56 protein-coding genes (2 of these 56 only partly in view) are annotated in these 55,837 nt (G+C 68.1%); 26 read left to right on the forward strand and 30 right to left on the reverse strand.

Annotated features, from left to right (window positions below):
• The 4 genes from AC2EWF_RS16610 to AC2EWF_RS16625 all read left to right on the forward strand — a co-directional run.
• Positions 1–773, forward strand: the 3' portion of a protein-coding gene (locus AC2EWF_RS16610) for a thiol:disulfide interchange protein DsbA/DsbL (RefSeq protein ID WP_483640502.1). It extends 124 nt beyond the left edge of the window; only the last 773 of its 897 coding nucleotides appear in the window; its start codon lies beyond the left edge, outside the window; its stop codon occupies positions 771–773.
• 53 nt (positions 774–826) lie between these two features.
• Complete coding sequence (locus AC2EWF_RS16615; RefSeq protein ID WP_483640503.1) at positions 827–1,489, forward strand: thiol:disulfide interchange protein DsbA/DsbL; 663 nt, start codon at positions 827–829, stop codon at positions 1,487–1,489.
• A gap of 69 nt (positions 1,490–1,558) precedes the next feature.
• Positions 1,559–2,362 carry an endonuclease/exonuclease/phosphatase family protein gene (locus AC2EWF_RS16620; RefSeq protein WP_483640504.1) on the forward strand — a complete coding sequence of 268 codons (804 nt, stop codon included), beginning with the start codon at positions 1,559–1,561 and terminating at the stop codon, positions 2,360–2,362.
• Entirely contained in the window at positions 2,362–2,772 is a 411-nt protein-coding gene (locus AC2EWF_RS16625; RefSeq protein ID WP_483640505.1) for a hypothetical protein, read from the forward strand. The genes AC2EWF_RS16620 and AC2EWF_RS16625 overlap by 1 nt, the downstream gene beginning before the upstream one ends.
• Positions 2,773–2,950: 178 nt before the next feature.
• On the opposite strand, the gene AC2EWF_RS16630 is transcribed toward AC2EWF_RS16625, so the two are convergent.
• Both AC2EWF_RS16630 and AC2EWF_RS16635 read right to left on the reverse strand, forming a co-directional pair.
• Positions 2,951–3,661 (reverse strand): SDR family oxidoreductase, encoded by a 711-nt coding sequence (locus tag AC2EWF_RS16630; protein ID WP_483640506.1) that lies wholly within the window; start codon positions 3,659–3,661, stop codon positions 2,951–2,953.
• Positions 3,648–5,264: a glycoside hydrolase family 17 protein gene (locus tag AC2EWF_RS16635; protein ID WP_483640507.1), complete on the reverse strand. Its 1,617-nt coding sequence runs from the start codon at positions 5,262–5,264 to the stop codon at positions 3,648–3,650. The genes AC2EWF_RS16630 and AC2EWF_RS16635 overlap by 14 nt, the downstream gene beginning before the upstream one ends.
• Before the next feature lie 129 nt (positions 5,265–5,393).
• On the opposite strand from AC2EWF_RS16635, the gene AC2EWF_RS16640 reads away from it, so the two are divergent.
• From AC2EWF_RS16640 to AC2EWF_RS16650, 3 genes are all read left to right on the forward strand, one after another.
• The gene (locus AC2EWF_RS16640; RefSeq protein WP_483640508.1) at positions 5,394–7,487 is read left to right on the forward strand and encodes a transglycosylase SLT domain-containing protein; all 2,094 of its coding nucleotides are present in this window, start codon (positions 5,394–5,396) and stop codon (positions 7,485–7,487) included.
• Positions 7,488–7,551: 64 nt separating this feature from the next.
• Positions 7,552–8,781: a multifunctional CCA addition/repair protein gene (locus AC2EWF_RS16645; RefSeq protein WP_483640509.1), complete on the forward strand. Its 1,230-nt coding sequence runs from the start codon at positions 7,552–7,554 to the stop codon at positions 8,779–8,781.
• Positions 8,782–8,866: 85 nt separating this feature from the next.
• Entirely contained in the window at positions 8,867–11,044 is a 2,178-nt protein-coding gene (locus tag AC2EWF_RS16650) for an LTA synthase family protein (protein WP_483640510.1), read from the forward strand.
• Between the two features lie 190 nt (positions 11,045–11,234).
• Here AC2EWF_RS16650 and tatC read toward each other — a convergent pair whose 3' ends face one another.
• The 4 genes from tatC to AC2EWF_RS16670 form a co-directional block, all read right to left on the reverse strand.
• The gene (gene tatC / locus AC2EWF_RS16655) at positions 11,235–11,990 is read right to left on the reverse strand and encodes a twin-arginine translocase subunit TatC (protein WP_483640511.1); all 756 of its coding nucleotides are present in this window, start codon (positions 11,988–11,990) and stop codon (positions 11,235–11,237) included.
• Positions 11,977–12,384, reverse strand: a complete 408-nt coding sequence (gene tatB / locus AC2EWF_RS16660) for a Sec-independent protein translocase protein TatB (protein ID WP_483640512.1) — start codon at positions 12,382–12,384, stop codon at positions 11,977–11,979. The genes tatC and tatB overlap by 14 nt, the downstream gene beginning before the upstream one ends.
• A 21-nt stretch (positions 12,385–12,405) precedes the next feature.
• Complete coding sequence (tatA, locus tag AC2EWF_RS16665) at positions 12,406–12,660, reverse strand: Sec-independent protein translocase subunit TatA (RefSeq protein ID WP_483640513.1); 255 nt, start codon at positions 12,658–12,660, stop codon at positions 12,406–12,408.
• Between the two features lie 69 nt (positions 12,661–12,729).
• Positions 12,730–13,422 carry a lipid-binding SYLF domain-containing protein gene (locus AC2EWF_RS16670; protein ID WP_483640514.1) on the reverse strand — a complete coding sequence of 231 codons (693 nt, stop codon included), beginning with the start codon at positions 13,420–13,422 and terminating at the stop codon, positions 12,730–12,732.
• Between the two features lie 79 nt (positions 13,423–13,501).
• Between AC2EWF_RS16670 and hemH the strand changes: the two genes are divergently transcribed.
• On the forward strand, positions 13,502–14,536 hold the full coding sequence (gene hemH / locus AC2EWF_RS16675) for a ferrochelatase (protein ID WP_483640679.1): 1,035 nt from the start codon (positions 13,502–13,504) through the stop codon (positions 14,534–14,536).
• The gene (locus AC2EWF_RS16680; RefSeq protein WP_483640515.1) at positions 14,533–15,378 is read left to right on the forward strand and encodes an alpha/beta fold hydrolase; all 846 of its coding nucleotides are present in this window, start codon (positions 14,533–14,535) and stop codon (positions 15,376–15,378) included. The genes hemH and AC2EWF_RS16680 overlap by 4 nt, the downstream gene beginning before the upstream one ends.
• 7 nt (positions 15,379–15,385) lie before the next feature.
• Here AC2EWF_RS16680 and AC2EWF_RS16685 read toward each other — a convergent pair whose 3' ends face one another.
• From AC2EWF_RS16685 to AC2EWF_RS16715, 7 genes are all read right to left on the reverse strand, one after another.
• Entirely contained in the window at positions 15,386–16,591 is a 1,206-nt protein-coding gene (locus AC2EWF_RS16685; RefSeq protein WP_483640516.1) for an ABC transporter permease, read from the reverse strand.
• A complete protein-coding gene (locus tag AC2EWF_RS16690) occupies positions 16,588–17,322 on the reverse strand; it encodes an ABC transporter ATP-binding protein (protein WP_483640517.1) in 735 nt (244 codons plus the stop codon). The genes AC2EWF_RS16685 and AC2EWF_RS16690 overlap by 4 nt, the downstream gene beginning before the upstream one ends.
• Positions 17,319–17,492, reverse strand: a complete 174-nt coding sequence (locus AC2EWF_RS16695) for a hypothetical protein (protein WP_483640518.1) — start codon at positions 17,490–17,492, stop codon at positions 17,319–17,321. The genes AC2EWF_RS16690 and AC2EWF_RS16695 overlap by 4 nt, the downstream gene beginning before the upstream one ends.
• On the reverse strand, positions 17,489–19,060 hold the full coding sequence (locus AC2EWF_RS16700) for an alpha/beta fold hydrolase (protein ID WP_483640519.1): 1,572 nt from the start codon (positions 19,058–19,060) through the stop codon (positions 17,489–17,491). The genes AC2EWF_RS16695 and AC2EWF_RS16700 overlap by 4 nt, the downstream gene beginning before the upstream one ends.
• A complete protein-coding gene (locus AC2EWF_RS16705; protein WP_483640520.1) occupies positions 19,057–19,257 on the reverse strand; it encodes a helix-turn-helix transcriptional regulator in 201 nt (66 codons plus the stop codon). The genes AC2EWF_RS16700 and AC2EWF_RS16705 overlap by 4 nt, the downstream gene beginning before the upstream one ends.
• An 87-nt stretch (positions 19,258–19,344) precedes the next feature.
• Complete coding sequence (locus tag AC2EWF_RS16710) at positions 19,345–19,941, reverse strand: hypothetical protein (RefSeq protein WP_483640521.1); 597 nt, start codon at positions 19,939–19,941, stop codon at positions 19,345–19,347.
• Complete coding sequence (locus tag AC2EWF_RS16715) at positions 19,938–20,894, reverse strand: alpha/beta fold hydrolase (RefSeq protein ID WP_483640522.1); 957 nt, start codon at positions 20,892–20,894, stop codon at positions 19,938–19,940. The genes AC2EWF_RS16710 and AC2EWF_RS16715 overlap by 4 nt, the downstream gene beginning before the upstream one ends.
• Positions 20,895–21,527: 633 nt before the next feature.
• Between AC2EWF_RS16715 and AC2EWF_RS16720 the strand changes: the two genes are divergently transcribed.
• Genes AC2EWF_RS16720 through AC2EWF_RS16735 form a run of 4 tightly spaced genes read left to right on the forward strand, consistent with a single transcriptional unit; the run spans position 21,528 to position 26,755 of the window.
• Complete coding sequence (locus AC2EWF_RS16720; RefSeq protein ID WP_483640523.1) at positions 21,528–22,079, forward strand: fimbrial protein; 552 nt, start codon at positions 21,528–21,530, stop codon at positions 22,077–22,079.
• Positions 22,080–22,089: 10 nt separating this feature from the next.
• On the forward strand, positions 22,090–22,920 hold the full coding sequence (locus AC2EWF_RS16725) for a fimbrial biogenesis chaperone (RefSeq protein WP_483640524.1): 831 nt from the start codon (positions 22,090–22,092) through the stop codon (positions 22,918–22,920).
• Positions 22,921–22,934: 14 nt separating this feature from the next.
• Positions 22,935–25,676: a fimbria/pilus outer membrane usher protein gene (locus tag AC2EWF_RS16730; protein WP_483640525.1), complete on the forward strand. Its 2,742-nt coding sequence runs from the start codon at positions 22,935–22,937 to the stop codon at positions 25,674–25,676.
• Complete coding sequence (locus tag AC2EWF_RS16735) at positions 25,673–26,755, forward strand: fimbrial protein (protein WP_483640526.1); 1,083 nt, start codon at positions 25,673–25,675, stop codon at positions 26,753–26,755. Before AC2EWF_RS16730 ends, AC2EWF_RS16735 begins: the two co-directional genes overlap by 4 nt.
• Positions 26,756–26,830: 75 nt before the next feature.
• Here AC2EWF_RS16735 and AC2EWF_RS16740 read toward each other — a convergent pair whose 3' ends face one another.
• Positions 26,831–27,187, reverse strand: coding sequence for a hypothetical protein (locus AC2EWF_RS16740; RefSeq protein WP_483640527.1), 357 nt, complete (start codon positions 27,185–27,187; stop codon positions 26,831–26,833).
• A gap of 289 nt (positions 27,188–27,476) precedes the next feature.
• On the reverse strand, positions 27,477–28,223 hold the full coding sequence (locus AC2EWF_RS16745; protein ID WP_483640528.1) for an FAD-binding oxidoreductase: 747 nt from the start codon (positions 28,221–28,223) through the stop codon (positions 27,477–27,479).
• Between the two features lie 96 nt (positions 28,224–28,319).
• Between AC2EWF_RS16745 and AC2EWF_RS16750 the strand changes: the two genes are divergently transcribed.
• The 3 genes from AC2EWF_RS16750 (at position 28,320) to rluF (ending at position 30,855) form a co-directional block, all read left to right on the forward strand.
• A complete protein-coding gene (locus AC2EWF_RS16750) occupies positions 28,320–29,264 on the forward strand; it encodes an ABC transporter ATP-binding protein (RefSeq protein ID WP_483640529.1) in 945 nt (314 codons plus the stop codon).
• Positions 29,261–30,040, forward strand: a complete 780-nt coding sequence (locus AC2EWF_RS16755; RefSeq protein ID WP_483640530.1) for an ABC transporter permease — start codon at positions 29,261–29,263, stop codon at positions 30,038–30,040. The genes AC2EWF_RS16750 and AC2EWF_RS16755 overlap by 4 nt, the downstream gene beginning before the upstream one ends.
• A 95-nt stretch (positions 30,041–30,135) precedes the next feature.
• Complete coding sequence (gene rluF / locus AC2EWF_RS16760) at positions 30,136–30,855, forward strand: 23S rRNA pseudouridine(2604) synthase RluF (protein WP_483640531.1); 720 nt, start codon at positions 30,136–30,138, stop codon at positions 30,853–30,855.
• A gap of 77 nt (positions 30,856–30,932) precedes the next feature.
• On the opposite strand, the gene tsaD is transcribed toward rluF, so the two are convergent.
• The gene (gene tsaD / locus AC2EWF_RS16765; protein WP_483640680.1) at positions 30,933–31,955 is read right to left on the reverse strand and encodes a tRNA (adenosine(37)-N6)-threonylcarbamoyltransferase complex transferase subunit TsaD; all 1,023 of its coding nucleotides are present in this window, start codon (positions 31,953–31,955) and stop codon (positions 30,933–30,935) included.
• A gap of 136 nt (positions 31,956–32,091) precedes the next feature.
• On the opposite strand from tsaD, the gene rpsU reads away from it, so the two are divergent.
• The gene (gene rpsU, locus AC2EWF_RS16770; RefSeq protein ID WP_077483322.1) at positions 32,092–32,307 is read left to right on the forward strand and encodes a 30S ribosomal protein S21; all 216 of its coding nucleotides are present in this window, start codon (positions 32,092–32,094) and stop codon (positions 32,305–32,307) included.
• A 183-nt stretch (positions 32,308–32,490) separates the two neighbouring features.
• Positions 32,491–32,937: a GatB/YqeY domain-containing protein gene (locus AC2EWF_RS16775; RefSeq protein WP_483640532.1), complete on the forward strand. Its 447-nt coding sequence runs from the start codon at positions 32,491–32,493 to the stop codon at positions 32,935–32,937.
• Here AC2EWF_RS16775 and AC2EWF_RS16780 read toward each other — a convergent pair.
• Entirely contained in the window at positions 32,934–33,209 is a 276-nt protein-coding gene (locus AC2EWF_RS16780) for a hypothetical protein (RefSeq protein WP_483640533.1), read from the reverse strand. The genes AC2EWF_RS16775 and AC2EWF_RS16780 overlap by 4 nt on opposite strands.
• Before the next feature lie 190 nt (positions 33,210–33,399).
• Here AC2EWF_RS16780 and AC2EWF_RS16785 point away from each other — a divergent pair, with 190 nt between their 5' ends.
• From AC2EWF_RS16785 to AC2EWF_RS16800, 4 genes are all read left to right on the forward strand, one after another.
• Positions 33,400–33,570, forward strand: a complete 171-nt coding sequence (locus AC2EWF_RS16785; RefSeq protein WP_483640534.1) for a DUF1328 domain-containing protein — start codon at positions 33,400–33,402, stop codon at positions 33,568–33,570.
• Positions 33,571–33,697: 127 nt separating this feature from the next.
• A complete protein-coding gene (gene dnaG, locus AC2EWF_RS16790; RefSeq protein WP_483640535.1) occupies positions 33,698–35,485 on the forward strand; it encodes a DNA primase in 1,788 nt (595 codons plus the stop codon).
• A 97-nt stretch (positions 35,486–35,582) separates the two neighbouring features.
• Positions 35,583–36,203 carry a DedA family protein gene (locus AC2EWF_RS16795; RefSeq protein WP_483640536.1) on the forward strand — a complete coding sequence of 207 codons (621 nt, stop codon included), beginning with the start codon at positions 35,583–35,585 and terminating at the stop codon, positions 36,201–36,203.
• A 111-nt stretch (positions 36,204–36,314) separates the two neighbouring features.
• Positions 36,315–37,229, forward strand: coding sequence for a hypothetical protein (locus AC2EWF_RS16800; protein ID WP_483640537.1), 915 nt, complete (start codon positions 36,315–36,317; stop codon positions 37,227–37,229).
• 398 nt (positions 37,230–37,627) lie between these two features.
• On the opposite strand, the gene mgtA is transcribed toward AC2EWF_RS16800, so the two are convergent.
• From mgtA to AC2EWF_RS16835, 7 genes are all read right to left on the reverse strand, one after another.
• Entirely contained in the window at positions 37,628–40,264 is a 2,637-nt protein-coding gene (gene mgtA, locus AC2EWF_RS16805; RefSeq protein WP_483640538.1) for a magnesium-translocating P-type ATPase, read from the reverse strand.
• A 171-nt stretch (positions 40,265–40,435) separates the two neighbouring features.
• Positions 40,436–40,642 (reverse strand): hypothetical protein, encoded by a 207-nt coding sequence (locus AC2EWF_RS16810; protein ID WP_483640539.1) that lies wholly within the window; start codon positions 40,640–40,642, stop codon positions 40,436–40,438.
• 294 nt (positions 40,643–40,936) lie between these two features.
• Positions 40,937–41,872, reverse strand: a complete 936-nt coding sequence (gene cyoE, locus AC2EWF_RS16815; protein WP_483640540.1) for a heme o synthase — start codon at positions 41,870–41,872, stop codon at positions 40,937–40,939.
• A complete protein-coding gene (locus AC2EWF_RS16820) occupies positions 41,869–42,273 on the reverse strand; it encodes an EF-hand domain-containing protein (protein ID WP_483640541.1) in 405 nt (134 codons plus the stop codon). Before AC2EWF_RS16820 ends, cyoE begins: the two co-directional genes overlap by 4 nt.
• A gap of 91 nt (positions 42,274–42,364) precedes the next feature.
• Positions 42,365–43,519, reverse strand: a complete 1,155-nt coding sequence (locus AC2EWF_RS16825) for a COX15/CtaA family protein (protein WP_483640542.1) — start codon at positions 43,517–43,519, stop codon at positions 42,365–42,367.
• Positions 43,519–44,088 carry a hypothetical protein gene (locus tag AC2EWF_RS16830; protein WP_483640543.1) on the reverse strand — a complete coding sequence of 190 codons (570 nt, stop codon included), beginning with the start codon at positions 44,086–44,088 and terminating at the stop codon, positions 43,519–43,521. The genes AC2EWF_RS16825 and AC2EWF_RS16830 overlap by 1 nt, the downstream gene beginning before the upstream one ends.
• Positions 44,085–44,837: an SURF1 family protein gene (locus AC2EWF_RS16835; protein WP_483640544.1), complete on the reverse strand. Its 753-nt coding sequence runs from the start codon at positions 44,835–44,837 to the stop codon at positions 44,085–44,087. The genes AC2EWF_RS16830 and AC2EWF_RS16835 overlap by 4 nt, the downstream gene beginning before the upstream one ends.
• 56 nt (positions 44,838–44,893) lie before the next feature.
• Between AC2EWF_RS16835 and AC2EWF_RS16840 the strand changes: the two genes are divergently transcribed.
• A complete protein-coding gene (locus tag AC2EWF_RS16840) occupies positions 44,894–45,109 on the forward strand; it encodes a twin transmembrane helix small protein (RefSeq protein ID WP_483640545.1) in 216 nt (71 codons plus the stop codon).
• A 187-nt stretch (positions 45,110–45,296) separates the two neighbouring features.
• Here the strand turns inward: AC2EWF_RS16840 and AC2EWF_RS16845 are convergent, their stop codons facing one another.
• The 5 genes from AC2EWF_RS16845 to AC2EWF_RS16865 form a co-directional block, all read right to left on the reverse strand.
• Positions 45,297–46,184, reverse strand: coding sequence for a cytochrome c oxidase subunit 3 (locus tag AC2EWF_RS16845; protein WP_483640546.1), 888 nt, complete (start codon positions 46,182–46,184; stop codon positions 45,297–45,299).
• Between the two features lie 47 nt (positions 46,185–46,231).
• Positions 46,232–46,366 carry a hypothetical protein gene (locus tag AC2EWF_RS16850; protein WP_483640547.1) on the reverse strand — a complete coding sequence of 45 codons (135 nt, stop codon included), beginning with the start codon at positions 46,364–46,366 and terminating at the stop codon, positions 46,232–46,234.
• A 21-nt stretch (positions 46,367–46,387) separates the two neighbouring features.
• A complete protein-coding gene (gene ctaD, locus AC2EWF_RS16855) occupies positions 46,388–48,001 on the reverse strand; it encodes a cytochrome c oxidase subunit I (RefSeq protein ID WP_483640548.1) in 1,614 nt (537 codons plus the stop codon).
• A 114-nt stretch (positions 48,002–48,115) separates the two neighbouring features.
• The gene (gene coxB / locus AC2EWF_RS16860) at positions 48,116–49,015 is read right to left on the reverse strand and encodes a cytochrome c oxidase subunit II (protein ID WP_483640549.1); all 900 of its coding nucleotides are present in this window, start codon (positions 49,013–49,015) and stop codon (positions 48,116–48,118) included.
• A 101-nt stretch (positions 49,016–49,116) separates the two neighbouring features.
• The gene (locus tag AC2EWF_RS16865; protein ID WP_483640681.1) at positions 49,117–49,560 is read right to left on the reverse strand and encodes a DUF2244 domain-containing protein; all 444 of its coding nucleotides are present in this window, start codon (positions 49,558–49,560) and stop codon (positions 49,117–49,119) included.
• A 268-nt stretch (positions 49,561–49,828) separates the two neighbouring features.
• Here AC2EWF_RS16865 and putA point away from each other — a divergent pair, with 268 nt between their 5' ends.
• Positions 49,829–52,984, forward strand: a complete 3,156-nt coding sequence (gene putA, locus AC2EWF_RS16870) for a bifunctional proline dehydrogenase/L-glutamate gamma-semialdehyde dehydrogenase PutA (RefSeq protein WP_483640550.1) — start codon at positions 49,829–49,831, stop codon at positions 52,982–52,984.
• A 77-nt stretch (positions 52,985–53,061) separates the two neighbouring features.
• On the opposite strand, the gene AC2EWF_RS16875 is transcribed toward putA, so the two are convergent.
• Positions 53,062–53,448, reverse strand: coding sequence for an ArsR/SmtB family transcription factor (locus tag AC2EWF_RS16875; protein ID WP_483640551.1), 387 nt, complete (start codon positions 53,446–53,448; stop codon positions 53,062–53,064).
• A gap of 122 nt (positions 53,449–53,570) precedes the next feature.
• Here AC2EWF_RS16875 and AC2EWF_RS16880 point away from each other — a divergent pair, with 122 nt between their 5' ends.
• The gene (locus AC2EWF_RS16880) at positions 53,571–54,317 is read left to right on the forward strand and encodes a glucose 1-dehydrogenase (RefSeq protein WP_483640552.1); all 747 of its coding nucleotides are present in this window, start codon (positions 53,571–53,573) and stop codon (positions 54,315–54,317) included.
• A gap of 218 nt (positions 54,318–54,535) precedes the next feature.
• A protein-coding gene (locus tag AC2EWF_RS16885) for a coniferyl aldehyde dehydrogenase (protein ID WP_483640553.1) crosses the window boundary here: on the forward strand, positions 54,536–55,837 show its 5' portion. The gene runs 129 nt beyond the window's last position; the window shows 1,302 of its 1,431 coding nt (coding positions 1–1,302); its start codon is at positions 54,536–54,538; its stop codon lies off the right edge, out of view.

Raw genomic sequence — 55,837 nt, forward strand, 5'->3', positions numbered from 1 at the left:
CGCCCGCGACCGCCAGCGCGCCCTCATCGGCGGCCAGTGCCGCGCCGACTGCCGCCGCCACGGCCGCTGCGGCAAGCACGGCCACGCCTGCGGCCGCGGCAACGACGGCAGCCGCGACTCCGGCCGCCGCGCCTTTCGTCGACGACGGCAAGTGGGTCGAGGGCAAGGACTATTTCCGCATCGATCCGGCCCAGCCCAAGGCCGTCGCCACCGACAAGATCGAGGTGGTGGAGGTGTTCTCCTACGCCTGCCCAGCCTGCAACAGCTTCCACGGCGCGATGGACCAGATCGAGAAAACGCTGCCCGCGGACGCCGTGGTGCATTACCTGCCCGCCGCCTTCCGCCCCGACGAGAACTGGCCCGTGTACCAGCGCGCGTTCTACGCCGCCCAGGCGCTGGGCGTGCGCGCCAAGGCCCACGACGCCTTCTTCGACGCCACCTGGAAGACCGGCGAAACGGCCACCTACGACCTCTCGACCGGTCGCCCCAAGCCCAAGGGCGCCTGGCCCACGATCGAGGACATCGCGAAGTTCTACGCGAAGTACGGCGTGGACCCCAAGGAGTTCGTGGCGGTGGCCAACTCCTTCTCGGTCAACACCAAGATGAAACAGGCCGACGACCTCATCAAGGCTTACGGGGTGCCGGGCACGCCCACCATCGTGGTAGACGGCAAGTACCGCTTCTCGCCCTCCGACGTGCACACCGTGCAGCGCGCGATCGAGCTGACCCAGTGGCTGGTGGCGAAGGAAGCCGCCGCGGGTGCCGGCAAGTAGAGCAGCCTGAGCCGCAACGCGCCCTCCCTGAAACCGTTCCCGAGCATTCCCCGATGAAGCATCTCGCCCGCCTGCGCTCTGTCACCCTGATCGCCGGCCTCGCGCTGGCCAGCGCCTGCACCGCGCAATCCGGCACGCCGCCGCCGTATACCGAAGGCGACCAGTACGTCACCCTGCCCGGCCCGCACCAGCGCTACAGCAGCGAGGGCAAGGTCGAGGTGGCCGAGGTGTTTTCCTACGGCTGCATCCACTGCGCCGAGTTCGCGCCGATCGCCGAGAAGCTGAAGGAATCACTGCCCAAGGGCGTGAAGTTCGAGCTGGTGCCGGCGCCGTTCAACGCCGAGTGGCTGCCGTTCGCGCGCGCCTACTACGCGGCGAACCAGCTCGGCGTGGTGGATCGCACCCATCTCGAGCTGTTCAAGGAGAAGTTCGCCCAGCACTACCCGTTGAACTCGCTGGACGACCTGGCCGACTTCTACGCCCGCCAGGGCGTGAACCGCGCCGAGTTCATGCGCCTCGCCACCTCCGACGCCGCCACCGCGAAGCTGAAGGCCGACTTGGCGCTGATCCAGAAGTGGGGCGTGGACGGCACGCCCAGCATCGTGATCGACGGCAAGTACCGCGTCACCAACGTCCATACGCTGGACGAGCTGTCCGCAGTGGCGCAGTGGCTGGCCAAGCGCGAACTCGCCGGGGCGGACAAGGGCGGCAAGTGACCGCGTGATCGCCCGCCGCGGGGGCGTTCACGTCCGCTGCGGCTTTCCGCGTGTACCTTACGCAGCCTGATGAACCGCGCCGCCCCCGCCCCCGCCCCCGCCGCTGCCGAGCACCGCCTGCGCCTGCTGAGCTGCAACATCCTCGCCGGCGCCAGCGTGCAGCGCTACAGCGAATACGTCACCCGTAGCCTCAATGCGGTGCTGCCTGGGCGCAGCAAGATCGACAACCTCGACCGGCTCGCCGCGCTGCTGCCGCAGTTCGACGTGATCGGACTGCAGGAGGTCGATGCCGGCAGCCTGCGCTCGGGCTTCCTCAACCAGACCCGCTATCTCGCCGAAACCGCCGGCATGCCCTACTGGAGCCACCAGCCGAACCGGCCAGTGGCGAAGCTGTCGCATACCGCCAACGGATTGATCAGCCGCATCGAGCCCAGCGCGGTGATCGACTATCCGCTGCCCGGCCGCGGCCGCGGCGCCCTGCTGGTCCGCTTCGGCGAAGACGCCAGCGCGCTGGCCGTGATGATCGCCCATCTCTCGCTGCGCGCTCCTACACGCGCGCGCCAGCTGGACTTCATCGCCGAGATCCTCCAGGACCACCCGCACGTGGTGCTGATGGGCGACCTCAACACCGAGCTCGAGAGCGCCGAGATGCGCCAGTTGTTCGCCCGCACGCGGCTGCAGCCGCCGATGCAACCCACGCCCACCTTCCCCAGCTGGAAGCCGAGGCGCGCACTGGACCACATCCTTGTCTCGCCCTCGGTAGCGCTGGACAGAGTGTGGACGCTGCCGCAGGCGTTTTCCGACCATCTCGCGCTGGCCGCGGAGATCCGGCTGCCAGCAGGCAACCCGCCGGCTCCCCCCGGAGGCCATTGATGAGCGTCCACCGGTTGCGTCGGCTGACGCCGTGGCTGCTGCTGATCCTGGCGGGCCTGGGCGCGGCATGGCTGCGCTACGGCCTGATCGAACCGCCGCCGATGGCGCAGGCTTGCACCGCCGCGCAGGCGCCCGCCTGGTGCGCGCTGCGCCAGGCACTGGTGCTGGGCTTCCTGCACGATGTCTTTGGCGGGGCGGCGCTGATCGCCGCGCTGCTGTCCCTGCTGCGCCGCTCGCGTGCGCTGGCGTGGCTGGCGGCGGCACTGGGCGCGGTGGCCTTGCAGCTCTACAACTACGAACCGGGGGCTCTGGCTTTGCTGGTCGGCTGCCTGCGCCTCGTGCAACTGGCTGCGCCGGGCGAACGGTTGCCTGCCCGGCGTTCTGGCGAGAGCAGCGGGTCCGCGGGCTGATCGGTCCTCTCTCGCCGGCCGCGTAGCGGCTTCGGGCGCCGGCAGGGGGCCGAAGCCGCTACGTCGCCCGGGACAAATGTCCGCAAGGCCGCCGCCGGCGGACACGGGCACGGCGGCGAAAGCCTCTCGCTGGCGCCCTCCAACCGGCCCTCTCCGCGACAGGAGAGGCGAGTCGCGGTCACACCCGCCCGGTGACCGGAATCAGCGCACCGGTGATCGCCGACGCCGCATCGGATAGCAGGAACACGATTACGCCTGCCAATTGCTCCGGCTGCACCCAGCGGCTGAAATCCGCATCGGGCATGTCGGCGCGGTTCGGGGGGGTGTCGATGATGCTGGGCAACAGCGCGTTGACGGTGATGCCGCGCGGCTTCAGCTCTTCCGCCAGCGACTCGGTGAGGCGCAGCACGCCCGACTTCGATGCGGTGTACGCGCCCACGCCGGCACCGGCTTTCAGCGCCGAGTTGGCGCCGATGTTGACGATGCGGCCGCTGCCGTCGGGCAGGTACGGCAGCGCGGCCTTGCTCGCCGCCACCGCGGTGCGCAGGTTGATCCGGTAGAGCAGGTCCCAGGTGTCGGGATCGCCGTCGGCCAGCGTCTCCCAGCGGAAGGTGCCGGCGATGTTCACCAGCGCATCGAGGCCGCCCAGCGCCTCGGCCGCGGCGTCGATGGCATGCTTCGCCGCCGCCGTGTCGGCTAGGTCCACGCCGCCGAAGCCGTGCGCCGCGCCGAGGTTCGCCGGCACCGGCGCGTGGTCGATGGCCGCCACGGCGGCGCCTGCGCCCAGCGCGGCACGCACCACCGCCGCGCCCAGGGTGCCGAAGGCACCGGTCACCACGATGCGTTGCTTGTCCAGGCGCATGGCTTCGTCCTCTTCAATGGGATCCATCGAGCATAGTGCCTGCGCGAACCGGCGCGAAACGCGCTCGTCGCCACGTGGCGAACACCGGCACGGCGATCAGCAGGTTGAGCGCGAACCACAACCAGGTCGACGGGTTCTCGCCCAGCTCCAGCGCCACCACCACGCCGGCCAGCAGCGGCAGCCACGCGGCGAGGAACAGCGCCTCGCGCGAGGGCCGGCGCCGGCGTTCGTCCAGCCACGCCGTCAGCGCGTACCCCACGCAGGGCAAGGCGAACAGGCCCAACGGGAAATCGCGGTAACGACCGTCGAACACCAGCAGCAGGCCGTACAGCGCCAGCAGGAACAGCCAGGCGAAGCGCAGCCTTCCCGCCGGTGCTGGCTTGAATGGCCCACCCGCCAGCCGCCCGGCCAGCCACGCCGCCAGTCGCAACGCGGTGAACAGCGCGGCCACGCAGGCAACGATGGAGATCGTCCACTCCCAGTCATCGCGACAGGCATAGCCCATCTGCCGGGCTTGCCAGGCCAGCGCCGAGCCGCAGGCGAAGCCGGCCAGGCCCAGCGCCAGCCAGCCGCGACTGCGCTGCCAGCGCCGGCGGCGCTGGCCGACGAGCATGAACAGCAACGCACCCACTGCGCCGGCCAGCCAGCCCAGCCACCAGCGCGGAATCTCGACCACCGGCCCCTGCATCGCGAACTTAGGCCGCGCTTGCGCATCGAAGATGCCCCAGTAGCCGCCCACGGTGCCTTCCTGGGCGCGCTTCCACGGCTGATCGAAAGCCTCGATCACGTTGTACGGCATCCGCACCCTGGCCGCATAGCGGAGGAATTCGCGCAGGTAGCGCGCCTCGTTCACCCGGCTCGCCACGGCATCGCGGCGCGGCCGACCCTCGCTGGGCCAGCCGGTCTCGCCGATCATCACGGGCTTGCCGGGAAAGGCCTGCCCGACCCTCGCATAGACATCCTCGACATGCTGGATCGCGCGCTCCGGCGGCACCGGCTGGTCTTCCCAGTACGGCAGGATGTGGATGGTCACGAAATCCACCGAACTGGCCAGCTCCGGATGGCGCAGCCAGTACTCCCAGACATCGGCATAGGTCACCGGGATGCTCGCCGGCAGCGCCGCGCGCACCTCGCGCAGGTAGCCGGCGATCTCGGCACCCGACAGTTCGCCACGCAGCAGCACCTCGTTGCCGACGATCACCCCGCGCAGCACGGCCGGATACTTGCGCGCGGTGGCGATGCCCAGGGCGACCTGCTCGGCGTTCGCCTTGGGATCGCGGCCCAGCCAGATGCCCATCAGCACCTGCATGTGGTAACGCGCCGCGATGCCCGGCACCGCGGAGAGGCCCTGCCCCTGCGAATACGTGCGCACGCAGTCGAATCGCTCGGACAACGCGCGCAGGTCGGCGTCGATGCGTGCGGGGCTGATGAAGGCATGCGGATCGAGCGGTGTCTCGCCCTGCCGACGGAACGGCGCGTAGGAGACGCAGGCGATCCGCGCCGAAGGCGCGCCGGGCAGCTCAACCGGGCGCCCCTTGCCCCACCACCATGCCGCCCCCGCCAGCGCCAGCAGGAACAGCACCAGCCAAGCGACGAAGCGACGGCCGCGGGATGCAGGGGGAAACGACATACCGAGCCTGTGCGAGCGGAAGCGGGGGCGCCAGATTATCAGGCACGCACCGGGCGCAAGCCATGGCGCACGTCGGTGCATTCAGGCGCTTCCACTACAATCCGCCACAGGGGCCACCAAGGAGTTTGCATGTTTGCGAAGGCAGCGCCGCGGCGCCATTCCCCTATCCGCCTGTCGTCCCTGCTGTTGGCCTGTGGCGCCCTGCTCGCCGCCGTCGGCGCGCACGCGGCCACGCCCACCGTGGCGCAACGCGCCGCGTTCAGGCAGGCCTGGTCCGCTGCCCAGCAGGGTGGCGACAGCTGGCGCGCATACGCCGGCCGGCTGCACGACTACCCGCTCTACCCCTACCTGCCTGCCGCCGCCCTGGAGCACGACATCCACCAGGTCGACCTGGCCACGGTGCAGGCGTATCTCGCGAAGTATCCCGAGCTGATCCCTGCGCAGGACCTGCGCCGCGACTTCCTGCTGGAACTCGCGCGGCGGCAGGACTGGAACGGCTTCCTCGCCCTGTACCAGCCCGGCATGGGCGACGCACTCGCCTGTGATGCCCTGCAGGCGCGCATGGCCGGCGGCGCGAAACTCGACTTCGACGCCGACCTCGCCACGCTGTGGACCCGGCCGGAACTGCCTGGCGCCTGCGACCCCGTGTTGCAGGCCGCGCACGACCAGGGCCTGCTGACGGAGCCGCGGCTGTGGGCGCGCATCGACCGCGCCGCCGACGCCGGCAAGGGCGGCACCATCGCCGTACTCGCGAACTGGCTGCCCGCGCCACAGAACCAGGAGGCGCAATGGCTGGCGCAGGCCCTGCGCGATCCGGCATCCGCCGTCACCGCCGCCGCGAGCTGGCCCGATACCGCGCGCGCGCGCCAGGCCGCCACGCTGGCACTGGAGCGCCAGGCTCGCCGTGACACGCCTGCCGCCGACGCGGCATGGCAACAGCTGCAGGCACGCTTCCAATTCAGCGACAGCCAGCGCGACACGATCCTGCGCGCACTGGCGCTGTTCCACGCCACCGATTTCGACCCCGGCGCGCTCGCACGATTGATCGCGCTGCCTGCCGCCGCGCAGACCGACGCGACCCGCGAATGGCGCGCGCGCGTGGCGCTGGCCGCGCAGGACTGGACCGCCGTGCTGGCGGCGATCGCGGCGATGCCGGCCGCGCAGCAGCAGGACGCCGAGTGGCGCTGGTTCCGTGCCCGCGCGCTGGCCGCCACCGGCCACGACGATGAGGCGCAGGCGATCTATGCCGACCTCGCCAGCGAGACCACGTTCTTCGGCTTTCTCGCCGCCGACCAGCTCAAACAACCCTACGTGATCTGCCCGCGCGCCTCGCCCGAGGCGCCGCGCCAGCAACAGGCGCTGCTGGCGCAACCCGGCCTGCGGCGCGCGTTCGAACTGTTTGCCGTGGATCTGCCGAAACTGGCGCGGCGCGAATGGTCGCGCGCGCTGGAGGGCGCCGACGAGCGCACCCGGGTACTCGCCGTCGAACTGGCGGACAGCCGTGGCTGGTACGACCGTGCGGCATTCACCCTCAACCACGGCGAGGCGATGCGTTACTACACGCTGCGCTTCCCGCTGGCCAGCCAGGACGGCCTGGTGTCGCAGGCCGAGCAGGCCGGCATCGATCCCGCCTGGGCCTACGGCATCCTGCGCGCGGAAAGCGCCTGGATGAACGATGCCCGCTCCGGCGCCGACGCACGCGGCCTAATGCAGCTGGTGCCCGCCACCGCCGCCCTGGTGGCAAAGCGCAATGGCCTGGCCTGGACCGGCGGCGACAGCCTGTACGACCCTGCGACGAGCATCGCCCTGGGCACGCGCTACCTCGCACAGGTCGCCGCGCGCTTCAACGGTGCGCCCTGGCTCGCCAGCGCCGCCTACAACGCCGGTCCCAACCGCGTCGAACAGTGGGTGGCTGCGCGCAGCGCGCTGCCGCCCGACCTGTTCATCGCCACCATCCCGTACAAGGAAACCCGCGAATACGTGGCCCGCGTGTTGGACTACAGCGTGATGTACGGCTGGCGCCTGCACGGCAAAGTGCTGCCGATGTCCGACCGGCTGACACCTATCGGCCAGGCCTACGCGCTGCCGACCAGCCTCACTCCGCGCAAGCCGGTGGACTGCCCTACTCCGCCGCCGGCTCGGGCCGGTTCGGTGCAGGCGCCGGCAGTTGCCGCGTCGCCCACGGGCGGCGTGGTGCCCGCAGCGGCTCGCGGCAGCCGCTGACGCGATGATGGCGGCAACCGCGCAGGGCGCAGGGAACGCCGCGCAGCATGCCACAATCCCGCTCATGCGCATCTATCTCGTCGGCGGCGCGGTCCGCGACAAGCTGCTGGGACGTCCGGAGGGCGACCGCGATTACGTGGTGACGGGCGCGTCCCCGGACGAACTGCTGGCACTGGGTTACAAGCCGGTGGGCAGGGACTTCCCGGTGTTCCTGCATCCACGGACCGGCGAGGAACATGCGCTGGCGCGCACCGAGCGCAAGAGCGGGCGCGGCTACCACGGCTTCGAGTTCCACGCCGACCCCGCGGTGACGCTGGAGCAGGATCTGGCGCGACGTGACCTCACCATCAACGCGATCGCCGAGGACGAGCACGGTGCGCTGATCGATCCCTACGGCGGCGCGCGCGACCTTGAGGCGCGCGTGCTGCGCCATGTCTCGCCGGCCTTCGCGGAGGATCCCGTGCGGCTGCTGCGGGTGGCGCGCTTCGCCGCGCGCTTCGCGCCGCTGGGCTTCACCGTGGCTGACGAGACCATGGCCCTGCTGCGGCAGCTGGTGGCCGAAGGCGAAGTGGATCACCTGGTGCCCGAGCGGGTGTGGGCGGAGACGCGCAAGGCGCTGGCCGAGGCGCAACCGTCCGCCTTCTTGCGCGTGCTGCGTGCCGCCGCCGCGCTGCGCGTGCTGTTTCCGGAAATCGACGCGCTTTACGGCGTGCCCCAGCGCGCGGAGTTCCACCCCGAGATCGACACCGGCGTGCACCTGGAAATGGTGCTGGATGCCGCGGCGGCGATCGCGCCCGGCGACGACCTGGTGGGTTTCTGCGCCCTCACCCACGACCTCGGCAAGGCGTTGACGCCGGCCGCCGAGCTGCCGCGGCACCTGATGCACGAACAGCGCGGCGTGGTACCGCTCCGCGCGCTGGCGGCGCGGCTGAAGGTGCCGACCGAACATGCCGCCCTGGCCGAACTGGTCTGCCGTGAGCACCTGAACGCGCACCGCGCGCTGGAACTCAAGCCGGCCACCGTGCTGAAGCTGCTCGTCGCGCTGGACGCGCTGCGCCGGCCCGAGCGGCTGGAAACCTTCCTCGCCGCCTGTTTCGCCGACAAGCGCGGCCGGCTGAGCCACGAGCACGACGACTACCCGCAGGCCGATCGTTTGCGGCGCGCCCGTGCGGCCGCGGCAACGGTGACCGCCGCGCCGTTCGTGGCACAGGGGCTCGCGGGACCGGCCATCGGTGCGGCGATGGAACGGGCCCGCCTCGCCGCGATTGCCGAAAGCAAAAATGAAACAATGTAACATCTAGGCCCGCGCGGGCATGACGCCCGCCTGGACGCCGGCCCAAGTCGGCGCCTCATCGTCCCCTGTCCCCCTGGAGCTGCCTGTGTCGCGCGCCCTGTTCAATCCCTCGCCGCTGCGCCAGCGGTTCCGGCCGCTGTGGTGGCTGGGCATCACCTACCTCGCAATCTCCTTCGTCACCCGCATCGTGCTGCTGGTGATGTCGGGCCACAACGTGGCGCCGAACCCGCTGCACTGGTTGTACATCTTCGGGGTGGGCCTGGGCTACGACCTGGTCGCCTACCTGTACCTGGCCTGGCCGATGGTGCTGTTCCTGTGGCTGGTGCCGACCCGGCGTGCGACGGTGGCGGGGCTGGCGCGCTGGCTGGCGTGGCTCGCCATCCTGGTGCTGCTGTTCGCCGCCTGCTTCGGCGTGCTGCACCTCATGTGGCACGCGCACCTGAAGGACGTGCGGCCGCTGGTCCCGGTGTTCCTGTTCTTCCTGCCGCTGCCCGCGCTGGCCTACAACCGTGGCAGCGGGCAGTGGGGCCTATACATCCTGGGCCTGGCCCTGCTGTACGGACTGCTGTTCGTGGCGGCGTCGGAACTGGTGTTCTGGAACGAGTTCAGTTCGCGCTTCAACTTCATCGCGGTGGACTACCTTGTCTACACCACCGAGGTGATCGGCAACATCCGCGAGTCCTACCCCGTCGGCACCTGGCTGACCCTGCTGGTGGTGCTGGCGCTGGTGGTCTTCGTGCTCTCCCGGCGCGGCCTGCGTGCGCGCGACGACGGCAGCACGCTGTGGCAGCGCGCCCGCGTGCCGCTGGTGTGGCTGGTGCTCACCGTGATCTCGGTGGGCGCGGTCAATGGCGAGATGAAGGACCGCACCGCCAACAACTACGTCAACGAGCTGGCCGGCAACGGCATCTACCAGTTCTTCGCGGCATTCCGCTCCAGCCACCTCGACTACAAGAAGTTCTACCGCTCGCTGCCCGACGCGGAGGCGTTCAAGCTGATCCGCGGGGACCTCAAGGCGCCGAACGCCCGCTTCTCCAGCGACGATCCACGCGACCTCACCCGCGATATCCGCGCCAGCGGGCCGGAGAAGCACCTGAACGTGGTGCTGATCAGCGTGGAGAGCCTGTCCGGCGACTACCTGGGCACCTTCGGCAACAAGGAAGGCCTCACGCCCTTCCTCGATTCGCTGGTCGGCAAGAGCATCTTCTTCGACAACCTCTACGCGAACGGCACGCGCACGGTACGGGGACTGGAGGCCCTGTCGCTGTCGGTGCCGCCCACGCCGGGCGATTCGCTGGTGCGCGAGAAGGACAACGAGAACCTGTTCTCTCTGGCCAGCGTGTTCAACAACCGCGGCTACGTGTCGGAGTTCGTCTACGGCGGCTACGGCTACTTTGACAACATGAACTACTTCTTCGGCCACAACGGCTACAAGACGGTGGACCGCAGCGCGATCCCGAAGGACATGCCCATCCACAGCCAGAACGTATGGGGCGTGGCCGACGAGGACCTGTACACGCTTGCGCTGTCGCAGATGGACCAGATCCACGCCGAGGGCAAGCCGTTCTTCCTGCACATCATGACCACCTCGAACCACCGGCCCTACACCTATCCGGCCGGGCGGGTGAAGTTCCAGGCGCCGTCGCGGCCGGGCGCGGTGGCCTACACCGACTGGTCGATCGAGGATTTCATCAAGCGCGCGCGCACGAAGCCTTACTTCGCCGATACCGTGTTCGTGATCACCGCCGACCACTGTGCCTCCAGCGCGGGCAAGACCAGCATCCCGATCAACCGCTACCACATCCCGCTGTGGATCTACGCGCCGGAGCAGTTCAAGCCGGAGCGCGTGAACGCGCTGATGGGCCAGCTCGACATCCCGCCCACCCTGCTCGGCCTGCTCGACTTCAGCTACCGCTCGCGCTTCTTCGGCCAGGACGTGTTCCAGCGCACGCCGGAACAGGGCCACGCGTTCCCCGGCACCTATGAGAAGCTGGGCTACGTGCGCGGCGACACGCTCACCATCCTGGAACCGCGCAAGCGGCTGGAACAGCTGAAACCCGACTTCGCCACCGGCGACGCTACCCCCGTGGTGCCGATCAAACAGGGCCAGGTGGACACCGCGATCGCCTACTACCAGGTGGCCAGCGACCTGTACAAACAGGGCGGCCTGGCGCTGCGGCCCAGCGACGAGACCAAGGTGGAGCCGCTGGCGGCGCCAACAGCCGCGGCCCCGGCGGGCGCAACGTCAACCGCACAGCCGTAAACCTGGCGGCTGCGTGCCCGTCATTCCTGCGGGGCAGGACAGGCGGGCGGCGCGCGGAACGCCTTGGGGCGGATCCAAAAGGGCAGGTGTGGCGCGTCATCCGGCGACCGCATGGCCCGGGCCGGCGCAAACTTCGCTGGACCCGGACCTTCATCGGGGTGAAAAAACCAAGGCCTCCCGCGCGCGGGATTCAGTCGGCCGCTTTCGTTGGCAGCAGCCAGCGCACCGCCAGGATGCCCAGCTCGTAGAGCAGGCACATCGGGATGCCCAGCATGATCATCGAGGTGATGTCGGGCGGCGTGATGAGCGCGGCCACCGCGAACGCGCCCACGATGGCGTAGCGGCGCGCGTTGCGCAGCTTGGCGAGATCCACCACGCCCACGGCGGCGAGGATGACCACCGCCACCGGCACCTCGAAGCACAGGCCGAAGGCGAAGAACATCAGCATCACGAAGTCGAGGTAGTGCGTGATGTCGGTCATCATCTCCACGCCCGCGGGGGTCACCGCGGTGAGGAAGCGGAACGCCGCTGGGAGTACCAGGAAATACGCGAACGCGCAGCCGCAGTAGAACAGGGCCAGCGCGGCGACCAGCAACGGCCGCGCGAGGCGCTTCTCGTGCTTGTACAGGCCGGGGCTGACGAAGGCCCACAACTGGTACAGGACCACCGGCATGCTGATGAACAGCGCGGCGTAGAACGCCAGCTTCAGCGGTGTGATGAAGGGGCTCGCCACCTCGGTGGCGATCAGGTGCGCGCCCTGCGGCAAGCGCGCCACCAGCGGCGCGGCGAGTGCCGAGTACAGCCGGTTCGCGAACGGCACCAGCGCCACCAGCACGAGCAGCACGGTGGCGATCGCCTTGAGCAGGCGCGAGCGCAACTCGATCAGGTGCGAGAACAGGCCTTGCTGCAGGTCGTCGCCGAGCTCGTCGGGATCAGTGGCCGCCATGCGCCACCTCCTTCGTGGCTGGCGCAGCGGGCGGCTCGCCCAGCGGCAGTTCCGGCTGTACTTCCGGCACACTTTCCGCGGCTGCCGGAGCCGGCGTCGCCGCGGACTTCAACGTGGCCGCCGCCTCGTCGACCGGCTGGCGCACCTGCTGCACACCGTCCTTGAACTCGGCCTGCGCCGCCTCGGCGCGCGCAGCGGCCTCGTGCGCGGCACGCCTGATTTCTTCCACTTCCAGTTCGCGCTCCACTTCCGCACGCACGCTGTCCCAGCCGTTGCGCACGCGGCGCAGCAGTGCGCCCGCGGTGCGCGCCGCGCCGGGCAGCTTCTCGGGGCCGAGCACGATCAGCGCGACGAGCGCGAGCAGCACCAGCTTGCCGAAGCTGATCTCGATCATCGCCGCCAGGCCCGACCGCGCTTACTTCGACTCGTGCGAGTCGCGCTGGTCCTGCGTGGCGTTCGCCGACGAGGCCGCCGGCGGATCCGCGCGCAGTTGCTCCTTCGCCTGCTGCGACTCCTTCGCCTTCTCGTCCTCGTCCCCGTGCATGGCCTTCTTGAAGCCGCGCACGGCATTGCCGAGGTCCGAGCCGATGTTGCCGATCTTCTTGGTGCCGAAGATCAGCAGCACGATGACCAGGAGCAGGAGCCAATGCCAGATGCTGTCAAAACCCATGATGTTCCTCGAGGCGACCCGGGGCGGAAACGACTCCGCCCGCGAGCTGCCGATCTTCGCACAAGGCGGTCACTTGGAAGTGTACTCTTCCAGCGCATCGCGAAACTTCACCACCGCCGGTGGCACGTTGCTCACGCCGCCCTCGAAGATCCGCCGCGGGGTGATGCCGGGGCCATACACCGCCGCATTGGCGTCCTGGTCGATCTTCAGCACCGAGCCGTCCAGTGCCACGCCGGCGAACAGGCCGCGCGCGCGCGAGTAGGAATAGATCTCCGCCTTCAGCTGCTGGTCGGTGGCGGCCGAGGCGGTGCGGCCGACCGGACCGGCGGCGGCCGAAGCGTCGGCACCAACCGTGAACTTGCCGTTGACGATCGAGTCCACCCCGCGCTGGGTGCGGAACACCAGGATCACGTCGGTGGACGACACACCGATCTGGAAGCCCACGCTGCCCCCGCCAAAGGAAATGAAGCTGGGGTTCGACCAGGTGCCGTCCCGGCCCTTCACCGAGATCAGCCCCTCGCCGCGACGGCCGCCGAACACGAAGCCAACCTTCAGCACGTCGGGGATCACCGCGATCGCCCGCGCGTCCTTGAGCAGGTCGCCCGGGATGGCCTTGTCCGGCGCCTGCTGGATCTCGTTGAGCACGCGCACCGCATTCTGCGCGCGCACCAGCGGGGAATCGTCGTCCGCATGCGCGGCCATCGCCGGCAACAGCAGGGCGACGCCGACCAGCAACAAGCGATGCAGGGATGTCTTGAACATGGGCAGCTCCGTCGTGGGGTTGCGGGGATGCGCATCGCGCTTGTGGCAGACTCACCGCAGTCTCGCCGCCGCCGCCACGATGCCTGACCCCGATCACTATACCGGCCCTGCCGGCCTTTCCGTCCCTGCCGCCGCGGCGTCCGTTCAGACAGCCGTGCTGCTGGTCAACCTGGGCACGCCCGCGGCGCCCACCGCCAAGGCGTTGCGGCCGTACCTGGCCGAATTCCTGTCCGATCGCCGGGTGATCGACTATCCGCGCTGGAAGTGGTGGCCGATCCTGCACGGGGTGATCCTGCGCCTGCGCCCGCGGCGCTCCGCGCATGCCTACAGACGCATCTGGGACGAGCAAGGTTCCCCGCTGCGCTGGCGTAGCGAGGCGCTGGCCCGCGCGTTGCAGGCGGAATTGGGCACGGGCGTGCGGGTCGCGCTGGCGATGCGCTATGGCGCTCCGGCGGTGATGCCTACCGTCGCGCAGCTGCAACGCGAAGGCGTGCGGCGTCTCCTGGTGCTGCCGCTTTACCCGCAGTATTCGGCCACCTCCACCGGCTCGGTGATCGACGCGGTGGCCGACGCGATGAAGGCCTTGCGCTGGCCACCGGAGCTGCGCTTCGTCAACGACTACCACGACGATCCCGGCCACATCGAGGCGCTGGCGGCGAGCATCGAGGCATGGTGGGCGCGGCACGGCCGCGGCGACCGGCTGCTGCTGTCCTTCCATGGCATCCCCGAGCGCTATGTCCGGCTCGGCGACCCTTACGCGGAACAATGCCGCGCCACCGCACGACTGCTGCGCGAACGACTGAAACTCGACGAATCGCAAATGCTGCTGAGCTTCCAGTCGCGGGTGGGCCGCGAAGCCTGGCTGTCGCCCTATACCGACACCACCGTGCGCCAGCTGGCCGCCGAGGGGGTACGGCGGCTCGACGTGGCCTGCCCCGGCTTCGCGGTGGACTGCCTGGAAACGCTGGAGGAGATCGCGATGCAGAACCGTGACTTCTTCATCGACGCCGGCGGCGAGTCACTGCGCTACATCCCCGCGCTGAACGACGGCGCAGAACAGGTGCACAGCCTCGCCGCGCTAGTGCGTCGCCACCTCGCCGGCTGGCCGGTGTGAACACGCCGCGCGAACGGCGCATCGTCCTGCCCCGTCTCGAGCTCGCCGCGCTGGAATGGGGCGACCCTGAAGCACCACCGCTCGTCGCCCTGCACGGCTGGCTGGACAATGCCGCCAGCTTCTCTCTGCTTGCGCCGCTGCTCACCCCGTATCGCCGCATGATCGCGCTGGAGCTGCCTGGCCACGGCCACTCGGACCACCTGCCTGCAGGCGCCGGTTACCACGTTGTCGAATACGTGCGCGCCGCGCTGGCCGCGCTCGACGCGCTGGAGCTGCCGTGCTGCAGCCTGCTCGGCCATTCGTTGGGCGCCGGCATCGCTGCACTGGTGGCGGCCGCCGCGCCGGCGCGGATCGAGCGGCTGCACCTGATCGAGGGCCTGGGTCCGCTGGGCGACGACGGCTCGCACACTTTGCAGCGCTACCGCGACGCCCTGGCCAAGCCCCCTGCCGACGGCACGGCCCTGCGCGTGTTCCGCGACATCGAGCAGGCCGCCCGCGCCCGCGCCATGGCCAGCGGCCTGGATACGCGACTTGCGCGCCCCATCGTGGCGCGCGGCATGCGCGGAACCGAGGGCACCTGGCAATGGCGCAGCGATCCGCGCCTCACGCGTCCCACCCCGGTCCGGTTGGCCGAGTCACAGATCCTGGCGCTGCTCGCCGGCATCGAGGCACCTACCGCCCTGCTGCTGGCACAACCCGCCACGCCCTACCTGCCCCCGGCGATGATGGCGGCACGCGCCGCCTGCGTGCCGCGGATTGCGGTCGAACGCATGACCGGCGGCCACCACCTGCAGCTGGAGCATCCGGAAGCGGTGGCGGCATGGATAACCGCCACCCTGTAGGAAAGCATCAACCCGATATGGCCAGCCGCTCCGAACGGTACAGTTGCGCGGTGACGCCCGCGGCAACCAGCGCCGCCGCCAGCGTGCCGGCGAGGCACAGCAGCAGCTGCTCGCCGCCGACGCCGTCGCCGCGCAGCTGCTGCATGATGCCGAGGTTCTGGCCCAGCAGCGGCACCGCGTACATCCACGCCTGCGCCTTGATCGGCAGGAAGGCCAGCAGGGCGCTGGGGATCAGCGGCACCATCATCAGCAGCGAAATGTAGGTCTGCGCCTCGCGGTAGCTCTTGGCGAACGCCGCCACCAGGGTCTGCAGCGCGGCCAGCAGCATCACCAGCGGCAGCATCAGCAGCAGCACCGTGCCCGCGAAGTGCCAGCCCAGGTCCAGCTCCATCCCCAGCTTTTCGGCGGGAATGAGGCGGCCCACCACCGCAAACGCCAGCAGGGTGATCGCCAGGCTGGCCAGCGAGAAGGTGCAGATCGCCGCGAGCTTGCCGACGAGGATCTTCCAGCGCGCCACCGGATTGGCGAACAGCGGTTCCAGCGACTGCCGCTCCCGCTCGCCCGCGGTGAGGTCGATCGCCAGGTACATGCCGCCCATGAAAAGGGTAATCACGAAGAAGTACGGCAGCATCGCGAACAGCAGCACCGCACGGGACTGCGGCGTGGCCTGGTCGCGCCTGGCCACCTGCACCGGCCACGCCGTACTCGGCGACAGGCCACGCGCCACCAGCCGCATCGCGCCTTGCTGCCGGGCATAGGTTTCCACGAGCTTGCCCAGCCGCTCCACCGCGCTGTCGGTATCCCGCCGCGAGGAGTCGTAGAACATCTCCACCTGCACCGGCTCGCCCTTGCGCCAGGCCTTGCCGTAATCCGCCGCGATGCGCAGCACTACGTCGGCGTCCTGCTTGCGCACGGCCAGGCCCGGGTCGGCCACTGGCGGCGCCGGCACGATGCCGCCCTCCTTCAGCGCGTCGACCAGGTGCGGCGCGTATGACGCCCCGATCACCGGCACGTGCAGCGGCTGGTCGGCCTTGTCCAGTTGCTGGTTGATCTGCACGTTGACCAGCATCACGAACAACAGCGGACCCAGCAGCGGGCCGGTGAGGAAGGCGCTGGTCAGGGTGCGGCGGTCGCGCAGATTTTCGCGCACTTCCTTCAGGTACACGGTGAGCACGGCGCCAGCGCGGCGTGCCTCGGAAACGACGGCGTTCATGCGGCGAGGCCCTCCTCGCTGCCGATGATCTTCACGAAGGCATCCTCCAGGTTGGTTTCGCCGGTCTGCGCACGCAGCGCGTCCGGCGTTTCGTCGGCCACCACACGGCCATGCGCTATCACCACGATGCGATCACACAGCGCCGCTACCTCCTGCATGATGTGGCTGGAGAACAGCACGCAACGCCCCTCGCCCTTGAGCTGCTGCATGAAGCGGCGCAGACCGCGCGTAGCCATCACGTCGAGGCCGTTGGTGGGCTCGTCCAGGATCACGTTGCGCGGATCGTGGATCAGCGCGCGGGCGATCGCGGTCTTCACCCGCTGCCCCTGCGAGAAGCCCTCGGTGCGGCGATCGAGGATGTCGCGCATCTCCAGCGCATCGACCAGCGCTTCGCGGCGTGCGTGCAGCTCGGCTTCGCCGACGCCTTGCAGGCGGGCGAAGTACTCGATGTTCTCGCGTGCGGTGAGCCGCTTGTATAGGCCGCGCGCGTCGGGCAGCACGCCGAGGCGGCGGCGTACCGCCAGCGGATCGGCCGCGGCGTCGATGCCGTCCACCAGCACCTGGCCGCGGTCCGGCGTCATCAGCGTGTAGAGCATGCGCAGCGTGGTGGTCTTGCCGGCGCCGTTGGGGCCGAGCAGCCCGGTGATCTCGCCGTCGCGGGCGGCGAAGCCGACGCCGTCCACAGCCTTCACCGTGCCGAACGCCTTGTGCAGGTCCCTGACTTCGATCACGAGAGCTCACTCCGGTGGATGCAGGCGTCCGCGCGGGCCGCCTGCATCGAAAGCGTGGCCAGCAGCGGCAGCAGGACGACGGTGAGGAACACCGGTGCCTTGAGCGCGGCGGCCGCGACCATCCCAGCCGCCCACAACACGGCGTTTGCCAGTACGTAAGGTCTTTTCATGGCGTAGCTCCGTTGAAGTCGACGAAGAATGGCGTGGCCCGCAGGCGATCCAGGCAGCCGGCGTCCAGCGCTTTCGGATCGGGATGCTCGACGAAGCGCTGCACCAGCTGCGGCCCGCATCCCGCCGCCATCACGCTGTGGCCCTGGCCCTTGAACAGCAGCACGCGCGCGTTGGCCAGGTGTTTCGCCACCTCGTCGGCGTAGCGTGGCGGCGTGACCGGGTCGTACTGGCCGGCTAGCAGCAGCACCGGCTTGGCAGTCCTGAGCGGCTGGTGGAAACCCGCCGGCCGCGCGCCCTTGGGCCACACCGAACAGATCGCCTTGTAGGCGTCCATCATGCGGGTGCCCAGCAAGGTGTCCGCGTCCTGCGGGCGTGGCGTGAGCAGGTCGGCATCTTCGCTGCACATCACCGAGTAGGACATGCCGCTGCCGGCGAGGTCGGCCATGTCCACGGTCAGCAGCTTGGCCTGGCCGAGCAGCGGCCCCACGTCCCCATGCGCGGCCGCGTCGATGGACAACGGCAGCAGCGCGGCGGTGGGCGGCGTATAGGCGAACATGCGCACCACGCTGACCAGGGAGTCCTCGCTCAATACGCGCTGCACCGTCCGGTAGGTCTCGGGATCGCGGAAGCTGACCGGATGCGGGTTGGCGCGCAAGGCGTCGCGCAGCTGGGTCAGCGTCTGGTACGGCTTGCCGAAACGCTGCTTGCAGGCGGCGTCGGCGTCGCAGCGCGCGAACTGCGCCTTCAGCGCGTCGTCGAGATTGCGCGCGAAGTCCTCGCCCAGCACCACGCTGTTCGGCACCGTGCTGTCCAGCACCATGCTGCGCACCGCGTCGGGATAGCGCCCGAGGTACTGCTGCGCCAGCCGCGTGCCGTAGGACACGCCGACCAGGTCGAACTCGGGCGCGCCCAGCGCGCGGCGCACGTCTTCCAGGTCCTGCACCGCGTCGGTGGTGGTGTAATAGCGCGGATCGGCATGCGTCTCCACTTGCTTCAGGCAGGCTGCCGCCTCGGCGCGCAGCTTGTCGGGGTCGAAGCCGGTGTCGCTGTTCGTCGCGCCCTTGTCGCCGGCCTTGCAGGTGAGCGCGTTGGAGCCGCCGGTGCCGCGCTGATCCACCAGCAGGATGTCGCGGTGCGCGCGCAGCGGCTCCAGCGCCATCGCGATCGGCCCGGCGTATTCGGTGGCTGCCTGCCCCGGACCGCCGGCGAGGAATACCAGCATGTCCCGGTCCGCCACCTGCGCACTCGACCGCAGCACCGCCAGTTTCAGCGCGATCTTGCGGCCCCGCGGCTCGGCGCGGTTCTCCGGCACCGCCAACGAACCGCACCAGGCCGCGGCACTCAGGCCGCTGTTCGGCTGGCCCAGGTCGCAGGCGGCCAGCGTGAGCGAACCCAGTTTCCAGGTACGCGGCGCCGCAGGCTTCACCGCCGGTTGTGCGGAAACGGTGCCCGGCGACGGCGCTGCGCCCTGCTCTGGCGGCTTCTTCCGTGCGGCGTGGTTGGCGGCGAAGATCGCGGTCGCCACGGCCACGATGACGGCCATGCGCTTCCTGGAGTTCATGCTCATGTGTCGCTTCCTGGTTCGAAGATGGATTCGATAGGACGTCCGAACAGCTTCGCGATCCTGAAGGCCAGCGGCAGGCTGGGATCGTACTTGCCGGTCTCGATCGCATTGATCGTCTGCCGCGACACGTCCAGCCGCTCGGCGAGGTCCGCCTGCGACCAGCCCTGCTCGCCGCGCAGTTCGCGCACGTGGTTATTCATGCGCCAGGACAACCTGCCTGGTGCCGCGGCATGCCGGCCGGTGCGTGCCTTGCAGCGCGTGCGCTGCGGGCCGGCAACGTCCGCCGCTCACGCTTCGTCCCCCGGCCTGATGCTGCGGCGGATCGTCAGCACCAGCGCGGACGCCGCCAGCGAAAGGGTCAGGCCGCACAGCAGCCCCCGCTGCCAATCGTCGAGCCGGCTCCAGCCCAGCAAGGCCATCAGGCCGAACGCCGCCGCCGCGATCCACAGTTGCCAGTGCCTGGCGAGGCCGTCGCATTCGCCGCCCCAGTCGCCGCCGTAGCGGCGCCTGGCCCAGGCGCGCCCCATGGTGTAGGTCAGCACCAGCGCCGGCCACACCCAAATCAGGATCGTGCCGTCCAGCTCGACGATGCCCCCTGCGGCCAGGAAGCCACCCGCCAGGCTCAGCGTGCTCACCACCGTAGCCGCCACCGCCAGGCCGATCAGGTGGATGCGCTGCTCCAGTTCGTCGCTGCCCAGCACCAGGCGCACCATCGCGCGCACCACGAACAGCACCGGCACCACCGGCAGCAGCGCCAGCGCGGCTTTCAGCCAGACGTAATGCACCTTCGCCAGCAGTGGCCACAGCAGGAGCATGATCGCGATGTAGGCGATCATCGGCGGCCAGAACTCGCGCTGATAGCGTCGGTGGTGCGAACGGGTCATGGCGACACGCCCGTCGGCAGGGAGTCGAGGAAATCGCCCAGCACCTGCTGGAATTTCGCCGGCTGGTCGAGCATCGCGAAGTGCCGCGACGGCGCGATCGAGACCACCGTGGCGTGCGGCGCGTCCGCCAGCAGCCCCTGGTAGTAGGCGGCCTTCTGCGTCTCGCTGAACTGCAGCGGCGGCTTGGCGAAATCCGGCGCGTAGTACGGCGAGATCTCCAGGATCGGCACGTTCGCCTGCCTGAGCAGGGGGCGATCGTCCGCCGTCATGTCCTCGGCCATGTATTCGGCGGTGGCCGCCGCGTCGCTGCGCGCGTTCATCGGCGCGTAGTGCGCCGCCAGCTCCGGATCGATGGTGCCGACGTGCTCCATGTAGCCCAGCGCCGCCGCCTGGAATTGCGCCGGTGTCATGGCCGCCATCTGGGTGCGCGTGCGCTCGGCGATCGCCCGGCGCTGCTCCGCGCTGACCCGGTCCATGCCGGGGAGGATCGGCAAGCCATCCACCGCCATCACGCCCGCGATCAACGCCGCGTGCTCGCCCGCAAAGCGCAGCGCCAGCGTGCCGCCCAGGCTGTGGCCAACCAGCACCGGTCGGTCGATGTGCCGCTGCTCGATCAGCTGCAGCAGCGAGGCGTCCGCCTGGTCCATCAGCCCGGCCTTGCGCCCCGGCGCCGGCATGCCGTCGAAACCGGCCAGCGTCACCGCGTAGACCACGTGATCCTTTTCCAGCCCGGCGATCGTGCCCTTCCACACCCAGGGCCCGCCCTCCAGTCCGGGGATCAGGATCACTGGCCGCCCCCGCGTGCCGTGCACTTCGAATTTCAAGGTGCCGACCTGGCCGTTCGCTGCAATCACCCCGTGGGCCGACAGCCCTGCCACCCCGCCGATGGCGAACAGGAACGGCACCAGCAGGACGCGAAACACTCTCCCAACCGCATCACGAATCTTGCGCATTGCATTACCCCCTGGATATGTAAAGTGTGCTTTACATGCGCAGCGTAGTGTTGTCGCATCCGTCATGTCAAGCATGCTTTACATTCACTGGGGTTCGCAAAGATCTGCCGGTGCCCAGCCCCGGCGCAGAGCTACCGGCTGGACAACTCATGGTCACTTGTTGACGCCGAAGGCCACCGGCAAAACCTTGGCGGCAGCCGCCTGGGACAAAGGCCACGAGACCGCATTCGGTCGTCGGGATAGCTGCGGTTCAGTGGGCGGTGCCATCCAGCAGCCCCACATCGCGACTGCCCTGGACTGCCACCGATGCGGAAATTGGATGCAGGAAGAGCGAAATTAACGACAATTGGGCTCAAGATGCTCGCCGTATCCCTGCAGCCCACAGTATGGCGCCTCCGTTCACCCGCAACCGCCGTTCATATATGCAACGCGGACCCATGTGGCTTCCGGCGCAATCAGCCTGAAGCCGCTAAAATGCGATGTGCATCACACTTTGGCGCGATCTTTGCTCTCACGAATTCCGACAGCTTGCCTCACCGCCTGTTGGAAAAGTGGCATCGCAAGTCTGCCACGGAGATACCGACAAGCTGTTGCAACCTCGAATCAATGCCCAAGAAACCCAGAGGAAACATCATGACCAAGACGCTACTCTCCACCGCTTTCGCCGCCGTTCTCGGCGCGGTGGCTTTCGTGCCGGCGGCCCAGGCTGCTGCCAACACCGGCACCATCAACATCACCGGCAAGGTGGTCGCTGACACCTGCCAGCTCAATGTCAATGGCGTTAAGAATGGCTCCGTGACGCTGCCCACCGTCACGACGGCGACCTTGAATGCTGCTGTCGGCACCGTCGCAGGCGCCACGGGCTTCAACCTCACCCTTACCAACTGCGATACGACGGCCACCGCGGCGTCGCTGAACTTCACTGGCGCTGCCAACAACGCTACCGACGGCAACCTCACCAACACCGGCACCGCCGGCACCAATGTCGAGGTTCAATTGCTGAATGGCGGCGCCAGCGGCCCCGTCATCAATACGCAAAGCAACGCCAACGCTCCCACCAATATCGCGCTCACCAGCGGCTCGTCGGGCACCATCGCCATGACTGCCCAGTACTACACCAAGGCGGCTTCGGTGACGGCCGGTACGGTCAGCACCAACGCCACCGTTACCTTCTCGTACCAGTAAGCGGCAGCGCGTGCCGCAGCCGCCTCGGCTGCGGCACGCCTTCTCGCCCGGTTTCCGATACCGAACCTGGCGAAGCCCAGCAGGAACCCTCTCGATGAAAAGCCTCTTCTGCACCTTGGGCGCAGCCTTGGCCGCGCTTGTCGTCGGCATCGGCTCGGCCCAGGCCAGTGTCGTCATCGCCGGCACTCGCGTGGTGTTTCCCGCCCAGCAGGGCGAGATCACCGTGCGCCTGACCAACGACGCCGACCGGCCCGCCCTGGTCGAGGCATGGATTGACGACGGCGATGTCAATTCGACACCGGACAACGCCAAGTCGCCCTTCCTGATTACGCCGCCGCTGTTCCGCATGGATGCGCACAAGGATCAGAGCCTGCGGATCATCTACACCCAAGGCTCCCTGCCGCTGCCGAACGACCGCGAATCGCTGTTCGCACTGAATGTGCTGGAAATTCCACCCAAGCCCAGCGGTTCGCAATACGCTGGCCGCAACTATTTGCAGTTCGCGATACGTTCGCGGCTGAAGCTGTTCTATCGCCCGGCCAGCCTGCAGGGCGACCCGCTGAAGGCGCCCGACAAGCTGGTCTTCAAGGCCGCCGATGGCCAGGGCACGGCACTGGAGGCACACAATCCCACGCCGTACTACATCACGATCAGCAAGCTGTCGCTCGACGCTGATGGCAAGGCGATCGACGGGGCCACCGGCATGGTGGCGCCATTCGGCGATCTGCGCCTGCCGCTAAAGGGCCTGGCGCAGGCGCCTGCCAGCGGCACGCCCTTCACCTTCACCACCATTGATGACTACGGCGCGGCCGATGTCCACAAGGGCACCGTGAGGCCGTGATGTCGCGGCGCGCCATGCTCCGCCAGCCGATCGTGCGCCGTGCGGCGCTCGCGGTGGCGTGCGGCCTGGCGCTGGCCGCCGCTATGGCTTGTCCGCGCTCGGCATGGGCCGCCGCTGCCGCTGCGAACGCACCGGCCGCCGCCAGTGCCGAAGGCGGCTTCGCCAACTTCGACCGCAGCATGCTGGCCGGCGCCGGGCGCGGCACGGCCGACCTCTCGCGCTTCGAGCATGGCAACCCCGTGCTGCCCGGCATCTACAACCTCGACGTCTACCTCAACAAGAACTGGGTGGGCCGGATGGACGTATCCTTCGTCGCGCCGTCCGCCGATGCCAATGCCGTACCCTGCGTCACCACCCAATTGCTCGACCGCATGGGCCTGGTGCCCGACAAGGCCCATGCTGCGGCTGCCACGAAGTTGTCGACGCCTGCTTGCGTGGGCCTGGACGAGTTGATTCCCGGCGCCACGATGTCCTTCGACATGTCCAGCCTGCGCATGGATGCCACCGTCCCGCAGGCCTACATGAACCAGCGGCCGCGCGGCTGGGTGAACCCGGCCTCGTGGGACGCGGGCGTGCCCGCGTTCCTGCTCAACTACAACTTCAACAATTACCGCACCACCAATGGTACGCAGAGCCAGGACAGCACCTATCTGGGGCTGCGCTCCGGCTTCAATTTCGGCCTCTGGCAGTTCCGGCAGGACAGCACGGCCTCCCTGCAGTCGGGCACCGGCCAGCCGAGCCGGCGCCACTGGCACAATATCGACGCCTATGTGCAGCGCGCGCTGCCCAAGCTGGACGCCCTGCTGAGCCTGGGCGACAGCTACACCGACGGTGCAGTGTTCGACAGCTACGGCCTGCGCGGCGTGCAACTCGTCACTGACGACCGCATGCTGCCACAGTCGTTGCGCGGCTATGCCCCGGTGGTGCATGGCCTGGCCTACACCAATGCCAAGGTCACGGTGACCCAGAACGGCGTGCAGATCTACCAGACCACCGTTGCCCCCGGCCCGTTCGTGATCAACGATCTCTACCCGACCGGCTACGGCGGCGACCTGATCGTGAACGTAACGGAGGCAGATGGCCGCCAGCACAGCTTCACCGTGCCTTACGCCTCGGTGGCGCAGTTGATGCGGTCCGGCGTCACCCGTTTCGACATCGCCGCCGGCCAGCTGCGCGATACCTCGCTGCAGGATCGGCCGAACGTGATCCAGGCCGCGGTGCAGCACGGCTTCAGCAACTTCCTCACCGGCTACGCCGGCGTGCAAGCCGCGGAAGGTTACGCCGCGGTGCTGCTGGGTGGCGCGCTCAACACGCACTTCGGTGCGCTCGCGCTGGATATCACCCAGGCCCATGCCAGCATCCCGGGCTACGGCACGCACAACGGGCAAAGTTTCCGCGTCAGCTACAGCAAAATCATCCCGGAAACCAATACCTCGCTGACCGTGGCAGCCGACCGCTATTCCACCGGCGGCTTCCTCAGCCTGAGCGACGCCGAAACCGCGCGCGACTACGCCAGGCACGGCATGAACGCGCTGCAATACCAGCCCGCCAATGTGCAGACGATCGACGGCCTGCCCGTGCGGAGCCTGCTTACGCCAACCCAGCTCGCAGCGCTGAACGGAACGGCTTACAGCAACAGCAACCTCTACACCGCGCGCGGCCTGCTGCAGCAGCGCAACCGCTTCACCCTCACGGTCAACCAGCAGTTGGGGCGTAACGGCGGCTCGTTCTACGCCAACGCCTCGATCAACGAATACTGGAACCACCGCGGCAGCGACACGCAGTATCAGATGGGCTACAGCAACCATGTCGGACGCCTGGCTTACAACGTCTCGGTCAGCCGCGGACGCATGGCGCTGGGCGGTTATGACAACCAGGTGTCCTTCAACGCCAGCCTGCCGCTGGGCAGCACCCCGCACGCCCCCAGCATTTCGTTCAATCTCAACCACGACACCAGCAGCGGCAACCAGGAGCAGGCCACCCTCAATGGCACGCTGGGCCAATGGAACCAGTTCACCTACGGCGCCACCTCCTCGCACGGCGGCAATGGTACCGGCAACGCCTACAGCGTGAACGCCGGCTACAACAGCCCCTACGCCACGTTCAACGCGGGCGTCGGCAACGGCAACGGCTACTCGCAGGCCTCCTTCGGTGCCAGCGGTGCGGTGGTCGTCCACGCGGGCGGCATCACTCTCGGCCAGCCGACCGGCGATACCGTCGCCATCGTGCACATGCCCGGCGCGGCAGGGGCGCACATCCTCAATGCACCGGGCCTCAGCGTGGATCACGGCGGCTACGCGCTGGTGCCATACCTCACGCCCTACCAGCTCGACACCATCCAGATCGACCCGCAGGGTCTGCCACTGGGCGTTCAGCTTGACGCCACCAGCGCCGACGTGGCGCCCTATGCGGGCGCGGTGGTGATGGTGAACTTCAAGAGCAAGTTCGGCCACGCACTGATCGCGCGCATCCGCATGCCCGACGGCCAGCCCGCCCCGTTCGGCGCGCAGGTATTCGATGCCAAAAATCAGTCGCTGGGCGTGGTTGGCCAAAACGGACTAGCCCTGCTGCGCGGTGTCGGCCCGAGTGGCAAGCTCAGCGTACAGTGGGACGATGAGCAGGGCGCGGCGCATGCCTGCGCATTTCCCTACGCACTGCCTGAGTCCGGAAAGAACGCGGCGGCCTATCAGCAGATCCAGGCCACCTGCGTCGCAGACCATGCCGCGGCGCAGCCGCAGAAGAAGGGTGGAGCATGACCTTCAGCGCAACCGTCAGCATATCCCCCTGGCATCGGGCGCCGGGACAGCGAGCGACATGCGCTGCCGTCCAGGGCCATGCGCGGCGAGGCGCCGATTCCGGGCGCCAGCTGGCGGCACTCCTGCTGGCCCTGGTTGCGCTGGTTCTGGCTGGTCGTGCCCGCGCTGACTGCTCGGATACCAACAGTCCCGGCGCTGTGACGTTCTCGCCTCCGGGTGGCCAGATCGTCCTGTCCAATACCGGTACTGCCGTAGGCACCATCCTATGGACGTCCTCACAAGCCACTCCTGCAAACTATCCGGTCCTCTACTGTGCCGGTGCCACAAACAATGGCGTCGTCAGCAGCTACGGCCCACCCACGGGCGGCGATCAGACGCTCTATCCGACCAATCTTCCGTGGTTGTCCTTCCGGATCCTGCACCCGGATACTTCCACACCCTTGTCGGCCTACCCGTCCAACCCGTCCGTACCAACAGGCCTTGTTTCTTTCAGCGTGGCTTCCGCCTTGCAGCTGGTGGTGACCGGTGTCATCCCCCAGGGCCAGCAAGGCACCACGCAGCAGATGACCATACCGGCCGGCCAGCTCGCGCAGTGGAATGTCGACATGACGAGCGGCACCAATCCCGTCGAGATATTCAGAATCACCAACATCAACTTCGTGATTCCCACCTGCACGGCGGCCGTCGATCCCACCGTGGTGACGCTTCCCGCTGTCAGCACCTCGGCCTTCACCGGCCCTGGTTCCACGACAGGCCAACAGCCGTTCCAGGTGCAATTGAACTGCGTCTCCGGCGCCAATCTCAGCATTACGCTGAGCACAGCCAATCAATATGGCGGCAAGAATCTGGGTGTAATCAACAACATCACCGGCGCAGGGTACGCAACAAATGTAGGTGTGCAGATCCTCAAATCGGACGGCTCTACCCCTGTTTCCTTCGGCTCGAAAATCCCTGAAGGCCGTACCCAGAATGGCAGCATGAGCCTGCCTTTCTATGCCCGCTACTATCAAAACTCCAGCAGCGGCGTGACAGTCGGCTTGGTCAGTGCCACGGCCACCTATACGCTGACCTATCAGTAGTCGTGGGCCCACTGGGCGCACCGACCGGGTGGTCGGCCACACCTCGAATCGCGCGACGAACGCGCGAGCCCGGTCTCAATCGTAGGTGCGTGTCACCAGGTTCGCCGCCGGCTTGCCGTCAGGCCCTACCGCGTAACTGGCGAAGTAGCCGAGCAGACGATCATGGGCAATGCTCGTCGCGTCGATGGCTTGCACTGTGCGCGAATAGGGTTGGCCAGGATCGGTCGCGGTCCGGCCGCAGACCAGATGGCGGGGTGCCTGGCCGGTCTGCGGCGAAAGCGGGCCGGACAAACCGGTCTGCACCGAATCGGCGGCACAGGTAGGCTCCACCACCGCTCCGGCGAAACCGATCCTTCCTCCGCCACCCGCCCACGCGCTCGACATCGCAAGCGCGACAAGCAGACCGACCACCCAGCGATATCGACCGTTCATGATCCACCTCGCCCGGCACGCGAGAAATCGCGCACCTAGAGAGGCCTGTCGGCACCTCCCCTGTGGACTTGATGGTGTGCGCCGGTCCCACTTGCTGAAATGTGAGTTACATCACATTTCCAAGAATGATCGACCCGCAGACAAGGTCTGGTGAACTGGCGGTGATGGAGACGTCTGCGTCTATGCGGGTTTTATCGACAGTGCGATAACAAACCTGAGCCCCCGGGGCTGCCAAGCCCGAGCCATCCCGGGACACGCAGATTCATCCGGAGCTACCGCGCAGCACGGTTCAACGCGACGAGACGTACTTCTCCCGCCGGATCTGCGGTACCGGCAGGCCGAACTCCTTCAGCGCCGTGAAGGCCGCGTCAACCATGTTGGGGTTGCCGCAGAGATAGGCGATGTCGCGGCCTTCGTGGGGCGCGAGTTCGGCCAGCACGCCCTGCACGTGGCCACTGCGGTCGGAGGCGCGGGGCACAGCGCGCGGCTGGCGGCTGAGGCAGCCGTGGAAGGTGAAGCCGGGGTGGTTCTGGGCAAAGGCCTCGAATTCCTCGCCATAGAGCAGCTCGGTCTCGTTGCGGGCGCCGTACAGCAGCACCACCTCCCGGCCGCCCTTGGCCAGCAGCTGTTCGATCTGCGGCAGCATCGCGCGGTAGGGGGTGACCCCGGTACCGGTGGCCAGCAACAGGTAGCGCGGGTGGACGTCGCCGGCCTGCAGGCAGAAGCGGCCGTAGGGGCCACTGGCCTCGACTACGCCGCCGATCGGCAGCTCGCCCAGCAGCTTCGTCGCCGCGCCACCCTCCACGTAGCTCACCGCGATCTCGACGCGCTGCACCGGCGAGGCGCCGTCGCCGATGGTCGCCACCGAGTAGCTGCGCTTGGTCGGCGTGCCGTCGTCGTAATGGAAGTGGATCTGCAGGAACTGTCCCGGCACGAAAGCCAGCGGCTGGCCGTCCACGCGCTCGAACGCGAGGTGGCGGACGGTGGGCGCCAGCATGCGGCTGTCGACGAGGCGTAGCTGGAAATGGTCGGCCATGGAGCGGGTTCCGGGAAACAGTGCGTACACCCGGCTGCACCGGGGGGCGGAAGTTGGCCCGCTATAATAGAAGGCTCGCCCATTCCGGTGCAGCCCATGAGCCCAGTTCCCGCGCTTGTCGTCGACAACCTGCGCAAGACCTACGGCAACGGCGTGGAGGCCCTCAAGGGCGTCTCGCTGACCGTCCAGCCCGGCGACTTCTTCGCCCTGCTCGGCCCCAACGGGGCCGGCAAGTCCACCCTGATCGGCATCCTGTCTTCCCTGGTGAATTCCAGCGGCGGCGATGCGCAGGTGTTCGGTGTCTCCGTCAACAAGCAGCGCAACGAGGCGATGAAGCTGATCGGCCTGGTGCCACAGGAGATCAACTTCAACCAGTTCGAGAAGCCGTTCGACATCTGCGTCAACGAAGCGGGCTTCTACGGCATCCCGCGCAAGATCGCAGCCCAGCGCGCGGAGAAGTACCTGAAGGAGTTGCGCCTGTGGGACAAGGCGCAGGACCAGGCGCGCATGCTTTCCGGCGGCATGAAGCGGCGCCTGATGATCGCCCGCGCGATGATGAACGAGCCGAGGCTGCTGATCCTCGACGAGCCCACCGCGGGCGTGGACATCGAGATCCGCCGTTCGATGTGGCATTTCATCAGCGGCATCAACGCGGCCGGCACCACGGTGATCCTCACCACGCACTACCTGGAGGAAGCCGAGCAGTTGTGCCGCAACATCGCGATCATCGACCACGGCACGATCGTGGAGAACACCACGATGAAGCAGCTGCTGGCCAAGCTCGACGTGGAGACCTTCGTGTTCGACGTGGCGCACGCGCCGGATGGTCTGCCCACGCTGCCCGGCGTGGCACTGCGCCGCGTGGACGAGCACACGGTGGAGGCCGAGATGGCGCGGACCCACGACCTCAACTCGCTGTTCGCGGCACTCACCGCGCACGGCATCACGGTGACCTCGATGCGCAACAAGACCAACCGGCTGGAGGAGCTGTTCGTGCGGCTTGTGGAACAAGGCCGCAACGGCCAGGAGCTGGCCGCATGAGCAACGCCGCCGCCAACCTGGTCGCCCTTAAAACCATCGTCCGCCGCGAGATCGCGCGCATCCTGCGTATCTGGACCCAGACGCTGATCCCGCCCGCGATCACCATGACGCTGTACTTCGTGATCTTCGGCAAGCTGATCGGCAGCCGCATCGGCACCATCCAGGGCGGCTACACCTACATGCAGTACATCGTGCCGGGCCTGGTGATGATGAGCATCATCACCAACAGCTACGGCAACATCTCCAGTTCGTTCTTCGGCGCCAAGTTCAGCCGCGCGGTGGAGGAGATGCTGGTGTCGCCGATGCCGAACTGGGTGATCCTCACCGGCTACGTGACCGGCGCGGTGGTGCGTGGCCTCGCGGTGGGCGTGCTGGTGCTGTGCATCGCGCTGTTCTTCACCTCGCTGCACGTCCAGCACCCGCTGATTACCTTCGCCTCGGTGTTGCTGGGCTCGGTGATCTTCTCGCTGGCCGGCTTCGTCAACGCGGTGTACGCGAAGAAGTTCGACGACATCGCCCTGGTGCCCACCTTCATCCTCACCCCGCTTACCTACCTCGGCGGCGTCTTCTACTCGATCCAGATGCTGGGCGAGCCCTGGCAGGCGATCTCGCGGATCAACCCGATCCTGTACATGGTCAACGCATTCCGCTACGGCGTGCTCGGCATCAGCGACGTGCACGTGGGTGTGGCGTTCGTGGTGATGCTGGGCTTCGTGGTCGCGCTCGCCGCGTTCGGGCTGCAACTGCTCAAGCGCGGCGTGGGCCTGCGCTCGTGAGGGCGCCGTAGGAGCGCACCCTGTGCGCGATGGCTTTTGCCACAAACCGCAGCGAGCTTTCGCGCACAGGGTGCGCTCCCACATCGAGGTGGCAAGTGCGCGTCAACAAGTACATCAGCGAAGCCGGGCTGTGCTCGCGCCGCGAGGCGGACGAGTGGCTGGCGGCCGGACGCGTCACCATCAATGGCGAGGTCGTCGGCACCGGCGCCAAGGCGCTGGAGGGCGACGAGGTGCGCGTGGACGGCGAGCTGGTCAAGGCGCGCATCCTCGCCGCCACGCCGGCCGCGAAGAAGGCGGTCTACATTGCGCTGAACAAGCCGGTAGGCATCACCTGCACCACCGATCCGGCGGTGCAGGACAACATCGTGGATTTCGTCGACCATCCGCAGCGCATCTTCCCGGTCGGCCGGCTGGACAAGGACTCGGAAGGCCTGATCCTGCTCACCAGCAACGGCGACATCGTCAACGAGATCCTGCGCGCGGAGAACCACCACGAGAAGGAATACCTGGTGGCGGTGAACAAACCGGTCACCGACGAATTCCTCGCCGGGATGGCCAGGGGCGTGCGCGTGCACGGCCAGATGACCCGGCCATGCAAGGTACGCAAGATCGCCAAATTCGGCTTCGCCATCGTGCTCACCCAGGGCCTGAACCGGCAGATCCGCCTGATGGCGGCCGCATTCGGCTACCGCGTCACCCAGCTCCGCCGGGTGCGCATCGTCAACGTGAAGCTGGGGCATCTCAAGCCGGGGCAGTGGCGCAACCTCACCGACGCGGAGCTGAAGGGCCTGCTGCCCGGCCGCACGCAGTGGTGAGACGCCATTTGAAGAGTGCAGCCAAGGATGGCCGCCCGTTTGATTTCTGCGATCACGGGTGATCGCAAGGTGTGGCCTCAGGCCGCCGGCAAGTCCTCGAGATTCCAGCGCGGGCGCACCTCGACCGCCTCGCCCTGATGCTGGCCGCTGGCCAGCCGGATCGCGCCGGCCAGCGCGATCATGGCGCCGTTGTCGGTGCAGAACGCGAGGCGCGGGAAATAGGTGCGGAAGCCATCCTTCTCGCCCGCCGCGGCCAGTTCCGCACGCAGGCGGCGATTCGCGCCCACGCCGCCGGCGATCACCAGCCGCGATGTGCCAGTGGCTTGCAGCGCGCGGCGGCACTTGATCAGCAAGGTGTCGACGATCGCCTCCTCGAAACCGCGGGCGATGTCCGCCCGGGTCTGTTCGCCCTGGTCGGAGTGCTGCCAGGCCAGCAGCACCTGGGTCTTCAACCCCGAGAAGCTGAAATCCAGTCCGGGACGGTCGGTCATCGGGCGGGAGAAGCGGAACACGCCGGGGCGGCCCTGCTCGGCCAGCCTGGCCAACGCCGGTCCGCCGGGATACGGCAAGCCCATCAGCTTGGCGGTCTTGTCGAAGGCCTCGCCGGCGGCGTCGTCCAGGGTGTCGCCCAGGATGCGGTAGTCGCCGATCGCCCTCACCTCGACCAGCAGGGAATGCCCGCCAGAGACCAGCAAGGCCACGAATGGCGGCTTCGGCGGGTCATCCTCGAGCAGAGGAGCCAGCAGGTGGCCCTCCATGTGGTGCACCCCGATGGCCGGCACCCCCAGGGCCCAGGCCAGCGCCCGCCCGGCCGCCGCCCCCACCAGAAGCGCCCCGACCAGGCCGGGACCGGCGGTGTAGGCCACCCCGCCAAGGTCGGCGGGCTGCAGCCCGGCCTGCTTCAAGGCCTCGCGGGCCAACGGCAACAGCTTGCGCACATGGTCGCGGCTGGCCAGTTCCGGCACGACCCCGCCGTAGTCGGCATGCAGCCTGACCTGGCTGTAGAGGGCGTGGGCCAGCAGGCCCTTGCCTGGCGCCTGCGGCTCCCAGCGCAGGATCGCCACGCCAGTCTCGTCGCAGGACGATTCGATACCCAGCACAGGCCTGCCCGTCACGGACGGGCGGGATTCGGCTGAGGGTTGCGGCTTTGAAAATCTGTCGTCAGACACGGTATACTTCGCGGCTCGCCGTATTCAACAGTCCCGGAAGCGGGACAGATTACCACCCGGAGTATCCATGCCCAACGTCAAAGTCCGCGAGAACGAGCCGTTCGAAATCGCGCTGCGTCGTTTCAAGCGTACCTGCGAGAAGGCCGGTGTCCTGGCCGAGACCCGCAAGCGCGAGTTCTACGAAAAGCCGACCCAGGAGCGCAAGCGCAAGCGTGCCGCCGCGGTGAAGCGCCACCTGCGCCGCCTGTCGCGCGACGTCTCGCGCAAGACCCGGCTGTACTGAGTTCCCGGTTCCGCCGGTACCCGGCGGACGGCGGCGTGTTCGCGCCGCACGCTCAGCAACACGGTTGGCGCGGTCCCTCGCAGCCACCGCACGCATCCGGATACGAAGGCCGGTGTTGCCGCAAGGCAACGCCGGCCTTGCTGTTTCCGTAAAATCGACCGCCCGCCCACCGGAAGGCCCGCCATGACGCTCAAACAGCAGCTCACCGACGACATGAAGGCCGCCATGCGCGGCGGCGACAAGCATCGCCTCGGCGTGATCCGGCTGGTGCTGGCTGCGATCAAGCAGCGCGAAGTGGATGAGCGGATCGAACTGGACGACGCCCAGGCTCTCGCCGTGCTGGAAAAGATGCTCAAGCAGCGCCGCGACTCGGTGAGCCAGTACGCCGCCGCCGGCCGCGAGGACCTGGCCGATGTCGAGCGCGCCGAGATGACGGTGATTGAGGCCTACCTGCCCACCCTGCTCGATCCGGCGGAACTGGATGCACTGATCGCCGCGGCCATCGCCGCCACCGGCGCCAGCTCGCCGCGCGACATGGGCAAGGTGGTGGCAGCGGTGAAGGAAAAGGCCGCCGGCCGCGCCGACATGGCCCAGGTCTCGGCCATCATCAAGTCGAAGCTGACGGGCTAGCGCCAGCGCATCGAGTACGCGAACAGCAGCACCAGCAGCAGGCCGGCCACCACGGCCGCCGCCAGCCCGCATCGACGCCGGCACAGCGTCTGCCAATTGGGCCGATCCAGGAACCAGCGTCCCGAGGCGGGGCTGCGCAGCACGGCGAGGCTGGCCAGTTGCTGCCAGGCAAAGTCCACGCGCGCGCCCAGTTCCTCCGCGCTGCGCGCACTGTCCACCGCGAGCGCACCGGCCCGTTCGAACGCGCGCACGATGGCGCGCTGCCTGCGCATCCGCATCACCGTCAACAGCATCACCGCCCCTCGAATCGATCGCCGCCGCAGCTTGCCGGGGGCGGTGGCCCGGCGCAAGCCGGATGCATTGCGTTCACGAACGTGCCGCTACAAGCACGGGGTCGCGGGCATCCCCACCCCCGGCCACTTCCCGTTCCACGCCACGGATCGTCAGCCGCAGGAGTAGCGCATGCTCAAGTGGGCCATCATCTTCGCCATCATCTCACTGGTCACCGGCCTGCTCGGTTTCCGCGGCATCGCCGGCGTGACCGGCACCATCGCCCGGCTCCTGTTCGCGATCTTCCTGATCCTGTTCCTGATCGCCGTGCTGGCCGTGATCGGGGTGTTCCACATCCTCTGACCCCCTGCGCTGCGGGGGCCTGCATGCGTGCCGCGACGCGACTTGGCTGCCCGCGCCCCGGGCGGCGGAGCAGCAGCCCCTTTGCGTTCCTGCCATCCGCGCTTCCAGCCTCTAAACTACGGGGCTTATGCGTGGCCTGATCCCGGACAGCTTCATCGACGAACTGCTTGCCCGCGTCGACATCGTCGACGTGATCGAGCGGCGCGTGCCTTTGAAGAAGGCCGGACGCGAATGGACCGCCTGCTGCCCGTTCCACGACGAACGCACGCCCTCGTTCTACGTCAGCCCGGCCAAGCAGTTTTTCCACTGCTTCGGCTGCGGCGCACACGGCAGCGCGATCAAGTTCCTGATGGACTACGAGCGGCTGGAGTTCCCCGACGCGGTGGAGGAGCTGGCGCAGTCGGTGGGCCTCACCGTGCCGCGCGAGGGCGGCCGCGACGAACGCCCGCGCGAGGAAAAGACCGACCTCTACGCTCTGCTCGACGCCTGCACGACCTGGTACCAGGAACAGCTCCCGCGCAGTGCCGAGGCACAGGCCTACTGCAGGAAGCGCGGGCTGGACGCCGGCACCATCGCCCGCTTCCGCCTCGGCTGGGCGCCGGCCGGCTACGACGGCGTGACCAAGGCGCTGGGCAACAGCCCGCGGCGGATGGAGCTGCTGGCCGAGACCGGCATGGTCTCCACCGGCGAGCGCGGCAGCAAGTACGATCGCTTCCGCGAGCGGCTGATGTTCCCCATCCTCGACCGCCGCGGGCGGGTGATCGCATTCGGCGGCAGGATCATCCAGAAGCCTGGCGACGGATCGCCGGCCCCGGATCCCGGCGCGCAGGACGCGCGCAAAAGCGACGGGCCCAAATACCTCAACTCGCCGGAAACCCCGCTGTTCCACAAGGGCCGCGAGCTGTTCGCACTGTGGCAGGTGAAGCAGGCCAACGCGAACCTGCAGCGCATCGTGGTGGTGGAGGGCTACATGGACGTGATCGCGCTGCACCAGGCCGGCCTGCCGATCGCGGTGGCCACGCTGGGCACCGCCACCACGCCCGAGCACACCGAGCTGCTGTTCCGCGCCGCGCCCGACGTGGTGTTCTGTTTCGACGGCGACCGTGCCGGGCGCGCCGCCGCCTGGAAAGCGCTGGACGCCGCGCTCCCACGGCTGCGCGACGGCCGGCAGGCGTATTTCCTGTTCCTGCCCGAGGGCGAGGATCCGGACACCTTGGTGCGCAAGGAAGGCAAGGCCGGCTTCGAGCAGCGCCTGAAGCACGCCACGCCCCTGTCCGACTACTTCTTCGACGAACTGGCGCGCGATGTGGACATGGCCAGCCTCGACGGCCGGGCGCGCCTCGCCGAGCGTGCCCGGCCGCTGATCGCCCGGCTGCCCGACGGCGCGTTCCGCGACCTGATGGCGCAGGAACTGGAAAAACGCAGCGGCGCCAGCGCGCGCCTGCAGGCTGACCCCGCCACGCATCGCGCGGTGCAGCGGCCGACAACCGCTCAGCGTTCGCTGGTGCGCAGCGCGATCGCCCTGCTGCTCGCCCAGCCCGGCATGGCCGACCAGGTGGAGAGGCCCTACCGGTTCCTGCGCCTGGACAAGCCCGGCGTAGCCCTGCTCGCGGAGCTCCTGGACCTCGCACGCAGCCGCCCCGGCATCAACCCCGCGATGCTGGTGGAGCATTTCGCCGAACGCGCGGAATACCCCGCGCTGCAAAAACTCATGGCCACTGCAGTGGTGGGCGAACCGGAGGCGCAGCGCACGGAGTTCCTGGATGCACTGGCGCGCATGGACGAACAGGCCGTGGCGCTGCGCCGCGAAGCGCTGCACGTGAAGATGCGCAGCGGTCCGCTCGACGACGCCGAGAAAGCCGAGCTGCGCGAGCTGCTGGCTGCGCGCGTGCGACCGGTCGCCGCGTCGGACTGATCGCGCATGTCGAACAAACCCCGCATTGCGGAAAGCTTGTCGCGGACGGGTATGGGATCATGCCGTGACGCATGCCGCATGCCCCGCAGGGACGCCGATGGATCTGCTTGAACGACTGGTCACGATCTTCGCCGAGAACGGCTACGCCGCGGTATGGATCGCGCTGACGATCTGCGGCCTCGGCCTGCCGCTGCCGGAGGACGTGACCCTGGTCGCCGGCGGCGTGATCGCCGGGCTGGGCTACGCCAACGTGCACGCGATGTTCGCCCTGTGCATGGTCGGCGTGCTGCTGGGTGACGCCACCGTGTTCCTGCTCGGCCGCCGCTACGGCGAGGCCATGCTGAAGTGGCGCTGGATCGCCCGAGTGCTCCCGCCGGAACGCTTCGAGGTGGTGCAGCACAAGTTCGCGCGCTATGGCAACCGCGTACTGTTCGTCGCCCGCTTCCTGCCCGGCATGCGCACCACCATCTATCTTTCCGCCGGCGCCACACGGCGGGTATCGCTGCTGCGCTTCCTGCTGATCGACGCCATCGCCGCGCTGATCAGCGTGCCGGTATGGGTGTACCTAGGCTATTTCGGCGCCGACAACCACGTATGGCTGATGAAGTGGATGCAACGCGGACAGAACAGCATGTGGCTGCTGTTCGTCCTTGTGCTGCTGTGCATACTGTGGCTGTGGTGGCGGCATCGCCGCCGGAGCATCACCCTGGACGACTGAGAGCTCTGCACCTGCACCTGCGCCGGCTCGCGCGAGCCGATGACTTCCCGCACTGGTACCTGCATGGTCGACGCGCTGAACTGCCGACGCCCCCACGCAGGAGTTCCGCCCATGTCCGGAAAGGTTCTGCTTGCCCTTGCCTCCCTCATCGCCATGCTTCCCGGCCTGTCGGCGCGTGCCGCCGACGGATCGCCGCGCTTTGCCGCCACGGTGCCCTTCCACGATTGCGACGGCATGATCTGTTTCCAGGCCAGCATCGACAGTGGGCCGCCACGCACGCTGGCGCTCGATACCGGCGATGTCGATTCGCTGATGCTGGCTGGCGCTGCGAAGGCAATGCAGTGGCGGCCCAAACCGGTGTTGAGCAACGGCAAGCCCGTCCCGGGTTTCGAGGACGGTGGACGGCATGTGCTTACGCTGGGCAAGGCGCCGCTCGCGGTCCATTTCGCCGTGGGCGGCCCCGCGAGTTTCGGCCCCGTCCGCCTGCCGGCCGACGGCACGCTGGCCTATACAGCGTTCAAGGATCGCGTCCTGCAGATCGATTACCCGCATCATCTGCTGCGCATCTCCGCGCTCATCACCGGCAACGAGCCGTCCGGGCACACCGGCGGCACGCTGCAACTGATCCACTTCGGACATGACGGGCCGCCCATCGTGGTGGGCGGACCCTTTGACGTGGACGGCCACCCGATCCACGCCCAGATCGACACCATGTACACCGGCACCATGGTGGTCTACGACGCCGCGCTGGCCGGCCTCGGCTTGCACAAGCAGGGAACGCCCAGGCTGTTCGAATTCACCGACGGCGGCGTCGAGATGTTGGCCTCCACGACGCGCAACCTGGGCTTCGACGGCCACCGCCTGCTGGGTCCCGACGCCACGGTCTACTACGCAGGGCACGGCAAGAATCCGGTACACCAGCCCGACGGCCTGTTCGAGGCCACTGTGGGCAACCCGATCTTCGCGCACAGCGTGGTGACGATGGACTTCCGCGCGATGACGCTGGACGTGCGCCCCGCGGGCTGAGCGCCCAGTCCGTCCCGTCGCCTGCGCAGGCCCACGCGGGCGCATGCGGGCGCATGCAGGCGGTCCTGCAGCAGGCCGGCACGCTCCAGCACCGGACAGGCCAGTGCGACCAGGTGCGACTGGATGCGCTTGAGGTCGCGCAGGTGCGCAGCCAGGCGTCGCCCACGCCACCCTCGTCGCTGCACCGGTGCGGCGCGCGGATGTGCCGCTCGGAGAGCTCCTTCTCCAAGCGCCGCAGCACTCTCTAGCGCGCCGGCAGCTACTGCTTCGCACGCAGGCCGCCGCTCGGGAACGTCGCCCAGGCCAGCTACAGGTTCTCCATCACCTGCGCGTGCATGCGTGCCAGCCCCTGGATGCCGGGAGAGGGAGGTCAGGCAAGCGGTGGAACGGGCGCCGAGCTACAGCCAGCGCCCGTACCGGCGCATGTAGACCACCTTCACCAGCTGGGTCAGCGCGCAGTAGGCCAGCACGGTGGCCGCCAGCCATGCGTAATACACCGGCGGCATCTCCAGCATGCCGAGCTTGTGGCCCAGGCCGGTATACGGGATCACCATGCCGATCGCGATGATCGCTGTGGTCAGCCCCAGCACCGGAGCGGCGGCGCTGCTCTGCAGGAACGGGATGCGGCGCGTGCGGATCATGTGCACCACCAGGGTCTGGGTGAGCAGGCTCTCGATGAACCAGCCCGACTGGAACAGCGACTGGTGCGCCGGCGTGTTCGCGCCGAACACGAACCACAGCAGCGCGAACGTGGTGATGTCGAACACCGAGCTCGACGGTCCCACCAGCAGCATGAAGCGGCCGATGTCACTGGCGTCCCACTTGCGCGGAACACGGAGGTATTCCTCGTCCATGCGGTCGAACGGGATCGACAGCTGCGAGATGTCGTAGAGCAGGTTCAGCACCAGGATCTGCAGCGGCAGCAGCGGCACGAACGGCAGGAACACGCTCGCGATCAGCATGCTCAACACGTTGCCGAAGTTCGAGCTGGCGGTCATCTTGATGTACTTGATGATGTTGCCGAAGGTGATGCGGCCTTCCAGCACGCCCTCCTCCAGCACCATCAGGTTCTTCTCCAGCAGGATGATGTCGGCCGACTCCTTGGCGATATCGGTGGCGGTGTCCACCGAGATGCCGACGTCGGCGTCGTGCAGTGCCGGCGCGTCATTGATGCCGTCGCCGAGAAAACCCACGGTGTGGCCCTGGCGCTGCAGCGACTTCACTACGCGCGCCTTCTCCAGCGGCGACATCTTGGCGAACACCGTGGTGCGCTTCACCAGCACGTCCAGCGCGTCTTCACCCAGCGCCTCGATGTCGCGACCCTGCACCGAGTGCGTCACATCCAGCCCCACCTCGCGGCAGATCTTGCGCGTCACCGCCTCGTTGTCGCCGGTGATCACCTTCACCTCAACGCCGTGCGCGTGCAGCGCGGCGATCGCGGTGGCGGCCGAGTCCTTGGGCGGATCGAGGAAGGCGAGGCAACCCACCGCGGTGAGTCCGCTTTCGTCGGCCACGCTCCAGGCGCGCTCGGTGGCCGGTTCGCGGCGCACCGCCACCACCAGCACGCGCAGGCCGTCCTCGTTGAGCCGGTGCGTCATCGCCTTGATCTCGCGGCGGCGCTCGTCGGTCATCGGCTCCATCGTGCCACCGACCTGGGCATGGGCGCAGATAGCCAGCATCTCCTCCACCGCGCCCTTGCAGATCAGCAGGTGCTCGCCGCCGCCGTTGGTGACCACCACCGACATGCGCCGGCGCTGGAAATCGAACGGGATCTCGTCCACCACGCGGTAGCGCGCCGCGGTCGGTTCCAGGTCGCGATGCGCCAGCACCGCCTTGTCCATCAGGTTCTTCAGGCCGGTCTGGAAGCGGCTGTTGAGGTAGCCGTATTCCAGCGCCTCGTCGGACTCCTCGCCGTCGAGGTCGAGGTGGCGCTCCAGCACGATCTTGTCCAGCGTCAGGGTGCCGGTCTTATCGGTGCACAGCACGTCCATCGCCCCGAAGTTCTGGATCGCGTTGAGCCGCTTCACCACCACCTTGCGCTTCGACATCGCGATCGCGCCCTTGGCGAGGTTCGCGGTAACGATCAGCGGCAGCATTTCCGGCGTGAGGCCCACCGCCACCGACAGCGCGAACAGGAACGCCTCCCAGAAGCCCTGCTTGTACCACTGGATTCCCAGTACCACCGGCACCATCACTGCCATGAAGCGGATCAGCAGCCAGCTCACCGAGTTCACGCCGCGATCGAAGCTGGTCTGCACGCGCTGGCCGGTCATGCTGTGCGCCAGCGAGCCGAGGTAGCTGCGCGCACCGGTCGCCACCACCACCGCACTGGCGGTGCCTGAGATGACGTTGGTGCCCATGTAGCAGACCGTGGGCAGATCCAGCGGGTTGCCCCCTGCCGTCTCGCCGTGCGCGTGTGCCGGCGCCGCCTTCTCCACCGGCAACGATTCGCCGGTGAGGATCGCCTGGCTGATGAACAGGTCCTTTGCCGACAGCAGGCGCAGGTCGGCGGGCACCATGTCGCCCGCGCCCAGATGCACGATGTCGCCCACCACCAGCTCGGCCACCGGCACCTCGATCTGCTCGCTGTGGCCGTCGGAAGCCTGCCGGGTCACCGTGGCGGTGTTGCGCACCATCGCCTTCAGCTTCTCGGCCGCACGCGAGGAGCGGTACTCCTGGGTGAAGGTCAGCACCACGCTGATGCCAACCATCACCGCAATGATGATTGGCCCGGTGACGTCGCTGTCGTCGGCGAACAGCTGTACGCCGGCCAGCACCAGCAGAACCACGATGAACGGGTTCTTGAACGCGCGCAGCAGCTGCAGTGACCAGTGCGGCGGCTTCTCGTGCGAGACCTCGTTCGGGCCGTCGCGGTGCAGACGCTCGGTGATGCGCTCCTCATCCAGGCCGTGGGTGGAGGTTTCGAGCGCAGCCAGCAGCGCGTCGTTGTCGCGGAACGCTTCCTGCGCGGCATGCACCTGCGCCGGGGCAGGTGCCGCAGCCTTGACGGTCGAGCGGGAGAAGGACTTGCTCATGGGTCGCTACCGGGTTTCGTGGTCGTCCGCGGCAGCGTGTCGGCGCTACCGACTACCTGGGCGGAACATCCGCTGTGGGGCTGGCGGCGGCCGCTCGGACCGCCGGACACAACAAGCCGCGCCTCCGCCGCACTGGCGGAGGCCAGCACCTGCGGGGGGCGCACGCGTGCATCAGTGACTGGATGCCAGTTGCAGATGACGCGACGGCGACAATGGCACGACGGCGCGCGCCTCGGTCTGGCGCTTTGGTTCGGCGGACGGGGCAACCAGCGGCGCCGGCACGGTCACCACGTAGACGCGCTGCCGCGCTTCGCGGCGAACGGCGAACAGGCTGCGGCGGGGAGTCCGCAGGCGGAGAAAATCGCGAAGGAGCTTCATGGGCCCATCTCCTCGGTTACGGCGCGCGGCGCCGTCGGAGATGGACCGGCGTTTCCTAGTCTAGGAAAGGACCGGCCGACCGCTGGCGGCTGCCGCAGGCGTTCAGCTTGTTATGCATTGCCGGCACCCGATGCGAGCGGATGTCGACGTTGCGACTAGGGTAAACGTCCATATGCCTTGGTTAGTCAGGACAGGATGCCGGCGACAGTGACATATCGCGCGACCGGGGTATTTTGCGGTGCGACAGCGACCGAGTCAACGCATGAAACGTGAATCGGCGGCGAAAGGTGCGGCTCATCTGAGCCGGTGGAACGCCAGCCCCTGCTGCTGCAGCGGGGCAGCCAGCCAGTGGTCGGCCAGCAGGAAGGCGAACAGTGCCATCAGGTAGATCACCGAATACTTGAACACCCGCATCGCGAAGAAATCGTCCGGCGGGTTCAACAGGCGGATCGCGTAGTACAGGAAGCCCGCACCCAGCACCACCGCGCCGCCGAGGTACAGCCAGCCGCTGTAGCCCGTGATCGCCGGCAGCAGGGTCACCAGCACCAGCAGCACGGTGTAGAACAACACCTGCCAGCGCGTGTACACCACGCCGTGGGTCACCGGCAGCATCGGCACGCCGGCGCGCGCGTAGTCGTCGCGGCGGAAGATTGCCAGCGCCCAGAAGTGCGGCGGCGTCCACACGAAGATGATCAGGCACAGCTGCAGCGCAAACGGATGCAGCGCGCCGGTCACCGCGGTCCAGCCCAGTACCGGCGGGATCGCGCCGGCGAGGCCGCCGATCACGATGTTCTGCGGCGTGGCGCGCTTGAGGTAGGCCGTGTAGACCAGCGCGTAGCCGATCAGGCCGGCGAAGGTGAGCCAGGCAGTAAGCCCGTTCACCAGCAGCGCCAGCACCAGCATCGAGACGACGCCCATCGCGATGGCGAACGCCAGCACCTGCCACGGCTTGAGGTGGCCGGTGGCCAGCGGGCGGCGCGCGGTGCGCGCCATCAGCTTGTCGATGCGCTGGTCGATCAGGTGGTTGAACGCCGCCGCCGATCCCGAGGCCAGCCAGATGCCCAGCGTGCCGAACACCAGCGCCCGCCACGGCGGCATGCCGGGCACGGCGAGGAACATGCCGATCACCGCGCAGAACACCAGCAACGCCACCACGCGCGGCTTGGTCAACTGCAGATATTCAGAGAAAGTCGAAGGCACGGCGACACTCGGCAATGGATCAGTCTTCATTCTTGCGCGGTACGGGCAGCGGAACCACGCTCGTCCTGCACGACATCGGTGTAGTTGGCGAACTCCGAATACGACAGGCGATGATCGCGGTCCGTGTCGTAGTTGCCGAACTGCGAGCGGAGGATAGCCATCTCCGGCGGCAATTCGGAACGGCTCAGGAAACCGTCGCGGTTGCGATCCAGCGCCAGGAAAGCCTCCGTCGATTCCTGCGGAGTCATCAAGGATTGCTTCCGCGCGTGCCGCAGCGATTCGGTGGCCGCCGTCTCGAACGAAGTGCGGTTTTCATCCTGCACCTGCTGCCGCATTTCCAGTCTTCCGGCATCCCGCCCCGCCAGCGGTCGTTCCTGGGCGTCCGCCGCCCCGCTCCACGCGGCGGAAAGCGGCGACAAGCCGGCCAGCATCGCGAGGATCCTCGCGCCCTTGCCCACAGCCCGGCGGCGTCCGTTGCCGCCATCTCCGCATGCCGGGCCTGCCTCAGCAGTCCGACGGACTTCAGGGCGCATCGGCTTGCCTGCGCTGGGTGCGCGCCAGCGACGCCACGAGGGCGAACAACAACAGCGCCGCCATGCCGTTGTGTGCGGTGGCCACCGGCAGCGGCAGGCCGAAGTGCACGTTGCTGATGCCCAGCAGCACCTGGCAGACCAGCGCAGCACCGATGGCGATGCCGCACCAGCGCAGCCCGCGCCTGGCCAGCCGGAGCGACAGCCAGGCGAGGTAGCAGAACACCACCAGCGCGCCGATCCGGTGCACCATCTGGATCGCAGTGCGCGCGCCCTGGTCGAGGATGCCGCCTTCGTAATCCACGCCAATGCCTCGCCACAGTATGAAGCCCTGGTGGTAGTCGCCGTGCGGCCACCATTGGCCGAGGCACTTCGGGAACGCCGAGTCACCGAAGCCGCAGGCCAGCGCCGCGTAATTCGACGAAGTCCAGCCGCCCAGCGCAATCTGGCAGGCGAGCAGCACGATGCCGAGGATCACCAGCCGGCGCAGCCCTGCCAGCGCGTCGTCCGCCGCGCCGACACCGGCGAAGCGCACCGCCGCATAGCCCAGCAGCGCGAACGTGGCCATGCCGCCCAGCAGGTGTCCGGTCACTACGACGGGCTTCAGCAGGAGCGTGACCGTCCACATGCCCAGCATCGCCTGGAAGATGATGACGCCCAGCGCCACCAGGCAGACGCGCCATGCCGCCGGCCGCTGCAGCGCCAGCGACGCCGCCAGCGGCGTGGCGATCGCGCATATTGCCAGCAACGACGACCAGTGGTGCTCGCCGCGCATGTACATCGCCACGCTCACCGCGGCGACCAACGCACCGCCAGCCACCGCCAGCAGCACCCATCGCCGTCGCCATGCGGCCAGCAGCGCCAGCGCCAGCACAAGCACGCCCAGCGTTCCGGCGAGCATGCGATGCACCTGCTCGCGCCAGGCCTTGTGCGCCTCGTAGGGCCGGCCTGGAAAGGCGGCGTCGGCCTTGGCTATCGCCTGCGCGTGGCTGGGCCAGGTCGCCTCGCCGTAGCAGGTGGGCCAGTCCGGACAAGACAGGCCGGCGTTGGACAGGCGCACGAAGGCGCCGAACATGACCAGCCCGAACGCGAACACGGCCGCCAGCAAAGACAGCCAGCGCAGGATTTGCTTGACACGCGACGTCATTACTTGATGACCTTGCGCAGGTCCCGGAACAAGCCGGAGGGATCGAAGCCGGCAGGATAGCGCGCCAGCGCCGTGCCGTCGGATTCCACCAGCAATGCGCCGACGCTGTCCGGCTCGCTCGGGCGCCACGGCGCGAGCTTGCCGTCCACGTCGCGGCCGACCTGCCAGTAGTTCGCCATGCCGTCGCGCTGCGCGTCCGCGGGCGGCGTACCCACGTACAGCAGGCGCAGCCGCGACTGGTTGCGGTTGAGCATCATGCGCGCCTTGGCCAGCGCGGTGAGCGTGGCGTAGCAGCGCGCGGCGCAATCCGGGCCGGGCAGCGCGACCAGGGTGAGCCGCGGCTCGATGTCGCGCCACGCCCAGTCCTTGCCGTCGGCGAGGCGTACCGACAGCTGCTCCTGCGCGAAGTTGCGCTGCGGCAGGATTGGCAGGCCGTTGCCCTTCGCGCCGGGTTGCCATCCGCTCAGCGAGAGCACCAGCGCCAGCACGAACGGCGCGGCGAAGATCGAGGCCACCAGCAGCAACTTCAGCCGGCTCTTGCGCAGCGCGGCGGGATCGTAGGCATTCATCGGAAATCCGTCGGTCGGGATTTGCGCGAACCGCGCCTGCGGTTCAGCACGAGGAGGATCACCACCACGGCGATCGCGAAGGAAAACCACTGGAAAGCATAGGCACGATGCCGCGCCGGTGGCATGTCGCCGAAGTCCAGTGTGTGCACGCGCACGTAGATCGAGGCCGGATCGGCATCCAGGCTCAGCACGCGCGGATACAGCTTCGCGCCAAGGTCGGCGGCGATCTGGTTCATGTCGAAATAGATTGTCTTCTTCGGCCAGTGCCCCTGGCGCGTGAGTGCGTTGCCGCCCATCTCGAAACCGCGGCCCGGCGGTGGCACGTAGAGGCCATGCAAGTACTCCACGCCTTCCGGCAGGGGCGGCAGCTGCGGCGTCTGGTCGGTGCCGTTGCCTGGCAGGAAACCAAGGTCCGTCAGCAGCAGCCGATCGTGGCCGGGTACGCGCAGCGGCACGTAGACCTCCACGCCGCCGCGGTCGTCGTGCATCGGGTTGTCCAGCAGGTAGATGCGATCGGTGAGGTAACGGCCCTGTACCTGCACGCGCGGATAGGCGTCCCTGGGAGGCTGCGCGGCCACCGCGGCGAAGTCCTGCGGCGCCGCCACGGCTGCCGCGGCATAGCGTCGCAGCAGCTCGTCCTTGTAGTCGCCGCGGTGCAGCTGCCAGAAGCCCAGACGCACGAAAAGCACGGCCGAGGCGGCGGTCAGCAGGATCGCCCACCATGGTGGGCGGCGGAAGCCGCCTAGCACGATGCGCTACCTGCCATGGCTATACTGCCTGCACCCCATTCGACCGGATCAATCACGTGGGCCCCATCTACAAATACGCGGTGGTGGTGTTGCTGCTGGTGGTGATCTTCAGCCTCGCCCAGGCGCTGTACTACATGATGACCGACAAGGACAACGATCGGCGCATGGCGTGGGCACTGACCCGCCGCATCGCACTCTCGCTGCTGCTGATCGGCATGGTCGTGTTCGGCATCTGGATGGGCTGGCTCCAGCCGCACGACGTCGGCCAGTGATTGTAGCCGTCTGATTCCACATACGCCCGACCTGCGACGATCGCGCTATCGCAAGACTAAAGAAGCCCGCCATTCGGCGGGCTTCTTTAGTTCTCAAACCCGATCCTGGGCCGCGCTTCTTGAGGAGTCCGGCCAAGGATGGCCGGTTTCTTGATCTTCGTTCTCCGCGACAGGACGTCGCGTCAAATCACAATATGTAGACGAACAGGAACAGGCACAGCCAGACCACGTCGACGAAGTGCCAATACCACGCCACCGCCTCGAAGCCGAAGTGGTGGTCCTTGCTGAAGTGGCCCTTCAGCACGCGCAGCCAGATCACCGCCAGCATGATGGTGCCCAGGGTCACGTGCAGGCCGTGGAAGCCGGTGAGCATGAAGAAGGTGGAACCGTACACGCCGCTGTGCAGGGTGAGGTTCAACTCCTTGTACGCCTCCATGTACTCGTGCGCCTGGCAGTACAGGAAGCTCGCGCCCAGCAGCACGGTGAGGCCGAGGAACAGCAGGATCCGGCCACGATGGCCGCCGCGCAGCGCATGGTGTGCGATGGTCACGGTGACGCTGGAGGTGAGCAGGATCAGGGTGTTCAGCAGCGGCAACCCCCACGGCGCCACGGTGCTGAAGGCGCCGCCGACATGCAGAGGGCCGTTGCCACCGGCCGCGCCCCAGGCGCCGCTGTAGGCGTTGTAGAGGAACTGGTGGGTCAGCACGCCATGGCCCTCGCCACCCAGCCATGGCACCGAGAACGTGCGGATGTAGAACAACGCGCCGAAGAACGCGCCGAAGAACATCACCTCGGAGAAGATGAACCACATCATGCCCATGCGGAACGAGGTGTCCACCTGGGGGTTGTACAGGCCGGCCAGCGATTCCTTGATCACCGAATGGAACCAGCCGAAGAACATGCCGATGACGCCGATCGCGCCAATCGTGATCATCGTCCTGCCGAAGCCGCTTTCGCCGGGCTCCGCGTTCAGCCAGTGCGCCGCGCCGAACACGGTGAGGAACATGACCACCGCGGCCACGATCGGCCACTGGCTCTTGCTCGGTACGTAATAGATGTCGTGCTGCTGGGCCATGCTGAGACTCCGTGGAGTTTCCCCGGTGAGGCGACGAGCCGCCTCGACTATTTCATCAACAGAATTTGCGCGAACGACAGCAGGTAGAACGCCCCGACCACGATGGCCAGCACCGTCACGGTGCGACGCACGCCGTGGTGGCGCTTCCGCTCAAACTGTCCATCCGCGATGTGGTTGGCCATGTGTCGTGTTCTCCGCGCAGGTCAGTCGTTCACGTGGCCGTGCGCCAGTTCCTCGTCATGCACCACCGGCGGCACCGTGAAGCTGTGGTGCGGTGGCGGCGACGGCAGGGTCCATTCCAGGCCGCGCGCGCCTTCCCACACGCGGTCGGTGGCCTTCTTCTTCGAGAAGAACGCGCAGTGCACGATCACGCCGAGGAAAATCAGCTGCGAGGCGCCAAACAGGAAGCCACCGATCGAGCTGATCATGTTGAAGTCCGCGAAGGCGACGTTGTAGTCGGGGATGCGGCGCGGCATGCCGGCCAGGCCGAGGAAGTGCTGCGGGAAGAACAGCACGTTCACGAAGACCACGCTGCACCAGAAGTGCACCTTGCCCCAGAACTCGTTGTACATGTGGCCGGTCCACTTCGGCAGCCAGTAGTAGGTGGCCGCCATGATCGCGAACGCGGCACCGGTCACCAGCACGTAGTGGAAGTGCGCCACCACGAAGTAGGTGTCGTGGTACTGGAAGTCGGCCGGCACCAGCGCCAGCATCAGGCCGGAGAAGCCGCCGATGGTGAACAGGATCACGAAGGCGATCGCGAACAGCATCGGCGTCTCGAACGTCATCGAGCCGCCCCACATCGTGGCCACCCAGTTGAACACCTTCACGCCCGTCGGCACCGCGATCAGCATCGTCGCGTACATGAAGAAGATGTCCGCGCCCAGCGGCAGGCCCACCGCGAACATGTGGTGCGCCCACACGATGAACGACAGGAAGGCGATGCTGGCGATGGCGTACACCATCGCGCGATAGCCGAAGATCGGCTTGCGCGCGAAGGTCGGGATCACCTCCGAGATGATCCCGAACGCGGGCAGGATCATGATGTACACCTCGGGGTGGCCGAAGAACCAGAACACGTGCTGGTACAGCACCGGATCGCCGCCGCCGTGCGGGTTGAAGAAGCTGGTGCCGAAGTACTTGTCGGTGAGCAGCATGGTCACCGCACCGGCCAGCACCGGCATCACGGCGATCAGCAGGAAGGCGGTGATCAGCCAGCTCCACACGAACACCGGCATCTTCAGCAGGTCCATGCCCGGCGCGCGCATGTTGAGGATGGTGGCGATGATGTTGATCGCGCCCATGATCGAGCTGATGCCCATCAGGTGGATCGCGAACACCACGTAGGCCAGCGAGTCGCTCTGCAGCGACAGCGGCGGGTACATGGTCCAGCCGCCAGCGGGGCCGCCACCGGGCAGGAACAGCGTAGACAGCATCAGCGCGAACGCGAACGGCAGGATCCAGAACGACAGGTTGTTCATGCGCGGCAACGCCATGTCCGGCGCGCCGATCATCAGCGGGATCATCCAGTTACCCAGGCCGACGAAGGCAGGCATGATCGCGCCGAAGATCATCACCAGCGCATGCATGGTGGTCATCTCGTTGAAGAAGGCGGGCTGCACCAGCTGCAGGCCGGGCTTGAACAGTTCGGCGCGGATCACCATCGCGAAGCTGCCGCCGATGAAGAACATCGTCAGCGAGAAGATCAGGTACAGCGTGCCGATGTCCTTGTGGTTGGTGGACATGACCCAGCGCTGGAAGAATCCCTGCGGTGCGTGGTGGTCATCGTGGTGATCGTGGGTGGCTTCGTGGGCCATGGCCTTGCACCTCTGCCTCAAGTCTGTCGATGGGGCGCAGCCGCGGGCGGCTGCTCTCCGGAATTTCGCGGCCAGGACGGCCGCAACGCGTCATGACTGCGGATGCACCCGGGCTCAGCCCTGTCCGCCGCTGGCGGGCGCGGCGGCGCTGGGCGCCGCGGCAGGCGGCGGCGCGGACGCCTGTTCCTGTGCAGCCAGCCACTTCGCGAAGTCTTCCTGCGAGACCGCCTTCACCACGATCGGCATGAAGCCGTGGTCCTGGCCGCACAGTTCGGCGCACTGGCCGCGGTAGGTGCCGGCCTCGTTGATGTTGGTCCAGGCGGTGTTGACGATGCCGGGAATCGCGTCCATCTTCCAGCCGAACGCCGGCACGAACCACGAGTGGATCACGTCGTCGCTGGTGATCACGAAGCGGATCTTGGTATGGATCGGCAGCACCAGCGGCTTGTCCACGTTGAGCAGGTAGGTGTTCTCGTCGCCGGTCTTCACCGCGTAGGGATCCATGCCCGAATCCAGCTGGCGGGTCTTGTCGGAAAGCGAATCGAGCTTGGACATGTAGCCGACCTTGCTGACCGGCTTGCCGAGGTAGTCGACGTAATCGTATCGCCACTTCCACTGGTAGCCGGTGACCTTGATCGTCATCTGCGAGCCGGTGGTGTTCGCGAACGAGACCAGTCCGCCGGTGGCCATCCAGGCTAGCACCACCAGGATGATCACCGGGATCGTCGTCCAGACGATCTCGACCGTGGTGTTGTGCGACCACTTCTCGGCCACCGCGCCGCGCGACTTGCGGAAGCGGAACATGGCGATGAACATCGCGCCGAACACCAGCAAGCCGATCACCACGCACACGCCCAGCGCGACGTTGTTGAGGAAGTACGGCTCGCCGGACCAGGTGGTCACGCCGCGCCCCATGTTCAGCTGCCACGGGTGGGGATCGGCCTGCACAACACCGGCGCACAGCGCCAGCACGATGGCCGTCGACGCCGCGACGGCGCGCCTGATGCCGGTCATCCTGCCGCGGCTGGATCGGCCGCCACGGATTCGATTTCCGTTCGGTCCGGTCCCGTCAGTCCTGATGCTGCCAGATGTCATGCTCTCGCCCTTTGTTGAACCTATCCGCGCGGCTGGTCGTTGACCCCTTCCAGCAGCACCTTGAGTTTCCGCAACAGCTCGACACGTTCCCGTTCGGCAAGGAACCCGCCGATTTCCAGCTCGCGCCCGTGCGAAGACAGCAGCAGGCGGCGACATCCGCTTTCCCCCTCGTCCATCCGCACGCGCACCCAGTAAGGCTGGAAGCGCACGCGGCGCCGGCCCGGCAACGATTGCACCTCCAGCGACGTTTCGTCGAGGGTGATGCGCTCGCTGCGGTCGCCGGCCTGCCAGGCGACGCACAGGGCGACGGCCACGGCAGACGACTCGACCAGGGCGAACAGCGGAGCGAATACATTCCCCTGCCACGCGCCCAGGACGGCGGTCGTCAGCGCCAGCGCCACCAGAAGCATGATGAGTCGACGCAGGCCGCGCCGACTGAGCGTGCGATTGGGCCGTAGCCATATCGTCACGCCCGGCAAGCCGGCGGCGGCTGGTCGTAGCACGATCATGGAGATCCGGCGTGCCAAGAGCGCTTCGATGATAGGTCGCAAGTGCGCAAGGGGCAAGAATGCCGCAGGGACTTGAGGCAGGTCAGTTTTGCCGGCGCGGTTTCGCCAGCGGCGCGACATGCCCCCGCGCACCCTGCGCCGCGGCAACCGGTTGCGGCGGCGGAGCGGCGCGCGGCGTACAATCGCGCGTTCCCTTCCCGCCCCCCAGCGCATCGACCCCGCCGTGACCCAACCCATCCTCAGCCCCGAACTCCCTGCCGGCGCCGAGCCGGCCCGCGCGCGCATCACCGCCGCGTGGCTGCGCGACGAGACCGAAGCGGTCAACGACCTGCTTGCCCAGGCCACCTTGCCACCCGTCGAGCGCGAGCAGGTGATCGACGTCGCCGCCGGCCTGGTGACCCGTGTGCGCGCCCGCGCCAAGGACCAGAGCGCGGTGGAATCCTTCATGCGCCAGTACGACCTCTCCTCCGAGGAAGGCGTGCTGCTGATGTGCGTGGCCGAGGCGCTGCTGCGCATCCCCGACAAGGCCACCGCCGACAAGCTGATCCGCGACAAGCTGGGTGATGCGGACTGGAAGAAGCACCTGGGCCAGAGCGAGTCGCTGTTCGTCAACGCCAGCACCTGGGGCCTGATGCTCACCGGCCACCTGGTGAACCTGGCCGAGGAAACCCGCCGCGACTTCACCGGCGCGCTGAAGCGCCTGGCCGGTCGCGCCGGCGAGCCGGCGATCCGCCTCGCGGTGCGCCAGGCCATGCGCATCATGGGCCACCAGTTCGTAATGGGGCAGACCATCGACGAGGCGCTGGACCGCTGCGCCAGGAAGGAATACGCGGTGTACCGCTATTCCTACGACATGCTGGGCGAATCCGCGCTCACCGCCGAGACCGCCGAGCGCTACCAGGAAGACTACCGCCGCGCCATCGCCCGCATTGGCGCACGCGGCCCGTTCGCCAACCACACCGACGCGCCGTCGATCTCGGTGAAGCTGTCCGCGCTGCATCCGCGCTACGAGGTCGCCAAGCGCGAGGACGCGCGCCGCATGCTCACCGCCAAGCTGCTGGAGCTGTCGCAGCTGGCAATGCACCAGGGCATCGCGCTGTCCGTCGACGCGGAAGAAGCCGACCGCCTCGAACTCTCGCTGGACATCATCGGCGACGTGTTCGCGCACCCCTCGCTGGCCGGCTGGAACGGCCTCGGCATCGTGGTACAGGCCTACTCCAAGCGCACCCCGTTCGTGATCGACTGGCTGATCGAGACCGCACGTGCGGCAAATCGTCGCTGGTACGTGCGCCTGGTGAAGGGCGCCTACTGGGACGCCGAGATCAAGCGCGCCCAGGAGCAGGGCCTGGCCGGCTATCCGCTGTATACCCGCAAGCCGAACACCGACGTCTCCTACCTGGCCTGCGCGCGCAAGCTGTTCGACGCCGGCAGCGAGCTGATCTACCCGCAGTTCGCCACCCACAACGCGCACAGCATCGCCGCGGTGCATCACATCGCGCGCGGCCGGCCGTTCGAGTTCCAGCGCCTGCACGGCATGGGCACCGACCTCTACGCCGAGGTGATCGGCGCACAGAACCTCAACGTGCCCTGCCGCGTGTACGCGCCGGTGGGCACGCACGAGGATCTGCTGCCCTACCTGGTGCGTCGCCTGCTTGAGAACGGCGCCAACACCAGCTTCGTCAACCGCGTGGTGGACGAGACGCTGCCGGTGCGCGAGCTGGTCGCCGATCCCTGCGAAACGGTGCGCCGCTTCGCCTCCATTCCCCACCCGCGCATCCCCCTGCCGGTCAACCTCTTTGGCGAACTGCGGAAGAATTCCATGGGCATCAACTTCTCCAACGACAACGAACTGAAGGCCACCGCCGAAGCCGTCAACGTCAAGTCCGGTCCGTGGAACGCCGCGCCGCTGGTGCCGGGCGGCCAAGGCAACGGCCCCGCCGTGCAGGTGACCAACCCGGCCGACCGCCGCCAGGTCGTGGGCAGCTACGTCAGCGCCGACGCCACGCTGGTGGACAAGGCCCTGGCCAATGCCGTGGCCGCCCAGCCGGACTGGGACCGCCTGCCGGCCGCCAGCCGCGCCGCCATCCTCGAGCATGCGGCCGAGCAGCTCGAGGCGCGCCGCGCCGAATTCATCGCCCTGTGCGTGCGCGAAGCCGGCAAGAGCCTGCCCGATGCGATCGCCGAGATCCGCGAGGCCGCCGATTTCCTGCGCTATTACGCCACCATGGCGCGCCGCCTGTTCGGCCAGCCCGAGCAGTTGCCCGGCCCCACCGGCGAGAGCAACCAGCTGTTCCTAAACGGCCGCGGCGTGTTCGTCTGCATCAGCCCGTGGAACTTCCCGCTGGCGATCTTCCTGGGCCAGGTCAGCGCCGCGCTCGCCGCCGGCAACAGCGTGATCGCCAAGCCCGCCGAGCAGACCAGCCTGATCGGCTACGCTGCCGTGAAGCTGCTGCACGAGGCCGGCGTGCCCGAGACCGTGCTGCAGTACCTGCCGGGCGACGGCGCCGTGGTCGGCGCCGCGCTGACCCGCGACCCGCGCGTGGCCGGCGTGGCCTTCACCGGCTCCACCGAAACCGCCTGGGCGATCAACCGCGCGCTGGCCGCGCGCAACGCGCCGATCGCCGCACTGGTGGCCGAGACCGGCGGCCAGAACGCGATGATTGCCGACTCCTCCGCCCTGCCCGAGCAGATCGTCAAGGACGTGATCGCCTCCGCCTTCCAGTCCGCCGGCCAGCGCTGCTCCGCCGCGCGCGTGTTGTTCGTGCAGGAGGACATCGCCGACAAGGTGATCGGCATGCTCGCCGGCGCGATGGCCGAGCTGAAGGTGGGCGACCCCGGCCAGCTCTCGACCGATGTGGGTCCGGTGATCGACGAGGACGCGAAGAAGATCCTGGTCGACCATGCCGCGCGCATGGACCGGGAGGCGAAAAAGATCGCCGAGGTAACGCTCGACCCGGCCGCCACCGCGCACGGCACCTTCTTCGCGCCGCGCGCCTACGAGATCCCCGCGCTGTCCACCCTGAAGCGCGAGGTGTTCGGCCCGGTGCTGCACGTGCTGCGCTGGAAGGGCAGCGAGCTCAAGCAGGTGGTCGAGCAGATCAACGCCACCGGCTACGGCCTCACCCTCGGCGTGCACAGCCGTATCGACGACACGGTGGAGTACATCCGCAGCCACGCCCGCGTGGGCAACTGCTACGTCAACCGCAACCAGATCGGCGCGGTGGTCGGCGTGCAGCCATTCGGCGGCGAATCGTTGTCCGGCACCGGCCCCAAGGCCGGCGGCCCGCACTACCTGCTGCGCTTCGCCGGCGAGCGCACGCTCACCATCAACACCACCGCCGCCGGCGGCAACGCCTCGCTGCTGACCATCGGCGAGTAACTGCCTGCCCCGCGCTCCCTGTGGAGCGTGGGGCATCCTTGCCTGCGCCGGCTTGGCAGCCTCCGTCCCTGCCCGCTTCAACCCGCCTCGGGACTGCCTCCGGCGGACGTCCTGCGCCTGGCACCGCGCGCCCGCCCCGCGGCCTGTGCCGCGTGCGCCTTGAGGATGGCGCCGATCAAGCCGGGGAAGCGCTGCTCGATCTCGGCGCAGCGGGTGGTGTTGAGCATCTCGACGCCCTGCCGCTCGCTGCGGATCAGGCCGGCCTCGCGCAGGGCGCGAAAGTGCTGCGACAGGGTGGATTTGGGGATGCTGCGGTCGCTGACCTGCAGGAAGTGGGAGCAGGTGGCGGCGCAGCTCAGGCCCGCCAGCCTGGCGTAGATCGCCGCCCGCACAGGGTCGGAGAGCGCATGCAGGATGCCCTCCACGGTGACGTCTTCGATCGATGGGTGGATCAGCGGCCGCATGCGGGGATATTACCGGCCCTTGACTCTTGGTTCCATAGTTCATATGTTGCGAACTACTGAATCATGACCACCCGGCGTTGGCCGGACGTCCCCTCCCGCATCGCACAGAAGGAATTCGTCACATGAGCAAGCTCAAAGGCAAAGTCGCCCTCGTCACCGGCGCCTCCAAGGGCATCGGCGCCGCCATCGCCAAGGCGCTGGCCGCCGAGGGCGCCGCGGTGGTGGTGAACTACGCTTCCAGCAAGGCCGGCGCCGACGCCGTGGTGGCGGAGATCGCCAAGGCCGGCGGCAAGGCCGTGGCCGTGCAGGGCGACGTGTCCAAGGCAGCCGACGCGCAGGGCATCGTCGAGGCCGCGGTCGCGCAATTCGGCAAGCTGGACGTGCTGGTGAACAACTCGGGCGTATACGAATTCGCCCCACTGGAAGCGATCAGCGAGGAGCATTACCGCAAGCAGTTCGACGTCAACGTGCTTGGCCTGCTGCTGACCACCCAGGCCGCCGCCAGGCACCTCGGTGAAGGCGCCAGCGTGATCAACATCGGCTCGCTGGTCACCCGCATCGTGCCGGCGCACACGGCGGTGTACACCGCCACCAAGGGCGCGGTGGACGCGATCACCGGGGTGCTGTCGAAGGAGTTGGGGCCGCGCAAGATCCGCGTTAACGCGATCAACCCCGGCATGGTGGAGACGGAAGGCACGCACGCCGCCGGCGCCATCGGCGGCGAGTTCGAGCAGTACGCACTGGCCATCACCCCGCTGGGGCGCATCGGCCAGCCCCAGGACATCGCCTCGGTCGCCGTATTCCTGGCCTCGGACGATTCGTACTGGCTGACCGGCGAGCGTCTCTACGCTGGCGGCGGCGCGCGCTGAGCGCCGTCCCGTCCCCCGCGGCGCACTTCCCGGCGCGCCGCGGGGGGTCCCGCTGTGGCCCGCGCTGCACGGCGGCGCAAGCAGGCGGCAATGGTTCCGCGGCGAAAGTGCCGCGCCGTAGCGGAGCCGCGGGGAGTGCGCGGCCGGCCGGCGCACCTTGTGCCAAGATCGCGCCATCACGCTCCCTTTCGGCAGCGTCCGCCACGCGCCCGGCCGACATGAATAGCACCGAACGCAACGACCCTTCCGCAACGCTCGCCGCGCAGCTCGCGATGCTTCGCGCTGCGCACAAGCGCGAGCCGCTGCCCGACTGGCCCACCCGCAGGAAGCGCCTGCGCGCGCTGGAGACGCTGCTGCGCGAGCACCGGGCCGGGATCGCCGCGGCGATCCACGCCGACTTCGGCAACCGCCCCGCCGAAGAGACCGAGCTGCTGGAGATCTTCCCGAGCCTGTCCGGCCTGCGCCACACCTTGCACCACGGCCGCCGCTGGATGCGTCCAAGGCACTCGCTCGCCGGCCTCGCCTTCCTGCCGGCGCGCAACGCCCTGCTGCCGCAACCGCTCGGCGTGGTCGGCATCATCGTGCCCTGGAACTATCCGCTCTACCTGGCAGTGGGGCCGCTGATCGACGCACTGGCCGCCGGCAACCGCGCGATGGTCAAGATGAGCGAATACACGCCGCGCTTCTCCGCGCTGTTCGCCGAGCTGGCGGCACGCTATTTCCGCCCGGACGAAGTGACGGTGGTCACCGGCGACGCCGAGGTCGCGCAGGCGTTCGCGGCGCTGCCGTTCGACCATCTGCTGTTCACCGGCTCCACCGCAGTGGGCCGCCAGGTGATGCGCGCCGCGGCGGCCAACCTGACCCCGGTGACGCTGGAGCTTGGCGGTAAATCGCCGGCGATCATCGGCCCCGGCGCACGCTTCGAGCACGCGGTGGAGCGCATCCTGTTCGGCAAGCTGGTCAACGCCGGACAGACCTGCGTCGCACCGGATTACGTGCTGCTGCCGCGCGCGCGCGTGGCCGATTTCATCGCCGTGGCCGGACGCGTCGCCGCACGGATGTACCCCCAGGCTGCGCAGGGCGGGCAATACGCCAGCATCGCTTCCGATCGCCAGTATCGGCGCCTGGTCGCGCTGCGCGATGGCGCCGTGGCCGCCGGAGCCCACGTGCATCCGCTGCTGGAAGCGGCCGGCGACGACGCAACGGCGCGCCGCTTGCCGCCGCAATTGCTGACCGGGATCGACGACGGCATGGCAGTGATGCAGGAGGAAATCTTCGGTCCGCTGCTGCCGCTGTTGCCGTACGACTCGCTGGATGAAGCCATCGCCTACGTGAACGCGCATCCGCATCCGCTGGCGCTGTACGTGTTCGAGCAGGACCGGGCGCTAATCGACGCGGTGCTGGCACACACCGTGGCCGGTGGCGTCACCGTCAACGACACGCTCTACCACATCGCCCAGCATGGCCTGCCGTTCGGCGGCGTCGGCGCCTCGGGCATGGGTGGTTACCACGGCGAGGCC

Source organism: Rhodanobacter sp. sgz306013, from assembly GCF_057031145.1.

Coding starts and splice junctions, on each gene's coding strand:
- ctaD (WP_483640548.1), bottom strand. CDS start 48,001: ATGGCCCACGAAGCCACCCACGATCACCACGATGACCACCACGCACCG.
- AC2EWF_RS16755 (WP_483640530.1), top strand. CDS start 29,261: ATGAGCAACGCCGCCGCCAACCTGGTCGCCCTTAAAACCATCGTCCGC.
- AC2EWF_RS16745 (WP_483640528.1), bottom strand. CDS start 28,223: ATGGCCGACCATTTCCAGCTACGCCTCGTCGACAGCCGCATGCTGGCG.
- AC2EWF_RS16730 (WP_483640525.1), top strand. CDS start 22,935: ATGCTCCGCCAGCCGATCGTGCGCCGTGCGGCGCTCGCGGTGGCGTGC.
- AC2EWF_RS16615 (WP_483640503.1), top strand. CDS start 827: ATGAAGCATCTCGCCCGCCTGCGCTCTGTCACCCTGATCGCCGGCCTC.
- AC2EWF_RS16645 (WP_483640509.1), top strand. CDS start 7,552: ATGCGCATCTATCTCGTCGGCGGCGCGGTCCGCGACAAGCTGCTGGGA.
- AC2EWF_RS16785 (WP_483640534.1), top strand. CDS start 33,400: ATGCTCAAGTGGGCCATCATCTTCGCCATCATCTCACTGGTCACCGGC.
- AC2EWF_RS16625 (WP_483640505.1), top strand. CDS start 2,362: ATGAGCGTCCACCGGTTGCGTCGGCTGACGCCGTGGCTGCTGCTGATC.
- coxB (WP_483640549.1), bottom strand. CDS start 49,015: ATGACCGGCATCAGGCGCGCCGTCGCGGCGTCGACGGCCATCGTGCTG.
- AC2EWF_RS16820 (WP_483640541.1), bottom strand. CDS start 42,273: ATGCTGGCCGGCTTGTCGCCGCTTTCCGCCGCGTGGAGCGGGGCGGCG.
- cyoE (WP_483640540.1), bottom strand. CDS start 41,872: ATGAAGACTGATCCATTGCCGAGTGTCGCCGTGCCTTCGACTTTCTCT.
- AC2EWF_RS16800 (WP_483640537.1), top strand. CDS start 36,315: ATGTCCGGAAAGGTTCTGCTTGCCCTTGCCTCCCTCATCGCCATGCTT.
- mgtA (WP_483640538.1), bottom strand. CDS start 40,264: ATGAGCAAGTCCTTCTCCCGCTCGACCGTCAAGGCTGCGGCACCTGCC.
- AC2EWF_RS16810 (WP_483640539.1), bottom strand. CDS start 40,642: ATGAAGCTCCTTCGCGATTTTCTCCGCCTGCGGACTCCCCGCCGCAGC.
- AC2EWF_RS16740 (WP_483640527.1), bottom strand. CDS start 27,187: ATGAACGGTCGATATCGCTGGGTGGTCGGTCTGCTTGTCGCGCTTGCG.
- hemH (WP_483640679.1), top strand. CDS start 13,502: ATGCCTGACCCCGATCACTATACCGGCCCTGCCGGCCTTTCCGTCCCT.
- tatC (WP_483640511.1), bottom strand. CDS start 11,990: ATGGCGGCCACTGATCCCGACGAGCTCGGCGACGACCTGCAGCAAGGC.
- AC2EWF_RS16620 (WP_483640504.1), top strand. CDS start 1,559: ATGAACCGCGCCGCCCCCGCCCCCGCCCCCGCCGCTGCCGAGCACCGC.
- AC2EWF_RS16830 (WP_483640543.1), bottom strand. CDS start 44,088: ATGAATGCCTACGATCCCGCCGCGCTGCGCAAGAGCCGGCTGAAGTTG.
- AC2EWF_RS16720 (WP_483640523.1), top strand. CDS start 21,528: ATGACCAAGACGCTACTCTCCACCGCTTTCGCCGCCGTTCTCGGCGCG.
- AC2EWF_RS16845 (WP_483640546.1), bottom strand. CDS start 46,184: ATGGCCCAGCAGCACGACATCTATTACGTACCGAGCAAGAGCCAGTGG.
- dnaG (WP_483640535.1), top strand. CDS start 33,698: ATGCGTGGCCTGATCCCGGACAGCTTCATCGACGAACTGCTTGCCCGC.
- tatB (WP_483640512.1), bottom strand. CDS start 12,384: ATGATCGAGATCAGCTTCGGCAAGCTGGTGCTGCTCGCGCTCGTCGCG.
- tatA (WP_483640513.1), bottom strand. CDS start 12,660: ATGGGTTTTGACAGCATCTGGCATTGGCTCCTGCTCCTGGTCATCGTG.
- AC2EWF_RS16635 (WP_483640507.1), bottom strand. CDS start 5,264: ATGTCGTTTCCCCCTGCATCCCGCGGCCGTCGCTTCGTCGCTTGGCTG.
- AC2EWF_RS16670 (WP_483640514.1), bottom strand. CDS start 13,422: ATGTTCAAGACATCCCTGCATCGCTTGTTGCTGGTCGGCGTCGCCCTG.
- AC2EWF_RS16735 (WP_483640526.1), top strand. CDS start 25,673: ATGACCTTCAGCGCAACCGTCAGCATATCCCCCTGGCATCGGGCGCCG.
- AC2EWF_RS16780 (WP_483640533.1), bottom strand. CDS start 33,209: ATGCGCAGGCAGCGCGCCATCGTGCGCGCGTTCGAACGGGCCGGTGCG.
- AC2EWF_RS16630 (WP_483640506.1), bottom strand. CDS start 3,661: ATGGATCCCATTGAAGAGGACGAAGCCATGCGCCTGGACAAGCAACGC.
- AC2EWF_RS16640 (WP_483640508.1), top strand. CDS start 5,394: ATGTTTGCGAAGGCAGCGCCGCGGCGCCATTCCCCTATCCGCCTGTCG.
- AC2EWF_RS16715 (WP_483640522.1), bottom strand. CDS start 20,894: ATGCGCAAGATTCGTGATGCGGTTGGGAGAGTGTTTCGCGTCCTGCTG.
- AC2EWF_RS16710 (WP_483640521.1), bottom strand. CDS start 19,941: ATGACCCGTTCGCACCACCGACGCTATCAGCGCGAGTTCTGGCCGCCG.
- AC2EWF_RS16695 (WP_483640518.1), bottom strand. CDS start 17,492: ATGAAAAGACCTTACGTACTGGCAAACGCCGTGTTGTGGGCGGCTGGG.
- AC2EWF_RS16750 (WP_483640529.1), top strand. CDS start 28,320: ATGAGCCCAGTTCCCGCGCTTGTCGTCGACAACCTGCGCAAGACCTAC.
- rpsU (WP_077483322.1), top strand. CDS start 32,092: ATGCCCAACGTCAAAGTCCGCGAGAACGAGCCGTTCGAAATCGCGCTG.
- AC2EWF_RS16685 (WP_483640516.1), bottom strand. CDS start 16,591: ATGAACGCCGTCGTTTCCGAGGCACGCCGCGCTGGCGCCGTGCTCACC.
- AC2EWF_RS16700 (WP_483640519.1), bottom strand. CDS start 19,060: ATGAGCATGAACTCCAGGAAGCGCATGGCCGTCATCGTGGCCGTGGCG.
- AC2EWF_RS16850 (WP_483640547.1), bottom strand. CDS start 46,366: ATGGCCAACCACATCGCGGATGGACAGTTTGAGCGGAAGCGCCACCAC.
- AC2EWF_RS16795 (WP_483640536.1), top strand. CDS start 35,583: ATGGATCTGCTTGAACGACTGGTCACGATCTTCGCCGAGAACGGCTAC.
- AC2EWF_RS16825 (WP_483640542.1), bottom strand. CDS start 43,519: ATGACGTCGCGTGTCAAGCAAATCCTGCGCTGGCTGTCTTTGCTGGCG.
- AC2EWF_RS16880 (WP_483640552.1), top strand. CDS start 53,571: ATGAGCAAGCTCAAAGGCAAAGTCGCCCTCGTCACCGGCGCCTCCAAG.
- AC2EWF_RS16775 (WP_483640532.1), top strand. CDS start 32,491: ATGACGCTCAAACAGCAGCTCACCGACGACATGAAGGCCGCCATGCGC.
- AC2EWF_RS16875 (WP_483640551.1), bottom strand. CDS start 53,448: ATGCGGCCGCTGATCCACCCATCGATCGAAGACGTCACCGTGGAGGGC.
- AC2EWF_RS16705 (WP_483640520.1), bottom strand. CDS start 19,257: ATGAATAACCACGTGCGCGAACTGCGCGGCGAGCAGGGCTGGTCGCAG.